Source organism: Enterobacter cloacae complex sp. 677-3DZ2D5B (assembly GCF_004136695.1).
In the GTDB taxonomy this organism is placed as follows: Bacteria; Pseudomonadota; Gammaproteobacteria; order Enterobacterales; family Enterobacteriaceae; genus Enterobacter; species Enterobacter hormaechei_C.
On the sequence record NZ_QFLS01000002.1, the window covers coordinates 115,344 to 167,851 of the forward strand.

Genomic DNA, 52,508 nt, shown 5'->3' on the forward strand with positions numbered 1-52,508 from the left:
GACCTGGTTGTCGCCGGTACTGAAGCCGCGGTGCTGATGGTTGAATCCGAAGCTGAACTGCTGAGCGAAGACCAGATGCTGGGCGCTGTGGTCTTCGGCCACGACCAGCAGCAGGTTGTTATCCAGAACATCAACGACCTGGTGAAAGAAGCCGGTAAACCACGTTGGGACTGGCAGCCAGAAGCGGCCAACGACGCGCTGAACGCACGCGTTGCTGCACTGGCAGAATCTCGTCTGAGCGACGCATACCGCATCACCGACAAACAGGAGCGCTATGCTCAGGTTGATGTGATCAAATCTGAAGTGACCGCGACCCTGGTTGCCGAAGACGAAACGCTGGACGCTAACGAAATTGGCGAAATCCTGCACGCTATCGAGAAAAACGTTGTTCGTAGCCGCGTACTGGCAGGCGAGCCGCGTATCGATGGCCGTGAAAAAGACATGATCCGTGGTCTGGACGTGCGTACTGGCGTACTGCCACGTACTCACGGTTCTGCGCTGTTCACCCGTGGTGAAACGCAGGCGCTGGTAACCGCGACCCTGGGTACTGCACGTGACGCACAGATCATCGACGAACTGATGGGCGAGCGCACTGACAGCTTCCTGTTCCACTACAACTTCCCTCCGTACTCTGTGGGCGAAACCGGTATGGTTGGCTCACCGAAGCGTCGTGAAATTGGTCACGGTCGTCTGGCGAAGCGCGGCGTGCTGGCAGTGATGCCAGAAGCAGACAAATTCCCGTACACCGTACGTGTGGTGTCTGAAATCACTGAATCCAACGGTTCTTCTTCCATGGCTTCCGTGTGTGGTGCTTCTCTGGCGCTGATGGATGCAGGCGTGCCAATTAAAGCCGCCGTTGCGGGTATCGCAATGGGTCTGGTGAAAGAAGGCGACAACTACGTTGTTCTGTCTGACATTCTGGGTGATGAAGACCACCTGGGTGATATGGACTTCAAAGTGGCGGGTTCCCGCGACGGTATCTCTGCCTTGCAGATGGATATCAAAATTGAAGGTATCACCAAAGAGATCATGCAGGTTGCTCTGAACCAGGCTAAAGGTGCGCGTCTGCACATCCTGGGCGTGATGGAACAGGCTATCAACGCGCCACGCGGTGATATCTCTGAATTCGCTCCGCGTATTCACACCATCAAGATCAATCCAGACAAGATCAAAGATGTTATCGGTAAGGGCGGTTCCGTTATCCGTGCACTGACCGAAGAAACGGGCACCACCATCGAAATCGAAGATGACGGTACTGTGAAGATCGCAGCAACCGACGGCGAGAAAGCGAAATACGCTATCCGTCGTATCGAAGAGATCACGGCAGAAATCGAAGTGGGCCGTATCTACAATGGTAAAGTGACCCGTATCGTTGACTTTGGCGCATTCGTTGCCATCGGTGGCGGTAAAGAAGGTCTGGTACACATCTCTCAGATCGCTGACAAGCGCGTTGAGAAAGTGACCGATTACCTGCAAATGGGTCAGGAAGTACCGGTGAAAGTTCTGGAAGTTGACCGCCAGGGCCGTATCCGTCTGAGCATTAAAGAAGCAACCGAGCAGTCTCAGCCTGCTGCGGCGCCGGAAGCTCCGGCTGCTGAACAGCAAGGCGAGTAAGGTTGCCATTTGCCCTCCGCGCAGGCGGAGGGCTTATTATCAGGCAGGACGCCTTGTTAAGCCGCCGGGGGACAGGACGTTCATCCAATAGTTGTCTTCGGGAGTGGGAAATGAAGCCTTTTTTGCGCTGGTGTTTCGTTGCGACAGCTTTAACGCTGGCAGGATGCAGCAACTCTGCCTGGCGTAAGAGCGAAGTCCTCGCAGTGCCATTGCAACCGACTTTGCAGCAGGAAGTCATTCTGGCACGCATGGAACAAATACTTGCCAGTCGGGCTTTAACCGATGACGAACGCGCACAGCTTTTATATGAGCGCGGAGTGTTGTATGATAGTCTCGGTCTGAGGGCACTGGCGCGAAATGATTTTTCACAAGCGCTGGCGATTCGACCTGATATGCCTGAAGTATTCAATTACTTAGGCATTTATTTAACGCAGGCAGGCAATTTTGATGCTGCCTATGAAGCGTTTGATTCTGTACTTGAGCTTGATCCAACTTACAACTACGCGCACTTGAATCGCGGTATCGCATTGTATTACGGCGGACGTGATAAGTTAGCGCAAGATGATCTGCTGGCGTTTTATCAAGACGATCCTAATGATCCTTTCCGCAGCCTGTGGCTTTACATCGTTGAGCAGAAGCTTGATGAGAAGCAGGCCAAAGAAGCACTGAAACAGCGCTTCGAGAAATCGGACAAGGAACAGTGGGGATGGAACATTGTCGAGTTCTACCTGGGCAACATTAGCGAAGCAACGCTGATGGAACGCCTCAAGGCGGACGCAACGGATAACACCTCGCTCGCTGAGCATCTCAGTGAAACCAACTTCTATTTAGGTAAGTACTACCTAAGTCTGGGGGATATGGACAGCGCTACGGCACTGTTCAAATTAGCGGTTGCTAACAACGTACATAACTTCGTTGAGCACCGTTATGCATTGTTGGAATTATCGCTCTTGGGCCAGGAGCAAGACGACCTGGCAGAATCGGACCAGCAATAGCTGACGACATAAACATCAGCCCGTAATCTTTTGATTGCCATCACCTTCACTGGTGAGGGCGTTGTTGTTCGTCAATACACCTAATTTGAGCCGGTTCACACTTTTCAATGAAAATTGCTAATCATTTTCACGATGAGCTAAGTAGACTGGCCGCCATTAATATCGAGGCACTTGTACTACATGGCTGAATTCGAAACCACTTTTGCAGATCTGGGCCTGAAGGCTCCTATCCTTGAAGCCCTTAACGATCTGGGTTACGAAAAACCATCTCCGATCCAGGCTGAGTGTATCCCACACCTGCTTTCTGGTCGTGACGTGCTGGGCATGGCCCAGACTGGTAGCGGTAAAACCGCAGCATTCTCGCTGCCGCTGCTGAACAACATTGATCCGGACCTGCGCGCGCCGCAGATCCTCGTCCTGGCTCCAACCCGTGAACTGGCTGTTCAGGTTGCTGAAGCCATGACGGAATTCTCTAAACATATGCGCGGCGTAAACGTGGTAGCCCTGTACGGCGGCCAGCGTTATGACGTGCAGTTACGCGCCCTGCGCCAGGGTCCACAGATTGTTGTCGGTACGCCGGGCCGTCTGCTGGATCACCTGAAGCGCGGTACCCTGGACCTCTCTAAACTGAGCGGTCTGGTACTGGACGAAGCCGATGAAATGCTGCGTATGGGCTTCATCGAAGACGTAGAAACCATCATGGCGCAGATCCCGGAAGGTCATCAGACCGCTCTGTTCTCTGCAACTATGCCAGAAGCGATCCGTCGCATTACCCGCCGCTTCATGAAAGAGCCGCAGGAAGTGCGCATTCAGTCCAGCGTGACCACTCGCCCGGACATCAGCCAGAGCTACTGGTCTGTATACGGCATGCGCAAAAACGAAGCGCTGGTCCGTTTCCTGGAAGCGGAAGATTTTGATGCGGCGATTATCTTCGTACGTACCAAAAACGCGACCCTGGAAGTGGCTGAAGCCCTGGAGCGTAGCGGCTACAACAGCGCAGCGCTGAACGGCGACATGAACCAGGCCCTGCGCGAGCAGACCCTGGAGCGTCTGAAAGACGGTCGTCTGGATATTCTGATTGCAACCGACGTGGCAGCACGTGGTCTGGACGTTGAGCGTATCAGCCTGGTTGTAAACTACGATATCCCAATGGACTCCGAGTCTTACGTTCACCGTATCGGCCGTACCGGTCGTGCGGGTCGTGCGGGCCGTGCGCTGCTGTTCGTTGAGAACCGCGAGCGTCGTCTGCTGCGTAACATTGAACGCACCATGAAGCTGACCATTCCAGAAGCTGAGCTGCCAAACGCAGAACTGCTGGGCAAACGCCGTCTGGAAAAATTCGCCGCGAAAGTACAGCAGCAGCTGGAAAGCAGCGATCTGGATCAGTACCGTGCGCTGCTGTCCCAGATCCAGCCTGTCGCTGAAGGCGAAGAGCTGGACATGGAAACCCTGGCCGCAGCACTGCTGAAAATGGCGCAGGGCGAACGTAGCCTGATCGTGCCACCTGATGCGCCGATGCGTCCTAAGCGTGAGTTCCGTGACCGTGACGATCGTTTCGAACGTCGTGGCGACCGTAACGACCGTGGTCCACGCGGTGACCGTCCAGAGCGTGGTGGTGAAGACCGTCCACGTCGCGAGCGTCGTGACGCTGGCGAAATGGAACTGTATCGCATTGAAGTGGGCCGTGATGATGGTGTTGAAGTTCGTCACATCGTTGGCGCGATCGCTAACGAAGGCGACATCAGCAGCCGTTACATTGGTAACATCAAGCTGTTCGGTTCCCACTCCACCATCGAGCTGCCAAAAGGCATGCCGGGCGAAGTACTGCAACACTTTACTCGCACCCGCATCCTGAACAAGCCGATGAACATGCAGCTGCTGGGCGATGCACAGCCACGTCCTGACCGTGGCGGCGAACGTCGTGGCGGTGGTCGCGGTTTCGGTGGCGAGCGTCGTGAAGGTGGTCGCAGCGAAGGTCGCGGTGGTGAAGGCCGTCGTTTCTCCGGTGAGCGCCGCGAAAACCGTGGTCCACGCCGTGAAGAAGGTGCCAGCCGTCGTCGTTTCGGTGACGCGTAAGCCTTTCGCTTCTGACGTAAAGTAAAATATACAGCCCCGATAGTTGCTATCAGGGCTTTTTTTATTCCTTTTGTACTCTTGTACTGGTACAGTGCAGCACACTAAAATGCAGAACCACATTTTTCACTGGAGATAAGGCCGCATGGCAACACTAACCACCACCCAAACGTCACCTTCGCTGCTTGGCGGCGTGGTGATCATCGGCGGAACCATCATTGGTGCCGGGATGTTTTCCCTGCCTGTGGTCATGTCCGGTGCGTGGTTCTTCTGGTCGCTGGCGGCGCTGGTTTTCACCTGGTTCTGCATGCTTCATTCCGGGCTGATGATCCTTGAAGCAAACCTGAACTATCGCATTGGCTCCAGCTTCGACACCCTCACCCGGGATCTGTTGGGCAAAGGCTGGAACCTGGTGAACGGGCTGTCCATCGCGTTTGTACTCTATATCCTGACCTACGCGTACATTTCAGCGAGCGGGTCGATTCTGCATCACACCTTCTCAGAGATGTCGCTGAACGTTCCGGCGCGTCTGGCGGGTCTCTGCTTCGCGCTGGGCGTGGCGTTTATCGTCTGGATGAGCACCAAAGCGGTCAGCCGCATGACGGCAATCGTGCTGGGCGCAAAGGTCATCACCTTCTTTCTTACCTTCGGCAGCCTGCTGGGGCACGTCACGCCGGCCACGCTGTTTAACGTTGCCGAAACGAACACCTCTTATACGCCGTACCTGCTGATGACCCTGCCGTTCTGTCTGGCGTCGTTTGGCTACCACGGTAACGTACCGAGCCTGATGAAGTACTACGGCAAGGATCCGCGCACCATCGTGAAATGCCTGGTTTACGGCACGCTGCTGGCGCTGGCGCTGTATGTGATCTGGCTGCTGGGGACGATGGGTAACATCCCGCGTCCGGAATTTATCGGCATTGCGCAGAAGGGCGGTAACATTGATGTGCTGGTACAGGCGCTGAGCGGCGTGCTGAACAGCCGCAGCCTGGATCTGCTTCTGGTGGTCTTCTCGAACTTTGCGGTGGCGAGTTCATTCCTCGGCGTGACGCTGGGCCTGTTTGACTACCTGGCGGATCTGTTTGGTTTTGATGACTCTGCGACGGGGCGCTTCAAAACGGCGCTGTTGACCTTCCTGCCGCCGATTGTGGGCGGCCTGCTGTGGCCGAACGGTTTCCTCTACGCCATCGGCTATGCAGGACTGGCGGCCACCATCTGGGCGGCGATTGTACCGGCGCTGCTGGCGCGCAAATCACGTAAGCGCTTCGGCAGCCCGAAATTCCGCGTCTGGGGCGGAAAACCGATGATTGCGCTGATCCTGTTATTTGGTATCGGTAACGCGGTGGTGCACGTGCTTTCGAGTTTTAATCTGTTGCCTGTGTATCAGTAAAACGTGCGGTCTGAACCCCTCACCCCGGCCCTCTGCCGCAGGGAGAGGGAGAAAAGAATGTAGGCCCGGTAAGCGAAGCGCCACCGGGCAAAGCAAAAAACTACCCCACCAACTCCTCTTTCACCTGCATTGCCAAATCAAACGAATGCAGACGCGCCTGGTGATCGAAAATCTGGCCGTTAACCATAATCTCATCCGCCTGGGTTTCACGCAGCACCGACCCCAGCCCGTGACGCACTTTCGCCTTATCACCTACCAGCGACATACTCAGAGCCTGCTGCACGCCATACTGCTCGGAGGCCGACCACAGCTGATGCATATTCTCTACCGGCGGCGGCAGCTGGCCCGTCTCACCGCGACGCAGCTTCACAAACGCCTGCTGCATGGAGGTGAACAGGAATTCCGCGTCGCGGTTGCTGTCGGCGGCAATGATATTGATACAGACCATCGCGTACGGTTTCTCCAGACGCTCGGACGGTTTGAAGTGCGTGCGGTAGAGATGCAGCGCCTGATGCAGCATATCCGGTGCGAAATGCGAGGCAAACGCAAACGGCAGCCCCAACTGGGCGGCGAGCTGCGCGCTGTACAGACTTGAGCCTAACAGCCATACCGGGATCTTTTCCCCGTACCCCGGCACAGGACGCACGTGCGGGTTCGGATCCCGCGCGTCAAACCAGTCCACCAGCTCCGCCACATCGCGCGGGAAGTTATCGATATCGCCGCTCATATGGCGGCGCAGGGCGCGCATGGTCGGCTGATCGCTGCCCGGCGCACGGCCAAGCCCTAAATCAATACGGCCCGGATAGAGGGTATTCAGCGTGCCGAACTGCTCGGCGATCACCAGCGGGGCGTGGTTCGGCAGCATCACACCGCCGGAGCCCAGGTGCAGTGTGGTGGTATTCGCCGCCAGATAGCCAATCAGCACCGAGGTGGCGGCGCTGGCGATGCCCACCATATTGTGGTGCTCCGCCAGCCAGTAGCGGTGATAGCCGCGCTTTTCGGCAAGCTGAGCAAGATCGAGAGAGTGCGTGAAGGCTTCTCTGGCCGAGGAGCCTTGTGGGATCGGCGCCAGATCCAGCACCGAAAACGGAATGGTTTTGTCAGTCATAACAGCTCACTTTGTCGACGGTCAATCTTTAATACTGCATTAAAAAATGATAACCGTTGTTAACAAAGTGAGCCTTTTTTATGCCTGCAATTCCAGCCCGGCGAGACGTCGCCAGTAACCGTTGCAGTCGCTGTTTGCCGTCAGAGGCAGCGGAGCAGCGCCATTTTCGTTGGCGCGGAAGGCGTCCAGCATGGCGAATACGCCGGTATCCAGCGGCGAAAGACGCACCATATCCACCAGCCCGTGCATTGACGCCAGTTCGTTGCCGAGGTTATAGACGTAACCGCTCATGGTCTGAATGCCGTTAAGAACAAACACCTGCTGATTCTCCTGCGACAGCATGCTGCGTCCGTTCGGGTACTTAATGCAGCAGGTTTCGCACTCGTCTTTCGGACGATCTTCGGAACGTGCGGTGAAGCAGCGGGCAGAGTAGGCCAGCGGCAGATGCCCATAGCTCAGAACTTCCACTTCAAACTTGTTGCGAATGCCCAGCTCTTCGCACTGTGTAAGCAGGTTGGCCAGCCAGTCGCGGGAGAGTTCAACCGGCATGCACCAGCGGGTCATCCCCTGTTTGAGCAGCAGGCGCAGGGTCACGGCGTTATAGCAGTTCAGGGCATGTCCGGCGACAAACGGCAGCTTACGTTCGGCGCACATGTTCACCACGCCCAGGTCGCTCGCCTCCAGCAGGAACTCACCGTTTTCGACGTAGCGCTTCAGCTCGCCCAGTTCAGAGGACGCCTGCACCAGCGCCAGCGTCGAGAGCACCACCTGCTTGCCGCTGCCGGCCAGGCTTTTCGCCATATCCAGCCAGTCGCCCACTTTGGTGGCGCGGCGCTTGCTGCACACCGCTTCGCCGAGGTAAATCACATCGGCGCTGCTGTTAGCCGCCTGCTGGTAAAAATCTTCCAGCGTCTCTTTTGGCCAGTAGTAAAGCACCGGCCCTAATGAATATTTCATGATTATCTCACTGCCATTTACGGTGATACGCGCCGAGCGTGGTTTGGGTGCCTTCGGACATCGCGCCGAGCGTCTCCATCCATGCCGCCTGCGGAGCGTAGTTTTGCGGGTCCGCCATGCAGCGGTCGATGGCCTGACGCCACACCTTTGCCACCTGGCTCACGTAGGCCGGGCTGCGCTGGCGGCCTTCGATTTTCACCGAGGCAATATTGGCGGCCAGCAGCTCTGGCAGCAGTTCCAGCGTGTTGAGGCTGGTGGGCTCCTCCAGCGCGTGGTAGCGCTCACCGTCCACCAGATATCGGCCTTTGCACAGCGTCGGGTAGCCCGCGTTTTCACCGTCCTGATAGCGGTCAATTAACACATCATTCAGGCGTGACTCCAGTCCCTGCGGCGTTTGCTGCCAGCGAACGAAGCGGGCAGGCGAGCAGGCGCCGACGGTATTTGGCGATTCGCCGGTCAAATACGAGGAAAGATAGCAGCGGCCTTCGGCCATGATGCACAGGCTGCCGAAGGCAAAAACCTCCAGCGGCACTGGCGTGACGCGCGCCAGTTGCTTAACCTGATGAATAGAGAGTACGCGCGGCAGCACTACGCGAGCCACGTCAAAGTGTCGATGATAAAAACGGACGGCCTCTTCATTGGTGGCCGATGCCTGAACAGAGACATGGCGCTCAATATGCGGATAACGTTCTGCCGCATACTCAAGCATGGCGAGATCGGCCAGGATCAGCGCATCGGCGCCCAGCTGGGCCGCCATATCCACGGCGCGCTGCCAGCGGGCATAGCCATCAGGATGGGCAAAGGTATTGATGGCGATGTGCAGTTTGCGCCGGTGCTGGTGGACGAAGTTAACGGCTTCCTGAAGCTTTTTCTCCGTAAAGTTAAGACCCGCAAAATGGCGGGCGTTGGTATCATCTTTCAGCCCGATATAGACCGCATCGGCCCCATTTTCGATGGCCGCCTTAAGCGCCGGAAGGTTTCCGGCAGGGCAGAGCAGCTCCATAATTTATCCCGATGTTGTCGATCGCAGGGATCGTAAAAAATGTTAACGAGCTGGGATTTTAATTAACCCATACGCGACAATTTTTGATTTAAGGCAGCTAATGGCGTATTGATGGCACCAATAATGAGGTACACCGGACAACGGTTTGTTGATTTACGCCGCTATCTTCTTGTCGGGATATGGCAAAATAGCAGGACTATAGCTATCAGGGAGTAAAGCTCGTGCTGGATAAACTGCGTTCACGTCTCGTACAATTTGGTCCATCAATGCTGAGCGTGCCGGTAAAACTGGCGCCGTTCGCGCTTAAACGCCAGGTGCTGGAACAGGTACTGAGCTGGCAGTTCCGCCAGGCGCTACAGGACGGTGAGCTGGAGTTTCTGGAAGGCCGCTGGTTAAAGATTGAAGTGCGCGATATCGGGTTGCGCTGGTTTACTTCCGTTGAGAACGATCGGCTTATCGTCCGTGAAACCGCCGAGGCGGATGTCAGCTTTAGCGCGGATGCCAGCGATCTGCTGATGATCGCCGCGCGCAAACAGGATCCGGACACCCTCTTCTTCCAGCGTCGTCTGGTGATTGAAGGCGACACGGAGCTCGGTCTGTACGTCAAAAATTTAATGGATGCCATTGAGCTGGAGCAGATGCCGAAAGCGCTGCGTATGATGTTGATGCAAATGGCAGATTTCGTTGAGGCCGGGCTAAAAACCCCGCCGGACAGTAAACACACTTCAGTAGGTGAACCATGCTGATTCGAGTCGAAATTGGGATTGATGCGCCGGGTATCGATGCGTTGTTACGCCGCTCTTTTGCAGGCGACGCCGAAGCCCAACTGGTTCACGATCTTCGCGAAGATGGCCTGATTACGCTGGGCCTGGTTGCCACTGACGATGAAGGGCAGGTGGTCGGCTACGTGGCCTTCAGCCCGGTGATTGTGCAGGGTGAAGAGTTGCAGTGGGTCGGCATGGCGCCGTTGGCGGTGGATGAAAACTACCGTGGCCAGGGCCTGGCGCGCCAGCTGGTCTATGAAGGACTGGATTCACTGAATGAATTTGGCTATGCCGCTGTCGTCGTTCTGGGCGATCCGGCGTTCTACGAACGTTTAGGTTTTGAGCCAGCGTCCAGATACGATCTGCGCTGCCACTGGCCGGGCACGGAAACATCTTTCCAGGTGCATCCTCTGGCAGATGATGCGCTCGACGGCGTTACCGGTCTGGTGGAGTACCACGATCATTTCAATCGTTTTTAAGCAGGCTTTCGCGTAGCGCCTCGAAAGAGCCGTCCCCGTTGACGAGACGCTCTTTCTGGCGCTTTGTCAGCTGCTTGATGCGGTATTCCAGCCTGAGCGCCAGGGATCTGTCGCCCACGGCGGCTGAAAACGCTAACTGAAGTTCACCTTTCCCCCGTAGTGCTTTCGCCCCTTTCCCCGTTTGATGTTGTAAAAAACGCCGTGCCACATCGGTAGTGATCCCGGTGTAGAGTGCGTTATCAGCGGTTCGGACAAGATAGAGAAACCAGCACACAGTAAACAGATTCAGTATGTTAAGGTGAACGCACCATAGCATGAGAGAGAGCGAAAATGGAAACACTGGCCGCCATTAACCGCTGGCTGGCAAAGCAGCATGTCGTGACCTGGTGCGTCTGTAAAGACGAGGAGATGTGGTGCGCAAATGCCTTTTATTACTACGATCCCGAGCGCGTGGCCTTTTACGTAATGAGCGAAGACAAAACGCGGCATGCGCAGATGACGGGCCAGCAGGCAAAAGTGGCAGGTACGGTAAACGGTCAGCCTAAAACTGTTGCGCTGATCCGCGGGGTCCAGTTCAAAGGTGAAATTCGTCGCCTGGAAGGGAAGGAGAGCGACGCGCAACGTAAACGCTATACGCGCCGCTTCCCGGTGGCTGCGGCGCTAAAAGCCCCGGTGTGGGAAATCCGCCTTGATGAGCTGAAATTTACCGACAACACCCTGGGCTTTGGTAAAAAGCTGCACTGGTTACGCGCCGAGCAGGCGTAGCGCTTCACGGTTAAACGCCGGCAGATCGTCCGGTGTACGGCTGGTGATCAGCTGATCGTTATCGTTCACCACTTCCTGATCGTAGAACTCGGCTCCCGCGTTTTTCAGATCGATAACGATCGGCTTCACCGCGGTGAGCTTACGCCCGCGTACCACCTCGGCGCTGATGAGCAGCTGCGGACCGTGGCAAATGGCAAATACCGGTTTACCGGTGCCGACGAAGTCACGGGTAAAGGTGACGAAACGCTCGTCTCCGCGCAGGGAATCCGGTGAATGGCCGCCCGGTAACAGCAGGGCGTCGAAATCCGACGGGCTGACGTTATCAATGGATTCGTCAATGGTCACGCTGGCTTCGCCCTTATGGCCCTTCACGGTTTTACCCGCTTCTTTCTCGATGGTGACCACCTCGTGGCCCGCCTTCCGGAATGCCTCTGCTGGCGATGTAAATTCTGAATCTTCAAACTCGTCGGTAATCAAGACTGCGATTTTTTTACCCATGCTTCCTCCGTTGTTTTCGCTTCAGACTGTTTTTTTCCCGTTTGTGGTAAATACTTACCGGTAACAGACTTTTAAGTGTGGTAGAGCAGGCCCAGAACGCAAACGGACAATTCTGTAAAGGGGATAAGATGAGTCAGGTACTGATTACCGGCGCAACCGGGCTGGTGGGTGGACATCTGCTGCGGCTGCTGATCCAGGATCGGCATATCAACTATATCGCCGCCCCGACGCGTCGCCCGCTGTTGGATATCACCGGCGTCTATAACCCGCACGATCCACAGCTCACCGACGCGCTGGCGCAGGTGCAGGATCCCATTGATATCGCCTTTTGCTGCCTTGGCACCACCCGGCGGGAAGCGGGCAGTAAAGAAGCTTTTGTCCATGCGGATTACACGCTGGTGGTGGATACCGCCCTGACGGCGAAAAAGCTGGGCGCAAAACATTTCCTGGTGGTCAGCGCGCACGGCGCGAACGCAGGCTCGCCGTTTTTTTACAACCAGGTGAAGGGCAAAATGGAAGAGGCGTTAATCGCGCAGAAATGGGAGCGCCTGACCATCGCGCGGCCTTCCATGCTGATGGGGCACCGTGACGAACGTCGTTTTAACGAGTCTTTTTTCGCTCCGCTGTTTCGCATTCTGCCGGGTAACTGGAAGTCCATCGAGGCGCGGGATGTCGCGCTGGCGATGCTAAAAGAGGCGCTGGCTCCGTCGCAGGAGGGGGTTAATATTATCCCTTCGGCAAAACTGCGTGAAATCGCGCAGGGCGAGGCGTAAACTTCCCCGGCTTATTAAATAACACCTTCCGGGGAATGGTATGACTGGTCAGTCTTCATCTCAGGCGGCAACACCTGTTCAGTGGTGGAAGCCCGCACTCTTCTTTCTCGTGGTCATCATTGGCCTCTGGTATGTGAAATGGCAGCCGTACTACGGTAAAGCCTTCACCGCCGCCGACACCCACAGCATCGGTAAATCGATTCTCGCGCAGGCCGATTCCAGCCCGCTACGCGCGGCGTGGGATTACGCAATGGTCTATTTTCTTGCCGTCTGGAAAGCGGCGGTATTGGGCGTATTGCTGGGCTCGCTGATTCAGGTACTTATCCCGCGTAACTGGCTGGTGAAAACCCTGGGACAGCCGCGCTTGCAGGGCACGCTGCTGGGGACGATTTTCTCCCTGCCGGGCATGATGTGTTCCTGCTGCGCCGCACCGGTGGCGGCGGGTATGCGCCGACAGCGCGTGTCGATGGGCGGCGCGCTTGCCTTCTGGATGGGTAACCCACTGCTGAACCCGGCAACGCTGGTGTTTATGGGCTTCGTTCTCGGCTGGCATTTCGCGTTTATCCGTCTGGCGGCTGGCCTGCTGACGGTGGTGCTTGTCGCTACGCTGGTGCAGCACCTGGTGAAAGACAACGAGGCCGGGTCTGCTTCCGTTGAGCTGGACGTCAGCGAGCCGCAGGGCAGTTTCTTTGCTCGCTGGGGCAAAGCGCTGTGGCAGCTTTTCTGGAGCACCATTCCGGTCTATATCCTGGCCGTACTGGTGCTGGGGGCCGCGCGCGTCTGGCTGTTCCCGCATGCGGATGGCGCTATCGACAACACGCTGATGTGGGTGATTGCGATGGCGGTGGCCGGTTGCCTGTTCGTGATCCCAACCGCGGCGGAGATCCCGATTATTCAGACCATGATGATGGCCGGTATGGGGACCGCACCAGCGCTGGCGCTGCTCATCACGCTGCCGGCGGTGAGCCTGCCGTCGCTTATCATGCTGCGTAAGTCATTCCCGGCGAAAGCGCTGTGGCTGACTGCGGGGCTGGTGGCGTTGAGTGGAGTGATTGTGGGGAGTATGGCGCTTGTGTGAAAAAAAGCCCGGTGGCGCTAGCGCTTACCGGGCTTACAGTCAGGTGTGAATTACTTAATGTAAGTAAAGGCGGTGGTGACGTGTTTCACGCCGCTCACCCGGCTGGCGATATCCGCTGCCGCTTTCCCTTCACGTTCCGTCACCAGACCCAGCAGGAACACTTCGCCGTTCTCCGTGGTCACTTTCACGTTTGAGGATTTCACCTGGTCGGTACCCAGCAGCTGGGAACGCACTTTGGTGGTGATCCAGGTATCAGATGACGCGGTGCCGAGACCAATCGGCTGGCCCTGGCGGATCTCGTTATACACTTCCGCCGTGCCTTCCACACCCATCGCGATCTGTTTGGCGCGCGAGGCGAGTTCAGGATTTGGCGCCTGGCCTGCCAGCAGCACTTTGCCCTGATAAGCCGTCACGTTGATGCGTGCTTCCTTCTTGATCTGCTCGTCTTTCGACAGCGCACTGTTTACGCGCAGCTCAAGCGTACCGTCATCCACCTGCGTCCCAACGGTACGCGGATCGGTCGCTGCTTTGGTGCCGACCGCTGCGGTACCGACTACAGCGGCAGCGATGCATCCCTGAAGCAGTAATGCAGACATCACGACTGCAAGGGCCGATAAAACCTTCATGAGAACTCCTTAATCATCCTGGTGAGGGAAAAGCGTGTTATCGATCAGATCGCATAAGCAGTTCACCGTGAGCATATGCATCTCCTGGATGCGGGCGCTACGGTGCGAAGGAATGCGGATCTCCACATCCTGCGGCCCCAGCAGGCCAGCCAGCTCACCGCCGTCGTAACCGGTCAGGGCGACAATCGTCATATCCCGGGTCACTGCCGCTTCAACCGCTTTAACGATATCCCGGCTGTTACCGCGCGTGGAGATCGCCAGCAGCACGTCTCCGGCATGGCCTAAGGCGCGCACCTGCTTGGCGTAGATTTCGTCATGCAGACGATCGTTGGCAATCGCAGTTAAGACCACGTTATCGGTGTTTAGTGCAATGGCAGGTAAGCTTGGGCGCTCGGTTTCAAAGCGATTAATCATGCTGGCAGCAAAATGCTGTGCGTTGGCGGCGGACGTGCCATTGCCACAACAGAGGATTTTGTTGCCGTTGAGCAGCGACTGAACCAGTGTCATCGCTGCACGCGAGATCGCGTCCGGAAGGGCTTCCGCCGCGGCAATCTGCGTTTGAATGCTTTCTGTGAAGCACACTTTAATTCGTTCGAGCACGGTATCCCTTTAAAATCTTATTTATGCGTCTTCGCCAAACGCGTTTTTAAGCCAGTCGATCGCATTTCCGGTGAAGGCTACCACATCGAAACGGCAATCCACAGTATCAAAACTCCCATTATGGCGGGCAAGCCACAAGTGGGCAGTCTGTAATAATTTTTGTTGTTTGGCGAGCGTCACGCTGGCGGCAGCACCGCCAAAACGGGACGACTGTCGGTAGCGAACTTCAACAAACACGATGGTCTGACCGTCTTTCATGATCAGGTCAATCTCGCCGCCGCGCCCGCGAACGTTGGCGGCGACAAAGCGCAGTCCTTTGCCTTCAAGCCAGCGACGCGCCTTTAACTCCCACGCGTCGCCGGTCTGTTTACGGCTTAACTGGCCGGGACAATCTGCCCCTGCTGGTATTTGAGCCATGATAACTTCCTGTTAATCACACAATCCTGATCGGCGGTCAGATCGCCGGTATTCCCGTTAAGCTCGAAGCCCGGTACCTGGCGCATCTGGGTGAAGTGGTTTGCCAGCGCCCAGGCATCGACGCCCATCGCGTACAGACGCGCCAGGGAATAGTCATTGCGCACCGCGCCCAGCGCCTGCTGCATCAACTGCGGGTTGCTGCCTGCCAGCATCGGGATCTCGCTGTATTGCAGTCCTTCCATTTCCAGACGGAAATCCGGGCCTGCGGTACCCTGTGCGCTGCGTGAGCTGGCGTAGAGCGTTGCGCCGCTCTGGCTGCCGTTACGCATGGCGATCATCGGTTTGATAAAGGCGATCTCTTCCGGCGTAGCGACGATGTACGCCGAATCCACTTTACCGCCGCCGCTGATTTGCGCGTCGGTAGGGGGCGCCGGGATCGTCAGACCGCCGATGGTGACGCTCTGCTGCTGCGGCAGGCTGGCGGATACCGGGCTACCGTTGAGGGCAATACCTGCCCCGCCGTTCACGCCCGCTCTCAGTTCGGCAGCTGAGCCAAATTTCTGCTGCAACACCACGCCACCGCCAAGGGTCTGCCACTCTTGCGCAAACGCGTTGGCAACGCGATCGCCCAGCGTGCTGCGTGGGATCAGCAGCAGCGGCGCCTGCTTGCCCTGCTCGTGAATATGACGGGCCGCATCGCGGGCTTCATCCTCCGGAGAGAGGGCGAAGTAACAGATATTGGCGCGGTTCTGAACCTGCTCAGGCTGGTTAAGCGCCAGCACGTTCAGCGTGGTGTTGCTCTTCATCAGCGCTTCCACGTTGTTTTTCAACAGCGGACCGACAACGATGCTGGCCCCGTCCTGCTGAACCTGCGCCAGCACCTGGTCAAGCGGCTGGGCGCTGGTGTCGTAGATTTTCAACTCTGCACCAGGGTTAGCGCTGGTGGTGGCCACAGCCTGCGGCTGGGTTGCTGGCTGCTGTTCCGGCTGCTCGGTTTGCGGCTGAGGTTGTTCTGCCGTCGCGGGCGCCGGTGTTTCAGCCGGGGCCTGTGTTGCCGCAGGCGCAGGGGGAGCGGGCTGCGCGGTAACCGGATTCTGCATGGTGCCCTGCGCAGGGGTTTGCGCGGTGGTCAGGTCGCTGGTTTCGGCGGCGGACGGGCTGACAACGTCATTCACATTCGCCGCCTGTGCTGCCTGGGTCGGAACCGCGCTACCGCTGACGGCGGTAGTGCCGTTTTTCGCGGCTTCGAAACCTTGCTGAATGGCGCGACCAAACACCGCTGCCTGACCGTTTAACGGCAGCAGTAGGGCGATTTTGCTGGTGGAGGCGGGCTTAAAGTTTTGCACGTTCACCAGCTGCGTTGGCAGCATTTTCGCTCCCGGGTTTTGCGGGTAACGCTTTTGCCAGTCGGTAATGCCAGCTTTCAGCATGTTCGGATCGCTGCGGTTGTTGAACCACATCTGTTGCAGATCCAGCCAGCCTTGCAGAACATTTTCATCGGCGTTGATTACCAGCGCTTTGGCCTGATCCTGGGTCATGGAGGCGAGCGCCTGCCAGGTTGCATCAATATTTTTCTGCTTGTCCGCACCCGCGAGCAGAGGCTCCTGGGCAATCAGCGCGCGGAGTAGCGTCAGGGAAGTGCGGCCCTGCTCAGCGGTGATACCGGCCTGCCAGAAACGGGTCTGCTGGTTTTTATCCAGCGTGCTGAGATCGATGGTGCCGAGGATCTTCTTCGCGCCGTCGTAATCTTTTTGCGCGACCTTCAGTTCTGCTGACAGCAGCGTCTGCTCATGACGCTGAGTGTCGTTAAGATCCTGCGGCAGCTGGCTGAACAGCTCGGCGGCCTGCTGGGTTTTCCCTTCTTTCAGCAGTGCACGAATGGCGAGTAATTGCCAGTTGATCCTGGTATCATTTGTACTCTGCGACATTTGTTGCAGATAAAAGCCAGAATCAGCCTGAGCGGATCCCTGCATATGAGCAGTGCTCTGGTCAGGTGCCTGGGTGCCGCAGCCGGTAAAGATCAGGGCTGCCAGCAGGAGGGGCACGCTGTGCGCGGCTTTTTTACGAAGAAACGTTAACGGTACCATACTGTATCCAGTGATTTTTTTACGCAATGCTCAATATTAAATCGGCAATACGGACGAAACAATGAAACAACACGAAACGGCAGATAATTCTCAAGGCCAGCTTTATATTGTACCTACTCCTATCGGGAATTTGTCTGATATTACCCAACGTGCGCTCACCGTATTGCAAGCTGTTGATTTAATTGCTGCTGAAGACACCCGTCATACCGGTTTACTGCTACAACACTTTGCCATTAACGCCCGTTTGTTTGCCCTGCACGATCACAATGAGCAACAAAAAGCCGAAACGCTGGTGGCGAAGCTTAAAGAAGGGCAGAACATCGCGCTGGTCTCCGATGCGGGAACGCCGCTGATCAACGATCCGGGCTACCATCTGGTACGCACCTGCCGTGAAGCAGGCATCCGCGTTGTGCCGCTGCCCGGGCCGTGCGCGGCCATTGCGGCGTTAAGCGCTGCGGGCCTGCCGTCCGATCGTTTCTGCTACGAAGGCTTCCTGCCTGCTAAATCCAAAGGCCGTCGCGATGTATTAAAGGATCTGGAAGCTGAACCGCGTACGTTGATCTTCTACGAATCAACTCACCGTCTGCTGGAAAGCCTGGAAGATATGGTGACCGTCTGGGGCGAAGGGCGCTACGTGGTGCTGGCGCGCGAGTTGACCAAAACGTGGGAAACCATTCACGGTGCGCCGGTTGGCGAACTGCTGGCGTGGGTGAAAGAGGATGAAAACCGCCGCAAGGGCGAAATGGTGCTGATTGTTGAAGGGCACAAAGCGCAGGAAGACGCTCTGCCTGCCGATGCGCTGCGTACGCTGGCTCTGCTACAGGCTGAACTCCCCCTGAAAAAAGCGGCGGCGCTGGCGGCGGAGATCCACGGCGTGAAGAAAAATGCACTGTATAAATATGCGCTGGAGCAGCAGGGGGAGTAAGCCCCTGCCGCCTGTTTTGTCGGGTGGCGGCTTCGCCTTACCCGGCCTACACCGTGTCAGAGCCTCACTATTTCCCCGGCATCGCCTCAAACACCAGCGTTTCCAGCGGTTGCAGCGTAATTACCACAGCGTTTTTATACTCCTCTGGTACGGTCGAATTACTGCCGTACACGGCTTTCAGGGTAAACTGCGAACGCTCTCCTGCCGGGATCTCAAAATCTTTGGTTAAATCCAGGTAGTAACGTTGCGGCTTATCCGACGGGTTGCGTAGGCCAAAAATCGCTTTGTCTTTACTCCATGAGGCCCAGCCGTAAACCTGAAGCGAAGTTGGGTCACCGCCAATCCAGTGAGTATCCACCAGCACGCTGGCATTCTCACGCGACCATTTCGCCGCCTGCGCCAGGGTATCCCACTTCGCCTTATTCAGCATGGACGGCGTGATGTACAGCTCCTGAAGCTGAGTTCCGGTTGCGAAGTAGCTCCAGACCTGATCGGCAAAATCGCTGTCTGTTTGCACTTTCTCGAGTCCATAGTAAGCGTTCTCTGCGCTGACGATCCCGTGGTACATCAGTGAGTTCAGCGGGAACAGAGGACCTTTGCGCACGATGGATCGCCAGGTTTCGGCATCGCGGTAGGTCATCCACTGCTGCACTGGCGTGCCGGGGCCGTACAGGTTGATATCATCGCCCTGACGCCAGATTGAATCAGCATAGAACAGCCAGGACGGGCTGGCGTCGGTGCCGGTGGTCAGGTTGATAAACAGGTTCGGGTTTGCGCTGCGCATGTTGTGCAGCAGGGCAATGGACGCGTCAAAATCCGATGCAAATGGGCTGCCCTTGATATGCGAATTGGCGTTACCCATTCCGTCGAGCTTGAACGAGGTAATGTGCTCGTTTTTGATCAGCTTAATGATCTGATCGTTAAAGTTTTTAAAATAGTTCGGCCCCGACAGCGCCAGCTTGCCGTCTACGGTTTCGAAACCATACTCTTTTGCATGCGAGACGCGAATATCGCGCGGCTTGTTGTATCCGCCCCACGGAGAAAGCCACAGCCCAACCGAGCTGTGCAGGCTGTCGGCTTTTTCCCTGACTTTGCCAAAACCGTTGCTGAATGCCGGGCCAAAAAGCCAGCGTCCGGTGCGATCGTCCCAGCCATCGTCCAGCAGGAACGCGTCCAGCGCCACCCCGCGTCCGGCAATAAATTCTTTATTCCATTCGTCCATCCGCCCAATGACATCCTGCTCGGAGTAAGGGGTAAAGAAACCGATGTCCATCCAGCTGTTGTAGTGCAGATAAGGCTTATAAGGCCGCGGACGCACGGCATCGATAAACTGGTTTACGCTGCGGCGCAGCTGATTAGTTTCCGGGAAAGTGCCGAACCAGGTGGTAAAACTAACCGGTGTCTCAGGCAGAATTGGCGTTCTCAGCTCCACGTTGAGGTTCGTGGTGGCTTCATAAGCGTAAGTATTCACAATCGGTTTGTCTGGCAGGATGAAGAACGAGTCGGCCACGATTGGCGAGCTGTTAATCGCCCCGTCAACGTAAGGTGCCTGAGACTGCTTCTTCGTCGGGAAGAAGGTAATTTTCGCTACGTCCCGCGGCTGCCCGACGGCGGCGATGGTGTAGCCGATGCTGGCGTATTTTCCCTTCACCAGGTTCAGTTTCACCGTTACGTTAAAATCCGGATGCGTAAAGTCGATGACTATCGCATTGTCCTGCTTTTCGACGTGCTTGATTTTGAAATCAGCGGTGTGGATTTTTGTTTCATCCGGCAGCGTCAGAAAGAACAGCTCCTGGGGCGTGAGCGGATGGTTAGCTTTGCTGTCCGTTACTACTACCGTTGCATTTGCATCATCAAACGAAAGGGCAATATTGTCGTTACTGAGCGCGTAGTTTGCTGCCGCCGCGCCGTGAGAAACGCAGAGAGCCAGCAGCGAGAGAGTGAGCATTTTTTTCATCGGGGTAAGATCCTTATCAGTAATGCTTCAGCATTCGGTTGATGGACTGTTCCAGCCAGTAGCGCTGGGTGCCGAAGTTAATACGCAGGTAGTTTTCGCCGTTTTGTACGTAGTGGCTGCCATCTTCGATGACCACGCCAGCCTGTTTGGCGAAATGTTGGGTTAGCGCCGTCGCACTGCGATCGTCCGCACTGACGTCTATCCAGGCGAGATACGACGACTCCGGGTTCATCATCTTCCATGCAGGGAAGTGGGTCTGGATAGCATCCGCAAGGTAGCGGGCATTGCCGCGCAGATAACCATTCAGCGCGTCGAGCCATGGCAGACCCTGCTGATAGGCCAGAATAATTCCCCACACGCCGAAGATATTGGGCGAGGTAATGGAGTTCTTCTCCAGCTGCTGGCGGAAACGCTGGCGCAGCGAATCGTCTGGAATTATCGAGTAGGATGTTTTTAGCCCGCCAAGGTTGAACGCTTTATTGGGGGAGGTCAGCACAATCAGGTTGTCCTGGGCGGCACAGCCCGAAGTCAGACAGCTGACGAATGTACCGTCCAGAATGTGCTCGGCGTGAACCTCATCAACCACCAGAATCGTGCCGTAGCGCTTACAGAGATCGGACACCTGGCGTATCTCATCCGCGCGCCAGATTCGGCCCGAAGGGTTATGCGGCGAGCAGAAGAACCACAGTTTTGGACGGTGAGTTTTGAGCTGAACTTCAATCAGATTAAAATCCAGGTGATAGCGGTTTTCCTTCACGCTCAGCGGATTTGCAAGCACCCGCACGCCCTGTCGCTGTGTCGCCATCGCAAATGGGTCATACACCGGGGTGTTCATCATCACGCAGTCGCCGGGTTTGCAGAACGCCTGAACCGTATAGTGCAGCGTGGAAACGGTGCCGTAGGTCAGGGTGATCCATGACTTATGCACCTCAACCTGATGACGGGTGCGCTGGAAGGCGATGACCGCATCGTAGAATTCGTCGAAGCACCAGGTGTAACCGAAGGTGCCATGCTCCACGATGCGCTGGAAGCCTTCAATCACGGCGGGTGGCGAGGTGAAATCCATGTCTGCTATCCACAGCGGGATAAATCCCTCCGGGACATCACCGAAACGCGAGCACACAAACGCATGATCCCATTTACGGCATTTATCGCTTTTACGCTCAATGATTCTGTCGAAATCAAACACAACGTCCCCCTGTTAAATTAAGGCTTCAATGCCGGATTTGACGCTCTGCACCTGCGGGCCGATGATCACCTGAACGCTGTGGGCATCAAGCACCACGACTGACAAGGCGCCCGCGGCCTTCAGCGCCTGCTGGTCGATAAGCCCCATATCTTTCACCACCAGACGTAAGCGGGTGATGCAGTTGTCGAGCGACTCAATATTCTCTTTACCGCCAAGCGCGCGAAGAATAAGCCCATGATCGTATTTTGATTTTCCACGTGCCCGGGTATTGGCTTCCACCGACTGGAGCGCACCCTGCGCGTCAACCTCACGGCCCGGCGTTTTAATATCGTGCCTGAGGATGTACCAGCGGAAGACGAAGAAGTAGATAGCAAACCAGGCCATACCCACCGGGAACAGCAGATACCATTTGGTCGACATCCCCTGCATGACGCCGAAGATCAGCAGATCCAGAATGCCGCCGTCGGTGTTGCCGATAGTGACGCCGAGAAGCGCCATCACCATCAGCGCCAGGCCAGACATAACGATATGAAACGCGTAAAGCACAGGGGCAATAAACAGGAACAGGAACTCAATCGGCTCTGAAATACCCGTGACCACTGAAACCAGCACGCCAGAAAGCAGCAGCCCTTTAATCACCGGACGGTTTTCCGGACGCGCGGTGCGGTAGATAGCGTAAGCCACGGCAGGCAGGCCGAAGATAAAGGTCGGCATAAACCCTTGCGATAAAAATGCCGTAACGTGCGGGCTAAACGGCAGGCCGGCTTTCAGCTCGGCGTAGAAAATGTTCAGCGCACCGGCCACTTCCTGGCCGTTAACCATCTCAATGCCGCCCGCCGGGGTGAAGCGCACCATCGCCAGCAGGATGTGGTGCAGGCCAAAAGGTTTGAGCAGCAGTACGCCCACGCCATACAGGAACGGCCCAAAGACGCTGGTGCTCTGGATGATATGACCAATCCCGGCAATGCCCATTGCCACATATTCCCACAGCAGGGGGATGAACAAGCCGACCAGCGACAGGGTGAGGGCGGTAACAATCGGTACAAAACGAATGCCGCTAAAGAAGGCAAACGCGTCGTGCAGCACCGTGTCCTGGAAGCGTTCGTGCAGGAAGTAGGTGATCACCCCTACCACAATGCCGCCGAGCACGCCCATCTCCAGCGTTTGAATACCAAGCACGATGGATTGTCCCACCTGTCTCATGGTGGCGGCGTCCGCAAGCTGGTGGGTGGCGGTCAGGTAGTAGTTGATGCTCATGTTCATCAGCATGTAGCCAACGAATCCGGCAAAAGCGCCCACCGCTTTATTACGTCTGGCAAGGCCCATCGGGATCGCCATGGCAAACATCAGCGGCAGATAGGTAAAAGCAAAGCCGCCGACCATGGCGATAAAACCAAAGGTGAGCTGCGTTAACTCGCCGCCCAGAAAGGGAAAACTTTTGATGGTGGAAGGGCTGGTGACAGAACTACCGATACCTAACAACAACCCCATAAAGGCCAACAGCGAGACCGGGAACATAAACGTCTTTCCCAGGCTCTGGAAAAACTCCCACGCTTTCGATTTAAACGACTTTTCCTGTGTCATGTAGGGACTCCTCGTATTTTTAGGATAATGGAAGGCGCTGTCCGGCTTAAGGACGCGCCTTCATATTTGCGAGGCTTATAGTTATTTTTTTAGGTACTAACGTTATGCGCGATGGGTTCAGGCTTCAGCCGGAAGCAGCAGCCGGTTCGCCGAGCCGCAAACGGTGATTTTGCTTCTGACCACCTCTTTCATGGCATCCATGCCGACGCGCATGTAGAAGCGCGGATCGTTGCCCTGTGGGTTCTCGGCAAACCAGGCTTTGACTGCGTCAGAGAAGGCGATTTTCAGCTCTGTTGCGACGTTAACTTTGCAGACGCCCAGCTCAATGGTGCGGCGCACATCCTCATCCGGCACATCGCTTGCACCATGCAGCACCAGCGGCACTGTCACTACCTCGCGGATCTCGGCCAGCCGCTGGAAGTCGATTTTTGGGCGTTTGGTATAGAGACCGTGCGCGGTACCGATGGCGACGGCGAGGCTGTCCACGCCTGTCAGTTCGACAAAGCGTTTTGCTTCCTGCGGGTCGGTCAGGAACGCGCTTTCGGCGTCGACGCTCATGTCATCTTCCACCCCACCCAGTCGGCCCAGTTCGGCCTCGACGCTACAGTCGTTGAGGTGGCAGAAATCGACGACCGATTTCACCAGCTTGACGTTTTGTTCGAAGGGGTAATGGCTACCGTCGATCATTGCGCTACGTACGCCGGCATGGACTTTGCGGCGAATGTCGTCCAGCGATTCGTGGTGATCGAGGTGTAGCGCCAGCGGCATGTCATAAGTAAGGGAATACGCGCTGCACAAGGCGTAAATCTCTTCCAGCGCAATATGTTTAAACGTCCCCGGCGTACCCGCGAGGATCACCGGCGATCGCATTTCGCTACAGACTTCGAGGATCGCCTGGATCGTCTCGGCGTTATGGATGTTAAAGGCCGGAACGGCATAGCCCTTCGCCTGTGCGTCCTGCAAAAGATATTTGGTAGAAATAATACTCATGAGCCTGTCCTCTTAAGCCTGCCACGGATGAATAACGACGCCCTGGACCACACGGTTAACCGTACCGCTGGCGGATGGCGTATCCGGCGTATTGCCAACGTGCAGAGACTGGGTCAGTGCGAAGACCTGGGCGTACATCAGGAAGCAGAACGCCTGCTCCATATCGTTAAATGAACGGGAAGGAGGCAGCAGGATATGCGGGCCAGCTTCAATGACCGGATCCGTTTCGGCTGCAATGGCTACCACGCGCATAGCCTGACGATCGCGTCGCAGCTCGGCGAGCAGATCCAGATCGTACTGACGCGTGTACGGATGGCTGGAGACAAACACGACGACCAGCGTTTCGTTGTCCACCAGCGACTTAGGCCCGTGACGGAAACCCGTTGGCGAATCGTAGAATGCCGCCAGCTTGCCGGCGGTCAGCTCCAGCACCTTCAACGCTGACTCCCGTGCGGCGCCCTGTAATCCACCGCTGCCCAGATAAACAATGCGTTTCCACGGTTCGTTACCAAAGACGCCGGGGCTGAAATCGCCAAGCGACGTGAGGATCGCCTGACAGCGATCGGACACGTCGCGGAACGTTTTGCTGTTGATCGTTTCCGGTGCGAATACCGCCAGGCAGCTCGCCATCATGGTGGTGATGCTGCTTGTCATCGCGAACCCGCGATCGTGCGTTTCGGCTGGCATGAGCAGAGCGCAGGCGTTATCGCTGTCGACGGCATTCTGATACAGGCTGCCCGCTTCATTACAGGTGATCGACAGGTGGTAGCACTCCGGAACAAACTGATTCGCCAGCTCAACGGCAGCGACGCTCTCCGGGCTATTGCCAGAACGGGCGAAAGAGACCAGCAGCAGCGGGTGCGCAGGGCTGAAGTAATCCATCGGGTTGGTGACCAGATCGGTCGTAGGTATCGCGGTGATATTTTTTCTCGTGTGGCTGGCAAGCCATGGCGCAATGATGTCGCCGATAAAAGCAGACGTACCCGCGCCGGTCAGAACGATCCGCAGATCGGGCTTGCGCAACAGTGGCGTCAGAAAACTGTCGATCGACGCGCGCAGATTATCAATATTGTTGAGCGAGCGAAGCCAGCTGGCTGGCTGCTGGCGGATCTCTTTTTCGGTCCAGGTGCCGGTGGTGGTAGTGGTTTGTGGCATAACTCAGTCCTTAGTCGTGTGAATTCCACATCAGACGCTGGCAAATGTGTCGCTATCTTTCGTTTCGTTTCACTTGTTCACTTTAGCAGTTAAAGAAAATCTATAGAAAAGAAATCGAAAGTTCAATGGCAAAAAAGAAATAAAACGAAAAGTGTGATCGCGAAAGGAAAGGCGAAGATCAAGGAAAGGAAAAGAAAGGCCTTACGATCGTCTTCCGTAAGGCCAACAGAGCACACTGTGAAGGGGCTACAGGGAAAGAGCCTGACCCTGGATCCAGATCTGCCGGAGGTGTAAACCCGCATCGAGCGCAATAATATTGGCGCGTTTGCCTGGTGCTAACGATCCCAGCAGGTGATCCATACCGAGCAGACGGGCGGGATGCAGCGAGGCCATATGGATAGCGTTTTCTGGGGCGACCCCCGTATGCTCCACCATATTCCGCACGGCGGCATCCAGCGCGAGCGTGCTGCCCGCCAGCCCGCCCGAGGCCGTGCGAACAACGCCGCCCTGCATCTCGACACTTTCACCACACAACGTATAGCCCCCATCAGGCATACCCGCCGCCTGCATGGCATCGGTAATCAGCACCGTACGATCCTTCGCGCAGCAACAACATAGCCGCATGGCTCCAGGATGAACGTGATGCCCGTCGGCAATAAGCTCCAGCCACGCGCGTGGGTCCGTAAGCCCGGCGCCAACCATGCCCGGCTCCCGGTGGTGTAATCCCGTCATGCCGTTGTAGCAGTGCACCAGCCCGTCTGCGCCTGCATCAAATGCGGCCAGGGTTTGCGCGTATGTAGCGGCGCTGTGGCCCAGCATGACGCGTATCCCTTTTTGCTTGAGGTGATGGATCGCCTTCAGGGCATCCACTTTTTCCGGAGCAAGCGCCACCACCCGCAGCGTGTTCTGCGAAACCGCAATCAGCTCATCAAGTTCCGCGAGATCCAGCTCGCGAAACAGTTCTGGCGGGTGCGCCCCTTTGTTCTGCGGTGTAAAGTACGGGCCTTCCAGATAGCTGCCCAGGAGCTGCGCGCCGGGGCCACCGGCATGACAGCGCCGGGCAATGCGCCGTAACGCGCCATGGATCGCCTCCAGCGAAGCGGTGACGGTGGTAGGCAGAAACGCCCCTACGCCTTCACGCGCTTTATGTAAGGCTAACCGGTCCAGCACGTCGGGGGCATCATCCATCACATCCACACCCGCGCCGCCGTGGACGTGGATATCAATGTATGCCGGGCAAAGCAGATCTGCCTCGCGGGTGTTAACCCCTGCCGGAATCGGCTCGATGGCGGTGATGACGCCTCTATCCATACGCAGCTGATGGTCATCCAGCCAGCCTTGCCCGGTAAGCAGACGACGCGCGCGCAGCAGCTGGCTCATATCCCTTCCTCGGCGGGCGCTTCCTCGCGACAGCGTGCAAGTTCATCCACCAGGCTGGTCAGGCCGCGATGGCCGCACTCCAGCGCCTGCAAACGAAAGGCTTCACTGCTTAATCCGTCGCGCTCCAGAACCATCTCCAGCAAAAGCTGGAGATTGGTGCCGGTAATCACTTCGCTGCCGGGGCGCTGCATCGCGAGGGTAGAGGCCACACGAAACGGCGTACCGCCGAGAAGATCGGTGAGAAACACGATATCGTGCTCTGCATCCAGTTCATTCACTGCCTGCTCAAGCTGCGCGGTCAGCCGCGCAGTGGTGGAGCTTTCCGGAAAATCGATGGCGATAAACTGCGGCTGTTCGCCGAGGATTTGCTTCATCGCCTGTTGCAGGCCGCTGGCAAAACCGCCGTGACCCGTCAAAATAATGCCTAACATCGCAACCTCTTTGCTTTTTACAGGAAGTGACAGAATTTACCGACAACGCCCAGCACCACGGTGATACCAATCAGGCGCAGTGGGCTCCAGCCACGGCGTACCAGCCAGAACATGATCAGGGTGTAGACCAGTGGCAGAAAGGCGGGCATCAGTTTGTCGATCACATCGGTTTGCAGTTTGACGACCGCGTCCCCGGCTTTAATCTCGAGTGTGGTATTCAGGCGCACATAGGTTGCCACCAGCGCGCCAATCACTGTCATTCCGACAATGGACGCAGCATGACCAACCTTTTTGGTGTTGGCCTTGATCAGCGGGATCGCGGCGACACCCATTCGGTAGGCATAGTGCGCCAGACCAAAACGCAGGCCGAGATGCACCACGTTAAACAGAACGATAAAGACAACGGCGCCAAGAATGGATCCCTGTAGCGCCAGGCTGGCGCCAATCCCCCCGCAAATGGGCAGCAGGGTCAGCCAGAACATGGCGTCACCAATGCCACCGAGCGGTGCGCCAACGGCAATTTTAGTGCTCTGGATGCTGTTCACATCCTGCTTGGAACGCTCCATTGCCAGAATAATGCCGATGACGAAGGTCACCAGAAACGGGTGGGTGTTAAAGAAGCCCATATGGCCTTTCATGGCGCGCGCCAGGTCCCGCTTATTGGTGTGGATCTTTTTCAGCGCGGGCAGTAGCCCATACAGCCAGCCGGAGGCCTGCATACGCTCGTAGTTAAACGAGGCCTGTAGCAGCATGGAACGCCAGGCGACACGGTTAATATCCTTTTTCGTTAGCTCAGCGCCAATACTCTGATCTTCGTAGACGTTTTCATTCACGCCGGTCAGCAGTGTCTCTTCACTTTCAGACACGCCCGGCAGGGTGGTGTGATTAGATGCCATCTTCAAATTCCTCTTTCTGGGCCGCAGGCGCCGTGGGTTCAGGCGATTTGCGCAGCAGGTCGATCAGCGCCATCGCCAGTGCAGCCGCGGCAATCGCCAGCACCGGGAGTTTCAGCCAGGCCGCGGCGACAAAGCCGATAATGAAGTAAGGGATGTAAACGTTTTTCATCATGATCTTCAGTAGCACGGCGAAGCCGATCGCTGGCATGATGCCGCCCGCGACGCCGAGACCGTCGATCAGACGTTCCGGCAGCACGTCAATGGCGGTTTTCGCATGTTCAGCGCCGAAGTAGATGGGCAGAAATGCGCACAGGAAGTAGAAGACGCCGAGCGCCAGCAGTGCAAGATAGTTGACCCGTTCAATACCACGGGTGTCTGCGTTAGCCGCCATGCGATCGCAGCGGGACATCACGCCGGACATCACCGAGAAGAGGAAGGTGATCCCCATCTGAACCGCCACGGCAAACGGCACGGCGACCCCAACGGCGACATCCGGCTTCACGCCTGTAGTAATGGCAAATGTGGTGCCAACGATGGTGCCGATAATCACGTTTGGCGGCTGCGCGCCCGCCAGCGGCGCGAGTCCCATCCAGACCAGTTCTAATGTACCGCCGGTCAGAATTCCGGTGTGCAAATCGCCCAGAATCAGGCCAACCAGTGGCCCGAGCACCACTGGACGGTGCATGTGTGTTAAGCCGTTAAACATATCCAGGCCCGCTATAAAGGCGAGAAGCCCCAGCGCGAAAGCCTGCAACAGACTGATTTCCATTGTGAATCCCTCAGAGCAGTTTAAAGAGATCCAAAGCAGTCTCTGTTGGAACGCCCTGAACGAAGCATTCCACTCCGGCCGCCTTCAGGCCGTTAAACGCGGCGATATCGTTCGCGTCTACAGATACCGTTTTGGCAATTTGCTGTTTGCCACTGGCGTAATGCATATTTCCGACGTTAATACGGGTGATGGGCACGCCGCCCTCGACCAGCGTTAAAAAATCAGCCGGTGTTTTACAGACCAGCAGAATTTTCTGCCGGTCGGCGGCGCGATGAATGTTGTCGATCACTTTTTGCAGAGACCAGAAACGCACGGCGATGCCTTCCGCAAGCACCATCTCCATCAGGTTTTGCTGAACCGGATCGTCTGCAACCTCGTCATTTGCCACCAGCACCAGGTTCGCCCCCGCAAACCCCACCCACTGTACGCCCACCTGACCGTGGATCAGGCGTTCATCAATGCGGCATAAGACAATGTTTGGCATAGCGTTTTCCTCTTTTTAATTATGCGTGTTGAGTCGTTACGCCTTCGCAGGCGGCATGGTACTGATGGAGTATGTCCTGAATGTGGTCGAGGATGAGTTCCCGTGGTGTGGAGCTGAGAGCACCATCGCGAACTTTGCTGTACTGCAACGGCAGATACTGGCTGATCAGCGGCAGCGGGATCGGTTCATCCGCCAGGTTGCGTACCAGCCGCTCAAAGGCGTCGTCAATCTGGCTGTCTGGCCAGTAATAGCGCACGCGGTCGGAATAGCTGTAACCGCGGGCCAGGCGACGGGCATTGCCGTCGCCGTGATAGTGGCTTTGCCAGTATTCCGGGCGATCGAGCATCACGTTTTCCAGGGCGTGACGCAGCCCTGAGCAGGCTTTTGCCGGCAGCAGCTCTTCTTCAATTGCTGCCAGTGAGAACAGCGCTTCGCGCAGCGCGAAGGTTAGCGCAGGGCCGACTTTCAGAATGGCGAAGTGATCTTTCACCAACTGGCGCAGCGCCTGCGGCGTCTGGTAATCGGTAGAGTGTGCTTCAAATACCAGCGTGTCGTAGGCTTCAACCATCTTGCTCAGCGCGACGGCTTTATGCGGTTGATAGTCACAAACGTGCGCATGGTCGAACTCAACGCCAGGCTGAACGACCAGGCCAATAATGCGCGGCCAGATGTCGCTTAACCCTTCCTTCTCGAATGCGTGGCGGTGTGCCTCAAGCGTGGCGCGTGCCGCCTCTGGCGTGGTGACCTCAAGCTCGGTCAGCGTCTCGTGTGCCCCACCGGGAACCGGAACTTCCGTGCCGATAACGTAGACCAGATCGGCTACGCCAAATTGCTCGAGACAGGTGGTTTCGGCAATTTTAGCCAGCCGAGCGGCACGCCCGGCAACGATTGCATCGGTTAAAGGAACCGGGTCGTCTTCGCAGGACATGCTGCAATCGAGGTGAATTTTTTTAAATCCGGCCGCCACGTAGCTTCTGATCAGATCGTCGGCGTTCGCCATCGCCTGCAAAGCTGGCAGGTTTTGCCAGCGGTTTGGACCTAAATGATCGCCGCCAAGGATCAGCTGTGAGGTGGGGAAACCGAGGGATCCCGCCAGCTTGCAGACAAACCCATAAAAATCGGCGGGCGTCATACCGGTATAGCCGCCAAACTGATCCACCTGGTTTGAGGTGGCTTCAATCAGCAGAGGCGTCTGTTGTGAATGGGCGTAACGTATTGCAGCTTCAAGTACCAGTGGATGTGCGGAACAGACGGCATAAATCCCGTTTGTATTCCCCCGTTTATGTTGTTCCACCATTTCTGTCAGATGTTTCACTTTCCTCTCCATTTCGGATGGTGTTGGCATTCATCTTTCGTTTTGTTTCATTTGATACTGCATTATGGTGATGTAAAAATAAAACGAAAGATAATAGTTTTCCGATCTGTTTCACAAAAGAAACATAATGAAAGGTTTCAGCGGCGATTAAGCTTGCGTCCGCCTACCATACAGGGCTTGCATTCCCTCAAAAGAAAGGCGTTAATAAGAAAAACGAAATGAAACGAAAGTTTATTTACTAAGGAGCTCGTATGAGCAGCACCGATTCATCCGCAGAGAAGCGCATCACCGGCACCAGTGAAAGGCGAGAGCAGATCATTCAGCGGTTGCGGGCGCAGGGAAGCGTGCAGGTTAACGATCTTTCTCTTTTATTCGGCGTGTCGACGGTGACGATCCGTAACGATCTGGCCTTTCTGGAAAAGCAGGGGATTGCCGTTCGCGCTTACGGCGGCGCGCTGATTTGCGAAGGCAATGCCCCCGGCGTGGAGCCATCCGTTGAGGACAAAAGTTCCCTTAATACGGCAGTGAAGCGCAGCATCGCGCAGGCGGCGGTTGAACTGGTGAAGCCGGGTCACCGCATTATTCTGGACTCCGGCACCACGACCTTTGAAATTGCCCGCATGCTGCGCCAGCACACCGATGTCATTGCCATGACCAACGGGATGAACGTGGCAAACGCGCTGCTGGAAGCGGAAGGCGTAGAGCTGCTGATGACCGGCGGGCATTTGCGCCGTCAGTCACAGTCCTTCTACGGCGACCAGGCGGAGCAGTCCTTACAGAATTACCATTTTGACCTGCTGTTTCTGGGCGTCGATGCCATCGATCTCGACCGGGGGGTGAGTACGCATAACGAGGATGAAGCCCGTCTGAACCGCAAAATGTGCGAGGTGGCGGAGCGTATTATCGTTGTCACGGACTCCAGCAAGTTTAATCGTTCAAGCCTGCATAAAATTATTGATACCCATCGAATCGACATGATTATCGTTGATGAAGGCATTCCTGCGGAAAGCCTGGAAGGGTTACGCAAAAGCGGGATCGATGTGGTGCTGGTCTAAAGAGGCTTTTCCCCTCACCCTAACCCTCTCCCCATAGGGGAGAGGGTTCCCCAGTAATTTGAAAGCAAAAACTATAACGTTGCCTCAGAATAACTGAGGGCTTTCAGCGATGCCTCGGTCCGGCTGTAAATCGCTGAGGCGTTTCCTGTAGGCCGGGGCGAGGCGCAGGGATGCGCCGAGAGGGCGGGCTTTACAGGGATGTTACCTCCGCCCGTCCCCGATAAGCCGGAAGGAATAAGCCGAAGGCACCGCGAAGCGGCGATTTTCCGCCGGAAGCCCGGGTCGCCAGGGTGGTGGCGACTGAGCCACCCTGGCACGTTCACCGGTCATGTCGTGACAGAGTAGCAAGGAACATAAAGTGAACGGAATGACCACCAGAGCCGTATGTTTCCCCTCACCCCAGCCCTCTCCCTCAAGGGAGAGGGGGCCGTCTGTGCAGGCATTATTTTGTGGGGAACCCTCAGCCCCATAGGGGAGAGGGGACTGCTCGGTGCGGTTTTTTACCCTCTCCCCGGTGGGGAGAGGGCAGGGTGAGGGACAATCACGTCACCGGCGCCGGGTTAAACACCGCCAGCGAGTTATGCAATCCCCATTGATCGGAGAAGGTTTTCTTCCGCCCGCTTGCCACATCCAGAATGAAGTGGAACAGCTTCCAGCCCACCTCTTCAATACTCTCTTCCCCGGTGGCGATGGTGCCCGCGTTGATATCCATTAAGTCATACCAGCGGTTTGCCAGCTCGGTGCGGGTCGCCATTTTGATCACCGGTACCGCCATCAGGCCGTACGGCGTGCCGCGCCCGGTGGTAAAGACCTGTACCGTAATGCCGGAAGCCACCTGCTGGGTGCCGCAAACGAAATCACTGGCAGGCGTTGCCGCGTAAATCAGGCCGCGTTTGGTTGGTCGCTGGCCAGGGGAGAGCACTTCCACAATCGCGCTCTGGCCGGATTTGGCAATCGACCCGAGGGCCTTTTCCACCACGTTCGCGAGGCCGCCTTTCTTGTTACCCGGAGACGGGTTGGCGCTGCGATCAGTTTTGCCCATGTCGAGATAGTTATCGTACCAGGCCATTTCCTCCAGCAGGCGTTTGCCCACCTCTTCGTTGACGGCGCGCGGCGTGAGCAGGTGGATAGCATCACGTACTTCGGTGACTTCGGAGAACATCACCGTGGCGCCGCAGCGCACGAACAGATCGGAGGCATAACCTACCGCCGGGTTAGCGGTGACGCCGGAAAACGCATCGCTGCCGCCACACTGTGTCCCAACGACCAGTTCAGAGGCCGGGCAGGTTTCACGCTGGCGTTTGTTCAACTTCTCCAGATGGCGCTCTGCCACCTGTAAAATGTCGTCGACCATCGATCTGAAGCCGACATGGTGTTCATCCTGAAGACGCACAACACTGGCATCGTCAACCGGAATGGCTTTCACATCCTCAGTACCCTGCAACAGGCGTTCTGGCTGCAATTTTTCACAGCCGAGACCAATCACCATTACCTCACCGCCAAAGTTTGGGTTAAGGGCGATATTGTGAATCGTACGGATCGGCACGACCGCTGCCGGCGCGTTGATCGCCACGCCGCAGCCGTACAGGTGGTTAAGACCCACCACGCCGTCAACGTTGGGGTATTTCGGCAACAGATCGCGCTCAATAATTTTCACAACGTAATCCACTACGCCCGCCACGCAATGCACGCTGGTGGTGATGCCAAGCAGGTTTTTGGTTCCCACGCTGCCATCCGCATTGCGGTAACCTTCGAAGGTATAACCCTCCAGCGGAGGCAACGGCTCAGGGACGCGGGTAGCCAGCGGCAACGTCTCCAGCGGCGGGGCGGTGGGCAGCTCAACCAGCGACTCCTCAATCCAGCTACCCTGCGGGATAGCGCGCACCGCATAGCCGATGACTTCGCCGTAGCGCACGATTTCACCGTGAGCCGGGATATCGACCAGTGCGACTTTATGCCCCTGCGGAATGTGCTCAATCAGCTCCAGGCCATCCGGAAAGCGGGTGCCAGCTTTTAAGCCATTGTCGTTGACAATAATCGCCACGTTATCAGTATCGTGCACTTTTATATAGAACGCCGTCGGCGACGCCTGTCGAATTTCAATATCGGCCATTGTTCACTCTTCTCCAGCAAAATATCTGATACTAAATATAGCCAGATGGTTAATCGTTTCTTATTGAGGAAATAAAGAATGTCAGGAGAGGAAAAGTGAGAATGTGATCGCGATCGCTCCCGAAACACTAATCGTTGATTCTGTGCATCAGCGCCCACTGCATTGGGCAAATGCTCAAAATAGCGTGTTACTCCCGCTGGATAATTGAGCATTGAGACAATGTGCTGCCGGGTGGTGACGATTATACTGAATGACGATTTTATAACGCCAAAATTCAGTCAGGAAAATAAATATAACGCTGACGCTGAGTCGGAATAAATAAGAAAAGTTACTGGCTAAAACTGCGGAATTAAAAAAGGTATAAGTAATGAGTAACGACATCTTCCCGAATAAATTTAAAGCGGCCCTCGCGGCGCACCAGATTCAGATTGGCTGCTGGTCTGCGCTGGCCAACCCCATCAGCACCGAAGTGCTGGGCCTGGCCGGGTTCGACTGGCTGGTGCTGGACGGCGAACATGCGCCAAACGATATCAACACGTTTATTCCGCAGCTGATGGCGCTGAAAGGCAGCCACAGCGCGCCGGTGGTGCGTGTGCCCACCAACGAGCCGGTGATCATCAAGCGTCTGCTGGATATCGGCTTCTACAACTTTCTGATCCCGTTTGTTGAAACGGAAGAAGAAGCGGTGCTGGCCGTGGCGGCGACCCGCTATCCACCGGAAGGGATCCGCGGCGTGTCCGTCTCGCACCGCGCCAACATGTTTGGCACCGTGCCGGACTATTTCTCCCAGTCCAACAAGAACATCACCATTCTGGTTCAGATCGAGAGCCAGCAGGGGGTCGATAACGTCGACGCTATTGCCGCGACGGAGGGCGTCGACGGCATTTTCGTCGGCCCGAGCGATCTGGCGGCCGCCTTTGGTCATCTGGGTAACGCCAGCCATCCGGATGTGCAGCGCGCAATTCAGCACATTTTTGCCCGTGCCAAAGCGCACGGTAAACCGTGCGGCATTCTGGCGCCAGTGGAAGCCGATGCCCGCCGTTACCTGGAATGGGGCGCAACGTTTGTCGCCGTCGGCAGCGATCTCGGCGTATTCCGCGCCGCCACGCAGAAATTAGCGGACGCTTTTAAAAAATAACCATCATTGAGGAAACAGATTATGACGCTGAAAGTGGGTTTTATTGGCCTGGGTATCATGGGCAAACCAATGAGCAAAAACCTCATCAAAGCAGGTTACTCACTGGTGGTTTTAGATCGTAATTCAGACGCGGTGGCAGAGGTGATTGCGGCTGGCGCAGAAACGGCGACAACCGCAAAAGCAATTGCTGAGCAGTGCGACGTGATTATCACCATGCTGCCAAACTCCCCGCACGTGAAAGAGGTGGCGCTGGGTGAGAACGGCATTATCGATGGCGCGAAGCCGGGTCTGGTGGTGATCGACATGAGTTCTATCGCACCGCTGGCAAGCCGCGAAATCAGCGAGGAGCTGAAAGCGAAGGGCGTGGAGATGCTGGATGCGCCGGTCAGCGGCGGCGAACCGAAAGCCATCGACGGCACCCTGTCGGTGATGGTAGGGGGCGATAAAGCCGTGTTCGACAAATACTACGACCTGATGAAAGCCATGGCTGGCTCCGTGGTGCACACCGGTGAAATTGGCGCAGGCAACGTCACCAAGCTGGCAAACCAGGTGATTGTGGCGTTGAACATCGCGGCTATGTCGGAGGCGCTAACGCTGGCCACCAAAGCGGGCGTTAATCCGGATCTGGTCTATCAGGCCATTCGCGGTGGTCTTGCGGGCAGCACCGTGCTGGATGCCAAGGCGCCGATGGTGATGGATCGTAACTTCAGGCCGGGCTTCCGCATCGATCTGCACATTAAGGATCTGGCGAATGCGCTGGATACCTCCCACGGCGTGGGGGCGCAGCTGCCGCTGACTGCCGCCGTCATGGAGATGATGCAGGCGCTGCGTGCGGATGGTCTGGGCACCGCCGATCATAGCGCGTTAGCGTGCTATTACGAAAAGCTGGCGAAGGTTGAAATTGCTCGCTAATGACGTCCCGCCCGGTGGCGTTACGCTTACCGGGCCTACGGCTCAGGCATACAACTATGAAAATCGTAATCGCGCCAGACTCTTATAAAGAAAGCCTGTCTGCCACTGAGGTGGCGCAGGCGATAGAAAAAGGATTTCGGGAAATTTTCCCCTACGCTCATTACGTGTCTGTTCCCGTTGCTGACGGCGGAGAAGGTACGGTTGAAGCGATGATCGCCGCTACGCAGGGCACCTGGCAGCAGGCTGTCGTCACCGGCCCGTTAGGGGAAAAGGTGAAGGCCAGCTGGGGGATCTCGGGCGACGGTACCACCGCGTTTATCGAGATGGCCGCCGCCAGCGGCCTGGTGCTTGTTCCTCCCGCGCAGCGTAACCCGCTGGTCACGACGTCGCGCGGGACGGGGGAGCTGATCCTCCGCGCGCTGGATAAAGGCGCGCGCAACATCATTATCGGTATCGGCGGGAGCGCAACCAACGATGGGGGCGCAGGCATGATGCAGGCGCTGGGCGCGAAGTTTACGGATGCGAACGGGACGGAGATCGGCTACGGCGGCGGCAGCCTGATGGCGCTTAACCGGATTGATATTTCGGATCTCGATCCGCGTCTTCAGGGGTGCGCAATCCGTGTCGCCTGTGACGTGACGAATCCGCTGGTCGGTGAAAGCGGCGCGTCGCGTATCTTTGGACCGCAAAAAGGCGCCACGGAGGAGATGATCCTCGAACTCGACGCCAGTCTTAGCCACTATGCCGAAGTGATCAAAAAAACGCTGCGCATTGACGTCAACCGGGTTCCGGGGGCTGGCGCCGCGGGCGGCATGGGCGCGGCGCTGATGGCCTTCCTGGGCGCAGAGCTGAAAAGCGGCATTGAGATTGTCACTCAGGCGCTCAATCTTGAAGAACATATTCACGACTGCACGTGGGTGCTGACGGGGGAAGGGCGCATCGACAGCCAGAGCATAAATGGCAAAGTGCCCGTCGGCGTGGCGAGCGTCGCCAAAAAATACCATAAGCCAGTTATAGGGATTGCCGGAAGTCTGACGCAGGATGTGGGTGTGGTGCATCAGTACGGCATCGATGCGGTGTTCAGCGTACTGACCCGCATCGGCTCACTGGAAGAGGCGTTCCAGGGCGCGTATGACAACATTTACCGCGCCTCGCGGAATATCGCGGCCACATTGCAGGTAGGCATGCGTAGCCAGGGGTGACAGCGACGCGCAAACCCTCTATACTGCGCGCCGAAGCTGACCAGACAGTCGCCGCTTCGTCGTCGTCCCTTTCGGGGGAGACGGGCGGAGGGGAGGAAAGTCCGGGCTCCACAGGGCAGGGTGCCAGGTAACGCCTGGGGGGGAAACCCACGACCAGTGCAACAGAGAGCAAACCGCCGATGGCCCGCGCAAGCGGGATCAGGTAAGGGTGAAAGGGTGCGGTAAGAGCGCACCGCGCGGCTGGTAACAGTCCGTGGCACGGTAAACTCCACCCGGAGCAAGGCCAAATAGGGGTTCACATGGTACGGCCCGTACTGAACCCGGGTAGGCTGCTTGAGCCAGTGAGCGATTGCTGGCCTAGATGAATGACTGTCCACGACAGAACCCGGCTTATCGGTCAGCTTCAACTTCTTACGAAACCCCGCTTCGGCGGGGTTTTTGCTTTCTGAAGGTTGCAGGTCGGGTAAGCGAAGCGCCAAACGACATCAATTCTCAATTTTGCGACGCTAAGCACGTTTCACTATTTGTTCGGCTGCGTGTTCCTCTCATCTGCTGCGCATGATCGTAATCACAAAATTTAACGCTATAAAATTAGAAAAATTTAGTGTTGAGCAGATGTTGTAAATGTTTAGTCAGTGATGCCGAATGTTATTCATTTGATAATTTAATATTGAATCTAAAAACATTCTTCTGGTGAATGTGTGATATATCCCACTCTTTAACCGGAAAGTGAATAAATACTCCTGGTAAAGTTGATAAACCACAAAAATGTTTTAAAGGAATAATGGTGTTTTATTAATCTTTAATTGCCTGAAAGATAGCCTTTATTAATATTTTTAAGGCAAAAAAATTCACGCTGGTTATTGCCATAAAATAAATTTATTACCGCGTTTTTTATTGATCAATGTCAGCGTAAATGCGTATTTTTATTGTGATAAATCTTTGATTTATAAAGATATAAATAGTTTTCTGGTGCGACTGAAAACAGAGCGTCCTGGCAAATTGTGAGTAACAGCACATACCCCCTGAAACAATATTGGGTAGAATCCGCTGCGTCATAGGGAAATAAGCGCAGAATATTATGAATACTATTATTCTACCGAAAACTCAGCACCTCGTGGTATTTCAGGAAGTCATCAAAAGTGGCTCCATAGGTTCTGCTGCAAGACAACTGGGGCTGACGCAACCTGCCGTCAGCAAAATCATCAGCGACATCGAATCTTACTTTGGGGTGGAAGTGATGGTGCGTAAAAACACCGGCGTAAAACTCACTGCTGCCGGTCAGGTGCTGCTGTCCTACGCTGAGTCGATCACCCGCGAAATGAAAAACATGGTAAGCGAGATCAACAGCCTCAGTTTCAGTACCGTCATGGACGTCTCCTTCGGCTATCCGTCGCTGATTGGCTTCACCTTCCTGTCCGGGATGATCAAAAAATTCAAGGAAGTGTTCCCGAAGGCACGCGTCTCAATGTATGAAGCGCAGCTCTCTTCATTCCTGCCCGCCATTCGCGATGGCCGGCTGGATTTCGCCATCGGTACGCTGAGCGACGGGATGCAGCTTCAGGATCTTCACGTTGAGCCACTGTTTGAATCCGAGTTTGTGCTGGTGGCGAGTAAATCACGAACGTGCACCGGCCCGACCAGACTGGCATCGCTCACGCACGAGCAGTGGGTGATGCCGCAAACCGATATGGGCTACTACAACGAACTTCTGACCACCCTGCAAGACAACCACATCAGCATTGAAAACATCGTCCAGACCGATTCCGTCGTCACCATCTATAACCTTGTCCTCAATGCCGATTACCTGACGGTGATCCCCCGTGACATGATTGCGCCATTCGGCTCGGACCAGTTCATTGTCCTGCCGGTGGAAGATGAATTACCCGTGGCGCGTTATGCCGCCGTGTGGTCAAAAAATTACAGTATTAAAAAATCGGCGTCAGTATTAGTTGAACTGGCAAAACAATATTCGTCGATGAATACCGAAAAACGACGATAGAAATAATGATGATTTAAAACACCCGGAGCGACGCTTTTTAACGCTCTGTTACCCTGACCTTGCCTGAAAACAATGAATTATTATAACGAGGATATTATGCACATTACTTACGATCTCCCGGTGACCATTGAAGATATTCAGGACGCCAGAAAAAGGCTGGCGGGAAAGATCTATAAAACCGGTATGCCGCGCTCAAATTATCTGAGCGAACGGTGTAAGGGTGAGATATTCCTGAAATTTGAAAATATGCAGCGTACCGGTTCGTTTAAAATACGTGGGGCGTTTAATAAATTAAGCTCACTGACCGATGCGGAAAAACGCAAGGGCGTGGTGGCCTGTTCCGCAGGGAACCACGCGCAGGGGGTCTCTCTCTCCTGCGCCATGCTCGGCATCGACGGCAAAGTAGTGATGCCGATGGGCGCGCCGAAATCCAAGGTTGCCGCCACGCGCGACTACTCTGCCGAAGTGGTGCTACACGGCGAGAACTTTAACGACACCATCGCCAAAGTGAGCGAAATCGTCGAGATGGAAGGGCGCATTTTTATCCCGCCTTACGACGATCCGAAAGTGATCGCCGGTCAGGGCACCATCGGCCTGGAAATCCTCGAAGATTTATATGACGTGGATAACGTGATTGTCCCCATCGGCGGCGGCGGTTTAATTGCCGGTATTGCGACAGCAATTAAATCCATCAACCCAACTATCAATATTATCGGCGTGCAGTCTGAAAACGTGCACGGAATGGCGGCATCGTATCAGGCCGGTGAAATAACGAACCACCGCATTACCGGCACATTAGCAGACGGTTGCGATGTGTCTCGCCCGGGTAATTTAACCTTCGAAATTGTTCGTGAATTAGTCGATGACATTGTGCTGGTCAGCGAAGACGAGATTCGCAACAGCATGATCGCGCTTATTCAGCGAAATAAAGTGGTCACGGAAGGTGCTGGCGCACTGGCGTGCGCGGCGTTATTAAGCGGCAAGCTGGACCACTATATCCAGGGCCGTAAAACCGTCTGCATTATTTCCGGCGGCAATATCGATCTCTCCCGTGTTTCCCAAATTACCGGCTTCGTTGACGCATAAAGGATGACTTATGAGCAACACAGAAAGCATTATCGTTGGCCAGACAAAAACGTCCTCCTGGCGTAAATCTGATACCACCTGGACGCTCGGCCTGTTTGGTACCGCCATTGGCGCAGGCGTGCTGTTCTTCCCTATCCGTGCAGGCTTTGGCGGCTTGATCCCCATCCTGCTGATGCTGGTACTCGCGTTCCCGATTGCCTTTTACTGCCACCGCGCGCTGGCGCGTCTGTGTTTGTCCGGCAGTAACGTCTCCGGCAACATCACCGAAACGGTGGAGGAGCATTTTGGTAAGACCGGCGGGGTGGTAATCACCTTCCTCTACTTCTTTGCCATTTGCCCGCTGCTGTGGATTTACGGCGTCACTATTACCAACACCTTTATGACCTTCTGGGAAAACCAGCTCCAGATGCCCGCCCTGAACCGCGGCGTGGTGGCGCTGTTCCTGCTGCTGCTGATGGCCTTTGTTATCTGGTTCGGTAAAGACCTGATGGTGAAAGTGATGAGCTACCTGGTGTTCCCGTTCATCGCCAGCCTGGTGTTGATTTCTCTCTCGCTGATCCCGTACTGGAACTCGGCGGTGATCGACCAGGTTAACCTGAGCGATATCGCCTTCACCGGTCATGACGGCATTCTGGTCACGGTGTGGCTGGGGATCTCCATCATGGTCTTCTCCTTCAACTTCTCGCCTATCGTCTCCTCGTTTGTGGTCTCCAAACGCGAAGAGTACGAACCAGAGTTCGGGAAAGAGTTTACCGAGCAGAAATGTTCCAAAATCATTGGTCGCGCCAGCCTGCTGATGGTGGCGGTGGTGATGTTCTTCGCCTTTAGCTGCCTGTTTACGCTCTCTCCGCAGAACATGGCGGACGCCAAAGCGCAGAACATTCCGGTGCTCTCTTACCTGGCGAACCACTTTGCCTCCATGTCCGGCACTAAATCGACGTTCGCGACGGTACTGGAATATGGCGCTTCCATTATTGCCCTGGTCGCTATCTTCAAATCTTTCTTCGGTCATTACCTGGGCACGCTGGAAGGGCTGAATGGCCTGATCCTCAAGTTCGGCTACAAAGGCGATAAGAAGAAGGTCTCTGTCGGCAAACTGAACACCATCAGCATGGTGTTCATCATGGGCTCCACCTGGGTTGTCGCGTACGCCAACCCGAACATTCTCGACCTTATCGAAGCCATGGGCGCGCCAATCATCGCCTCTCTGCTGTGCCTGCTGCCGATGTACGCCATCCGCAAAGCGCCGGCCATGGCGAAATATAAGGGCAAACCCGAGAACATCTTCGTCACGGTTGTGGGCCTGCTGACCATTCTGAATATCGTTTACAAACTGTTCTAACCCATTGCTCAGGAAGAGCGGAGTCACATGATGATTGAGTTTCCGGTTGTACTGGTAATTAACTGCGGTTCGTCCTCTGTTAAGTTTTCGGTGCTCGATGCCAGCAGCTGCGACGCCCTGATGACGGGCATTGCAGACGGCATCAACACGGATAAAGCCTTTATTTCCGTGAACGGGGGTGAGCCAGCCAGACTGGCTCACCAGGACTACGAAGGGGCGCTGGCTGCCATCGCCCTGGAGCTGGAGAAGCGTGACCTGATGAGCAGCGTGGCCTTAATTGGCCACCGCATTGCGCACGGCGGTGACCTCTTCAGCGAGTCGACCCTGATTACGGAAGAGGTGATTGAGCAGATCCGCCAGGTCTCCCCGCTGGCGCCGCTGCATAACTACGCCAACCTGAGCGGCGTGGAAGCCGCAGAGCGCCTGTTTCCGGGCGTGCAGCAGGTCGCGGTATTTGATACCAGCTTTCACCAGACGCTGCCGCCGCAGGCGTACCTGTACGGTTTGCCGTACCGCTATTTTGAAGCGCTGGGCGTGCGCCGCTACGGCTTCCACGGCACCTCTCACCGCTACGTAGCCGCGCAGGCGCATTCGCTCCTCGGGCTGTCCCCCGATGACAGCGGCCTGGTGGTTGCCCACCTCGGCAACGGAGCGTCCATCTGCGCGGTACGCAACGGCCAAAGCGTGGATACCTCGATGGGGATGACCCCCCTGGAAGGACTGATGATGGGTACGCGTTGCGGCGACGTGGATTTTGGCGCGATGGCGTGGATTGCCCAGCAGACCGGTCAGTCGTTTGAGGATCTGGAGCGCGTGGTCAACAAAGAGTCCGGGTTGCTGGGGATCTCCGGCATCTCCTCCGATTTACGGGCGCTGGAGAAAGCCTGGCACGCCGGTAATGAGCGGGCGCAGCTGGCTATCCAGACCTTCGTTCACCGTATAGCGCGACATATCGCCGGGCACGCGGCGTCGCTGCACCGCCTCGATGGGGTGGTCTTTACCGGCGGCATCGGCGAAAACTCAACGCTTGTCCGCGCGCTGGTGGCGGAACATCTGAAAGTGTTCGGCATCCGCCTCGACGACGCCAAAAATGCCCTGCCGGGCAGCGCGGCTGAGCGCGTCATCAGCACCGATTCGTCCCGCGTGGTCTGCGCGGTGATCCCTACCAACGAAGAAAAAATGATCGCGCTGGACGCTCTCCGTCTTGGGAAGGTTACCCCGGCTGCGGCTTACGCCTGATAAAGCGAGAACCTGATGAAAGTAACAATCGAAACGGGCGTCGCGCCCTACAGCGACGCATGGGCCGGGTTTCGCGGTGAAGAATGGAAAAACGCCGTCAACGTCCGCGATTTTATTCAGCATAACTACACCCCTTATGAAGGCGATGAAGCTTTCCTCGCGCAGGCGACGCCAGCAACGACGGCGCTGTGGCAGAAGGTGATGGTCGGCATTCGTCAGGAGAATGCCACCCACGCCCCGGTGGATTTTGACACCAACATTGCCACCACCATTACGGCCCACGGGCCGGGCTACATCGACCAGGATCTGGAGACGATCGTCGGCCTGCAAACCGACAAGCCGCTCAAGCGCGCCCTGCATCCGTACGGCGGGATCAACATGATCCGCAGCTCGTTCGAAGCCTACGGTCGCGAGATGGATCCGCAGTTTGAATATCTCTTCACAGACCTGCGCAAAACCCACAACCAGGGCGTGTTTGACGTTTACTCCCCGGAGATGATGCGCTGCCGCAAATCGGGGGTACTGACCGGTCTGCCGGACGGCTACGGGCGAGGACGCATCATCGGCGACTACCGCCGCGTGGCGCTGTACGGCATCAGCTATCTGGTGCGCGAGCGTGAACTTCAGTTCGCCGATCTCCAGGGGAAACTGGAGCGCGGAGAAGAACTGGAGGCCACGATCCGCCTGCGCGAGGAGCTGGCGGAGCATAAACGTGCGTTGCTCCAGATCCAGCAGATGGCGGCGAACTATGGCTTTGACATTTCACGTCCGGCGATGAATGCGCAGGAAGCGGTGCAGTGGGTCTACTTTGCCTACCTTGCCGCAGTGAAATCCCAGAACGGCGGGGCGATGTCGCTGGGGCGCACGGCCTCGTTCCTCGATATCTACATTGAACGCGACATGCAGGCTGGGCGGCTGAATGAGGTGCAGGCCCAGGAGCTGATCGACCACTTCATCATGAAGATCCGCATGGTGCGCTTCCTGCGCACGCCGGAGTTCGACACGCTCTTCTCCGGCGATCCGATCTGGGCCACGGAAGTGATTGGCGGCATGGGGCTGGACGGGCGCACGCTGGTGACTAAAAACAGCTTCCGCTACCTGCATACCCTGCACACCATGGGGCCTGCGCCGGAGCCAAACCTGACGATCCTCTGGTCCGAAAAACTGCCGATCGCGTTCAAGAAATACGCCGCACAGGTGTCGATCGTCACCTCCTCGCTGCAATACGAGAACGACGATCTGATGCGCACCGACTTCAACAGCGACGACTACGCCATTGCCTGCTGCGTCAGCCCGATGGTGATCGGCAAGCAGATGCAGTTCTTCGGCGCACGCGCCAACCTGGCGAAAACGCTGCTGTACGCAATCAACGGCGGGGTGGATGAGAAGCTGAAGATCCAGGTAGGGCCGAAAACCGAGCCGCTGCTGGATGAGGTACTGGATTACGACACCGTGATGGCGAGCCTCGATCACTTCATGGACTGGCTGGCGGTGCAGTACATCAGCGCGCTGAATCTCATTCACTACATGCATGATAAATACAGCTACGAAGCCTCGCTGATGGCGCTGCACGACCGGGACGTCTACCGCACCATGGCCTGCGGCATTGCCGGGCTGTCGGTGGCGGCGGATTCCCTGTCGGCCATCAAGTACGCCACGGTAAAACCGGTGCGCGACCACACTGGTCTGGCGGTCGATTTCGTGATAGAAGGGGATTATCCGCAGTACGGCAACAACGATGACCGCGTGGACAGCATCGCCTGCGACCTGGTGGAACGCTTTATGAAGAAAATTCAGGCGCTGCCAACCTACCGCAACGCGGTACCGACCCAGTCGATCCTGACCATCACCTCAAACGTGGTTTACGGCCAGAAGACCGGCAACACGCCGGACGGACGTCGCGGCGGCACGCCGTTTGCGCCTGGCGCCAACCCGATGCACGGGCGCGACAGAAAAGGGGCGGTGGCGTCGTTAACCTCGGTCGCCAAGCTGCCGTTCACCTATGCCAAAGACGGGATTTCCTACACCTTCTCCATCGTGCCGCAGGCACTGGGCAAGGACGAGCCGGTGCGCAAAACCAACCTTGTCGGGCTGCTGGACGGATACTTCCACCACGAAGCGACCATTGAGGGCGGTCAGCACCTGAACGTCAACGTGATGAACAGGGAGATGCTGCTGGATGCCATCGCCCATCCGGAGAACTATCCGAACCTGACGATCCGCGTTTCAGGCTATGCGGTGCGATTTAATGCTCTGACGCGCGAGCAGCAGCAGGATGTGATTTCGAGGACGTTTACGCAGGCGATGTAAATAAGAAATAGGGTTGACAGCCCCCTTTGTTAAAAGGGGGCTTTTTTCATTCCAGCAGGGCGCTGGCCTCATCGAAGCGGGCAAATCACTTCATGGAGGATTCTTCATCAAACTGGTGGTTTTCGTATCCGGAATAGAAATGGAGCCCTTTATGGCCGTCATAACGAACCGGACGAATAATCTGGTTCACCTTTACCAGTAAGGGGGTAAGCCTTTGGTTCTCATCTCACCCAGACCCGGAGGAAGCTCACCGGCTTTCAGAATTACCCCGTTGTTATAAGAGAGCAGGCCGATTTCCGGTGTTTTCACCAGACGCCGCGCGACGGCGTCTTCCCCTCCGAGCTTTTCCAGCCATGGCGTGCCCAGAATGGTTTACCAGCAGGCACCTTTGAGGCCTTCGACCGCTTCCCCGCAGGGGTACCCAGCGAATCCACCATCACGCCGGAAAAACGCTGAGCCAGGGCATATTCATAAGGGAACATCTGTTCAAAGGCGTAGGGCAGAACGAACGACAGCTCAGCACAGCCGCTTTCCACTTCGAAGGTGTCGCACAGCCAAAGCAGCCAGTTTTCATACCGTTCCTTACCGTCCGGCTCTTTCAGCAGGGAAAGGGGGAAAGCGAGTTTTATGACTGAGCGATCATTTTCGTTATGGAATATTCGTTTCCCCATGATAAGAATTTCGTAAGCCGGTGCCAGATATGACTCAGTTGCAGAACTCAGTACCCAGTCAAAAATTTCCTCAGGCGTGGAGTTTAGAATAGCCTGCTTCTGTCTGGCATAATTGTTTTCGGTGATTCTGGTCCATTTCTTTACCGGCAGCGTTTTCCTGAGATACGGCTTAAATTCCCCGTAATAACGATCGACACACTCCACCATTTTTCGGCGAACCTCCGGCGTATGGCCGTTTTTAACGAACACGGTGATTATCAACCCGAGGTTCACCGCCGGGCTGCCGTACTTGTATTTTACCGATGCTTCCGGAAGCCACTTTTCGACCAGATCCTTTAACATCATCACTCCTTATTACGGGGCTACCGCCACGGTGGTTCCTGCGCCGAGGATCGCCGCCAGCGTCCCCCAGGCGCTTATCGCCAGGCGTACAATCAGTAAAAACGCGCCGATAATGGCTTCAGGAATGCCCAGCGCCCCACGCCGACCGCCACCAGAATAACCGCTATGGCGGTTGCCGCATCGGTCAGCACCTGTACCCAGTCCACCCGGTTTAACATCTCCAGCGTCATATCCGTCGCCTGCTGGATCTCCCGCCAGGCGGTGCGCATTTGTAGCGGTAGTGCTCACCCGTCGTCACCGCATTACTGCGTACGCTGACCGTCGCATCCATCGGCGTGGTGGCTGTCCGGTAGTTGTAATCCCGCGTGGCGACGGTGCCGGTGACAATCCTGTGCCAGGTGCGCACATCCCAGACGGATTCTGCTGCGCCGTCGAACAGACCCGACGGCTCGCGGTACGGCAGGCGCACATCAAAGTGATAGTTCAGCTGGCTGTCGGCAAAAATGTACGTATCCAGACCGCGCACATCATCCATCTCCGTACGCCAGTAAATCCCCACCTCTGACAGAATGCGCTGGATAAACTGTAAATCCGTCTCCCGCCACTGGGTTATCAGCTCCCGCGCCGGATAGCTGCGCTCCAGCCGGAATTCAAAATCAGGTCCCTCCAGCCCGTGTCTGCGCAGAACCTGCTCCACCACCTCCGGCACGGACTGGTTCTGAAATACGGCGCACTGCCGGGTGTATCCCAGCAGCGCCAGGCTGGAACTGAGCATCTTCATCCATGAGCATATTGAGCGTCACGCTGCCACCGGGCATCACCGGCAGTTCTTTTGACGCCAGCACCTCGTCCTTTAGGACCGTATCGGCCTAGCGCAGAAGTGTCTGGTAATTGGCGGCATCAACCACTTTACGCCCCCTGAGCTGCCAGACTCTCACCATCGTCGCCAGCGGCATTAATAGTAATGCGGGCGAAAATAAAGGGATAAATAATTGTGGAGGCAGTAAAAAATGAATTACCGCCTCTTAATAGAACTGACAATATGTTCTGCCAGTTTTTCCAACTCATCCTTGTCCATTGGCGGGTTACCTCTCGCCTGTCGACTGTCCTGCATCACGTAGAGTAATAAATCTGGCTTCAGATTTCTGGCTTGTCGATCTCCCTGTACATAAGCAACATAGCCGTAATTGAGTCCACCGTCTTTGTAGACAGATTTCACAAATGTACCAACCCCCTTACGTCCATCCATTTCTATTGAACGCCACTTTGGTTTTATCAGCTCTTTTGAAACTGCTGACCACTGGTATTGCCAGTTCCAGAGCCAGTTTACATAATCTTTTTCATTCAGGTCATCTTCTTTTCCCGCCTTTGGCTTCATCCCCAGATCCTGAAAAAATATGGTCACATCCGGGTGATTTTGAAGCCGGTATGTTATCCCAATATTACGAGGCTCATGACCGGAATCACCCGCGATAAAGCCGTAGGGAAGGCAAAACCCTTGCTCTGTTGGGACTTCGTATAACTTACGTGGTCTGAAACGATTTAGAAGAGAAAGAACTTCAGGTTCGGATTTCCGCACCTGCATCTCAGTAGTCTGGGATTTTTCTCCTGAATCTTTGGCATTCCTCCCCCAAAAATGATACAGGCGCTTTCCGCTATTTATGTAAACCGTATATCCTCTGTAGTCATAATTCACGAAAGCATTAGGATAATCTTTTAAGATGTATTCATGCTTCCTGTTAAACTCCGCCTTTGTTTCCATTGGCTTATTAAGTAACTTTAAATCACGCTCTTCATATTTCCTGGCAACTTCAATACCGAAATTTATACTATCAGCAACTCTTTCTTTATACGCAGAGAAATCAACCGGAGTTTTCTCTTCAGAGGAAACATCCAACTCATAATTACCGTAATAAAGCGAAGAAAATTGCGCTTGAATAGAATCTGCTTTTGCTCTGTTATATTTATCACCAAATGTTATACCATTACGTGCATATCGACTGGTAATAAAAAAGCCATTACCTTCTGGTTGTTCCTCCGGATTAGTAAATCCTTCTATAGGATATAATTCCACATCCAATCCATCAGGTAATTGCATCTGATAATAACTTACACACTCGCTATTCCATTTCTGGGAAAATGTCACAGGTGAAACAAGAAAACCACCCCATAAAATTAACAATGGAAATTTTTTCATAACTAGCTTTCCTGTGAATCCCTTATATTATCTTTATTTGCAATTTGAACTTCATCATCTGCCTGTATAGAATTACTGGCAATCAACCGCGTATTATAAGGAATTAAGTTGTTTTCACCTTCCGACCAGTAAATAGGAAGTGCAGTTATAAAGCCTTTTATATTATTTAAATTGTAATTATATAATGAATATTCTTTCCAAAACGAAAAAGAAAACGGCATACTACCTTCGTTAGAAAGGACGTCTCGTGAATTAGCTGCTGCTACAGGCCATAACGATGCCCTCATCTTTACTCCCTGCTCGCTATTTTCTTTCCTGTAATTGCCATCATCAGATTCATCTTTTATGAAATCATTTCGTGGGATAAAATTAAATACACTCTCATAAATTATTGCGTTTTCCCTCGCCAGAGCCTGAATCTTCTCCCAACTGGCTTTTAGTGCTGGCTTATCCAGCGCTTCTGCACATTCCCCAGCCGCACTCCCCAGCCATTTACGCCACGCCTTTTGCCGCAACTTACGAGCAAAATTACGGTAGGGAACTGTAGTTCCACTGCCATCCAGATCGGTATAGCCATGTTCAGTATCCGATATCAGTACCGCCAGCTCAGAGTCCCTGTCACCCAACAGACTTCTGTCATTAATATTCGCGCTCCCCACCAGCACATAGCGGTCGTCCACAATCGTCAGTTTACTGTGTACATAAATCTGCTCTGTCACCGCCATTCCGTTTAGTTCATCATGGTCACGCAGATTTAATAACGTCACGTATTGATCGCATACTTCAAGTGGAATACTGGTATATTCCGTTCCACATAGCTCTTCTAGTTTCTCTATTTTCCTGCTCCATTCTTTGCGGGGTACCGCCTGCACTTCAAGTTGTTGCTTCACCCACAAACTACGGCGGATGCGGTTCAGCAGACTGTGAGAACCAAATACCAGTGACTGCCGGGTCAGATGAATTTGCGCCACGATAGCCGGGTCATCAAGCCGCCCTTCCGGATATACAGGCAGTACGATATAGACATGAAACGGTTGCGCAACATGACTAAAAATCGCACGCTTAATTCTGTCCCCCAGCCATTCCGCTACCGGGTTTTGCGGCATTTCATCGTCCGGCAATAGCCGGGTTGCCCAAGCACTCAGGGTAGGGGTAATACTTTTTGCCACTGGACTCAAGGGTTCATTTTCACCAATAGATGATTTCTCAAATGCCGACACAAAAAACTGATTCTCTATATAAATATAATGCTCCGCCTTACTGATGAGCAGATGGAGACTGCGCAGGATATCATCCTGTTTCAGTCGCGCTTTCGGCGCAATTTCCGGCATATTTTTATGTTCATCAAGTCGCATACTCAATGAGGCACTGCGCAATACCTGTATCTGACAGCTTCCCTTTTTTATGGATGGTACTGCAGGGATATCAAGTTCAGGTACACGGGTCTGTAGAGGATTGTCAGGCCAGCGGTGTGAATAACTGTTCCAGCGCAGTACAAAGTTTCTGACCAGATCATCCACCGCAGGCCCCTCAATTTGTACCTGATAATCCTGCCAGGGCATCCGGGGTTGTATTGTCGGATCCAGATAAACGCTGTCCTTCGAACTCCCTTGAGACTGCCAGAGTTCATGTTTTAAAACTGTATCAATAATGTGCTGAACGCTGTCCGTCTGTCGTTTTTCCGCTCGTTTAAACTCACCCTGTAGCTGTTCCTGCGAATATTTCCCTACTGGAATAACATATTCGTTCATCGGGTCATAACCTGGACGATGAACAATGGGTGGAATACAGGAATTGTACATATTCATGCCCTGTCGTCCGTCTGCGTTTGCCTGCAGACCATAATGGTCATCATAGCGTCCATAGGCCAGGTCAATTCCGCCGACAAATGCCAGTTTTTCATCGACAATCACGCATTTCTGATGATGCGAAAACATCACTCCGGATTTAGAACCCGCACGCTGAACATAAAAAGCCTGTCGTCCGAGATGGGTATTCATCGCAGCAAATACCCGTTCCGTTGCCGCAGCATACGTCTCAACCTGCGCCGGGTTCTCCCACGGCATAATATAAACCTGTAAACCCGAAGTTGTCTGTACAGACTCCAGCAGGGTATCAACCAGCCGTATCCCCTCCGCCAGTTGGGCGTCCCAGTTCACCTGCCAGCCAGTAATAAAAATGCACTTTTTTGCCTGCTTAAAAGCTGCCAGAAGCGCAGAAAAATACTCCTTTCCACCAAGGAAAGCCTGCACGACATTGCCCTCTGTATACTCAGCAAAATTCTCTGACTGCCTTTCCGGACCACTGGTGTAATGTACCCAATGATTATGAGTAGCCGTTGCGGTGTAGCTTTCTTCACTTTTGTCATCAAAATAAACACTGCACCGGTTCATACCGTCGTCAAGTTTAAGCGATACCATTTTATTTACTCTCCCTGAGTGACTCTAGCATTACTCCGCTCACCTGCTGCTCGGTCTTTATACACTGTTTCAGTTTTTCGCCCGGAAGTATATTTCCGGAAATACGGTTAAAGATACGATGGAATCCCATCGTATCCTGCGCACAAAAATCTTTTACATCCTCATCAGTGGCAGCAGGAATCACATTGAAATAGAGACGGTGGGCCCGATGACCGACAACCAGCCATAACTGGTTTGCATATTGTTTCGCCAGTTCAGTTAGTTGATATTGCTGGTCTTCTGACTGTAATACTTGCCCCTCCGAATCAGATTGTCCATTCATCAGTACCTCATCCGTTGTAACGGCCTGCATATAAGAATCTGCCAGAACAATCTGCCATTTACAGCCAGGCTGAACTACCCCATTGATTCCTGGAGCGTCTGAAATACGGAGCACAGGTTTCAGCTTTGTCTTATCCTGTTCTTGTGGCTTGTCCTGTTCCTGCGAAGCTCCCGCTGGCGGGTTTGCAAGCCGGGAGGTAAACAGGTCGACCAGGGGCATTAAAGGCAAATTTAATGGCAATGAAGCTGGTCCGGTTTTCATCGTTCTTCTCACCCGGCGCAGGTAGGTCGCTGTCGTACCATACTCCACCTTCCCGGCCTCCAGCCGCAGGTAGCTCCCGCCCCCGATGAGCGTGATGCGCTTCTTGCCCGCAAACGTGATGTCACTCGCAGACGACAGGGTGAGCTTCTTTTCCGCGAACAGCTGCATTCTCCCGTTCTGCGCCTGCATCTCAACCGGGCCTTCACTGGCTTTCAGGCTCAGCTGGCCCGTTCTGGCAAACAGCCCGAGCTTTTCCCCCGACAGCGCCGTCATGTTGCCCATGACACCGGCACTGATATCCCCTCCGGCGTTAACGGCGACGTTTTTTGCCGCTGTCATCTGCATGTGCTCCCCGCTGGTCACGGCAACCCCTTCCGGGGCAGAGAACAGCAGGGTTTCGTTCAGCGGCTTCAGGCGCTGCTCAAACATCTGTATCTGGCTGTCGATATCCGCCTTCAGCGCCTGCGCCTGCTCTGCCGCCATCTCCAGCTGCTGAAGCTGTCGCAGGCAGACGTCGATTTCCCTGAGTGCCGTGCTCATCTCCAGCACCCCGCCTGCGGCCTTCTGCTGCCCGTCCGCGGTGACAAACAGCCCCTTTGCGACGCGAATAACGCCGTGCTCATCGGTCCGGAGTTCAAAGCCTTTACCCCGGGGCTGCTCCTGCGCGTCCACCAGATGCCCGCTGTTCAGCTGCGTTTTGCCGTACTCCGTGGCGAGCTTGATGTGCTCCTCCCCGCGCTTATCCTCCATCCGCAGCTTGTTGTTGGCGGGCGTGCGCAGCACGTTGCGGGTGTGGTTGTCGCGGGAGACAGGGTCCGGATGTTCAGAATCGTGCAGGACATATGCGATATACGGCAGGTCGATGTCGCCGTTGCTGTACGCTATCGACACTTCGGTCCCGTCGGTGAGCGGCGTATGCCAGCCGTACGTCTCTCCGGCATACGGCTTCGCCATCCGCAGCCACAGGTATGCGAATCCCTGTTCCGCATCGTTCCGGTCAAAGTCCAGCCTGACGCGGTAGCGGCCCTGGTCGTCCAGGTGGGCGTAGATATCGTTCTTTTCCCGGCTCTCAATGCGGGCGGGCAGGGTACCGTGGATTTCCGGGCGCGAAACTTCCCTCGGGCGGAAACAGTACCGTTCGGTGTAGGGCATGCCCCAGACCGACACGTGCAGGCGGGAATCACGGGCGCCCCGGAAGGTCACCAGCGTGAGGATGACCCCCTCTTTCAGGGCAGCAATGACATCGCCCTGCGGCTCCAGCACCTGACCAGGTGACAGTACGGAGGCGTTGCTGAACAGGTGGATACGGACTGATTTATTGAGTTCCCGCTCGTGATGAAGCCGGGCATAAAATGCGCCGGATTCGGTTTCCGGCTCCGGGTCGCTGTCGTCCCCTGCCGTGCGGTACGGCGCGGCGTAGCGGTAGTGCTCACCCGTCGTCACCGCATCACTGCGTACGCTGACCGTCGCATCCATCGGCGTGGTGGCTGTCCGGTAGTTGTAATCCCGTGTGGCGACGGTGCCGGTGACAATCCTGTGCCAGGTGCGCACATCCCAGACGGATTCTGCTGCGCCGTCGAACAGACCCGACGGC

44 protein-coding genes, 1 other RNA gene and 4 pseudogenes (1 of these 49 only partly in view) are annotated in these 52,508 nt (G+C 55.5%); 21 read left to right on the forward strand and 28 right to left on the reverse strand.

Going from position 1 to position 52,508, the window contains the following annotated elements:
- The 5 genes from pnp to mtr all read left to right on the forward strand — a co-directional run.
- Window positions 1-1,614, forward strand: the 3' portion of a protein-coding gene (gene pnp / locus DD597_RS04990; protein ID WP_003861786.1) for a polyribonucleotide nucleotidyltransferase. It extends 525 nt beyond the left edge of the window; the window shows 1,614 of its 2,139 coding nt (coding positions 526-2,139); its start codon lies off the left edge, out of view; its stop codon occupies window positions 1,612-1,614.
- Between the two features lie 110 nt (window positions 1,615-1,724).
- Complete coding sequence (gene nlpI, locus DD597_RS04995; protein WP_003861782.1) at window positions 1,725-2,609, forward strand: lipoprotein NlpI; 885 nt, start codon at window positions 1,725-1,727, stop codon at window positions 2,607-2,609.
- Window positions 2,610-2,716: 107 nt separating this feature from the next.
- Complete coding sequence (gene yrbN, locus DD597_RS05000; protein ID WP_097397692.1) at window positions 2,717-2,797, forward strand: protein YrbN; 81 nt, start codon at window positions 2,717-2,719, stop codon at window positions 2,795-2,797.
- Complete coding sequence (locus DD597_RS05005; RefSeq protein WP_003861780.1) at window positions 2,790-4,685, forward strand: DEAD/DEAH family ATP-dependent RNA helicase; 1,896 nt, start codon at window positions 2,790-2,792, stop codon at window positions 4,683-4,685. The genes yrbN and DD597_RS05005 overlap by 8 nt, the downstream gene beginning before the upstream one ends.
- Before the next feature lie 142 nt (window positions 4,686-4,827).
- Window positions 4,828-6,072, forward strand: coding sequence for a tryptophan permease (gene mtr, locus DD597_RS05010; protein WP_032667314.1), 1,245 nt, complete (start codon window positions 4,828-4,830; stop codon window positions 6,070-6,072).
- Between the two features lie 100 nt (window positions 6,073-6,172).
- Here mtr and DD597_RS05015 read toward each other — a convergent pair whose 3' ends face one another.
- From DD597_RS05015 to DD597_RS05025, 3 genes are all read right to left on the reverse strand, one after another.
- Window positions 6,173-7,180: a luciferase-like monooxygenase gene (locus DD597_RS05015; RefSeq protein ID WP_129255986.1), complete on the reverse strand. Its 1,008-nt coding sequence runs from the start codon at window positions 7,178-7,180 to the stop codon at window positions 6,173-6,175.
- 78 nt (window positions 7,181-7,258) lie between these two features.
- The gene (locus tag DD597_RS05020) at window positions 7,259-8,137 is read right to left on the reverse strand and encodes a U32 family peptidase (RefSeq protein WP_003861775.1); all 879 of its coding nucleotides are present in this window, start codon (window positions 8,135-8,137) and stop codon (window positions 7,259-7,261) included.
- A gap of 7 nt (window positions 8,138-8,144) precedes the next feature.
- Complete coding sequence (locus tag DD597_RS05025) at window positions 8,145-9,140, reverse strand: peptidase U32 family protein (RefSeq protein ID WP_003861773.1); 996 nt, start codon at window positions 9,138-9,140, stop codon at window positions 8,145-8,147.
- A 221-nt stretch (window positions 9,141-9,361) separates the two neighbouring features.
- Here DD597_RS05025 and DD597_RS05030 point away from each other — a divergent pair, with 221 nt between their 5' ends.
- Entirely contained in the window at window positions 9,362-9,886 is a 525-nt protein-coding gene (locus tag DD597_RS05030) for an SCP2 domain-containing protein (protein ID WP_003861771.1), read from the forward strand.
- Window positions 9,880-10,383, forward strand: coding sequence for a GNAT family N-acetyltransferase (locus tag DD597_RS05035; RefSeq protein ID WP_003861769.1), 504 nt, complete (start codon window positions 9,880-9,882; stop codon window positions 10,381-10,383). Before DD597_RS05030 ends, DD597_RS05035 begins: the two co-directional genes overlap by 7 nt.
- On the opposite strand, the gene DD597_RS05040 is transcribed toward DD597_RS05035, so the two are convergent.
- A complete protein-coding gene (locus DD597_RS05040) occupies window positions 10,370-10,699 on the reverse strand; it encodes a GIY-YIG nuclease family protein (RefSeq protein WP_003861768.1) in 330 nt (109 codons plus the stop codon). The genes DD597_RS05035 and DD597_RS05040 overlap by 14 nt on opposite strands.
- Before the next feature lie 14 nt (window positions 10,700-10,713).
- Here DD597_RS05040 and DD597_RS05045 point away from each other — a divergent pair, with 14 nt between their 5' ends.
- The gene (locus DD597_RS05045; RefSeq protein WP_023314902.1) at window positions 10,714-11,148 is read left to right on the forward strand and encodes a YhbP family protein; all 435 of its coding nucleotides are present in this window, start codon (window positions 10,714-10,716) and stop codon (window positions 11,146-11,148) included.
- On the opposite strand, the gene DD597_RS05050 is transcribed toward DD597_RS05045, so the two are convergent.
- Entirely contained in the window at window positions 11,128-11,646 is a 519-nt protein-coding gene (locus tag DD597_RS05050) for a type 1 glutamine amidotransferase domain-containing protein (protein WP_015571965.1), read from the reverse strand. The two genes, DD597_RS05045 and DD597_RS05050, sit on opposite strands and share 21 nt — an antisense overlap.
- 128 nt (window positions 11,647-11,774) lie before the next feature.
- Between DD597_RS05050 and DD597_RS05055 the strand changes: the two genes are divergently transcribed.
- Together DD597_RS05055 and DD597_RS05060 are read left to right on the forward strand one after the other, a co-directional pair.
- Window positions 11,775-12,419: an NAD(P)H-binding protein gene (locus tag DD597_RS05055; RefSeq protein ID WP_023304489.1), complete on the forward strand. Its 645-nt coding sequence runs from the start codon at window positions 11,775-11,777 to the stop codon at window positions 12,417-12,419.
- A gap of 40 nt (window positions 12,420-12,459) precedes the next feature.
- Complete coding sequence (locus DD597_RS05060) at window positions 12,460-13,497, forward strand: permease (RefSeq protein WP_003861758.1); 1,038 nt, start codon at window positions 12,460-12,462, stop codon at window positions 13,495-13,497.
- Window positions 13,498-13,547: 50 nt separating this feature from the next.
- On the opposite strand, the gene dolP is transcribed toward DD597_RS05060, so the two are convergent.
- From dolP to DD597_RS05080, 4 genes are read right to left on the reverse strand one after another with little or no spacing between them, the layout of a single operon-like run.
- On the reverse strand, window positions 13,548-14,123 hold the full coding sequence (gene dolP, locus DD597_RS05065) for a division/outer membrane stress-associated lipid-binding lipoprotein (protein WP_003861756.1): 576 nt from the start codon (window positions 14,121-14,123) through the stop codon (window positions 13,548-13,550).
- A 9-nt stretch (window positions 14,124-14,132) separates the two neighbouring features.
- Window positions 14,133-14,723 (reverse strand): DnaA initiator-associating protein DiaA, encoded by a 591-nt coding sequence (gene diaA / locus DD597_RS05070; protein ID WP_003861754.1) that lies wholly within the window; start codon window positions 14,721-14,723, stop codon window positions 14,133-14,135.
- A 21-nt stretch (window positions 14,724-14,744) separates the two neighbouring features.
- Entirely contained in the window at window positions 14,745-15,140 is a 396-nt protein-coding gene (locus DD597_RS05075; RefSeq protein ID WP_003861751.1) for a YraN family protein, read from the reverse strand.
- The gene (locus tag DD597_RS05080; protein ID WP_129255987.1) at window positions 15,098-17,227 is read right to left on the reverse strand and encodes a penicillin-binding protein activator; all 2,130 of its coding nucleotides are present in this window, start codon (window positions 17,225-17,227) and stop codon (window positions 15,098-15,100) included. Before DD597_RS05080 ends, DD597_RS05075 begins: the two co-directional genes overlap by 43 nt.
- Before the next feature lie 61 nt (window positions 17,228-17,288).
- Between DD597_RS05080 and rsmI the strand changes: the two genes are divergently transcribed.
- Window positions 17,289-18,152 carry a 16S rRNA (cytidine(1402)-2'-O)-methyltransferase gene (rsmI, locus tag DD597_RS05085; RefSeq protein ID WP_000809144.1) on the forward strand — a complete coding sequence of 288 codons (864 nt, stop codon included), beginning with the start codon at window positions 17,289-17,291 and terminating at the stop codon, window positions 18,150-18,152.
- A gap of 67 nt (window positions 18,153-18,219) precedes the next feature.
- On the opposite strand, the gene DD597_RS05090 is transcribed toward rsmI, so the two are convergent.
- The 11 genes from DD597_RS05090 to kbaZ form a co-directional block, all read right to left on the reverse strand.
- Window positions 18,220-20,109: an enterotoxin gene (locus DD597_RS05090; RefSeq protein ID WP_129255988.1), complete on the reverse strand. Its 1,890-nt coding sequence runs from the start codon at window positions 20,107-20,109 to the stop codon at window positions 18,220-18,222.
- Between the two features lie 16 nt (window positions 20,110-20,125).
- Window positions 20,126-21,298, reverse strand: coding sequence for a MalY/PatB family protein (locus tag DD597_RS05095; protein WP_023314897.1), 1,173 nt, complete (start codon window positions 21,296-21,298; stop codon window positions 20,126-20,128).
- Between the two features lie 12 nt (window positions 21,299-21,310).
- Complete coding sequence (malX, locus tag DD597_RS05100; protein ID WP_129255989.1) at window positions 21,311-22,882, reverse strand: maltose/glucose-specific PTS transporter subunit IIBC; 1,572 nt, start codon at window positions 22,880-22,882, stop codon at window positions 21,311-21,313.
- A gap of 117 nt (window positions 22,883-22,999) precedes the next feature.
- Window positions 23,000-23,872, reverse strand: coding sequence for a tagatose-bisphosphate aldolase subunit KbaY (kbaY, locus tag DD597_RS05105; RefSeq protein ID WP_003861740.1), 873 nt, complete (start codon window positions 23,870-23,872; stop codon window positions 23,000-23,002).
- A gap of 12 nt (window positions 23,873-23,884) precedes the next feature.
- On the reverse strand, window positions 23,885-25,027 hold the full coding sequence (locus DD597_RS05110) for an SIS domain-containing protein (RefSeq protein ID WP_003861737.1): 1,143 nt from the start codon (window positions 25,025-25,027) through the stop codon (window positions 23,885-23,887).
- Window positions 25,028-25,273: 246 nt separating this feature from the next.
- Complete coding sequence (gene nagA / locus DD597_RS05115; RefSeq protein WP_022651906.1) at window positions 25,274-26,407, reverse strand: N-acetylglucosamine-6-phosphate deacetylase; 1,134 nt, start codon at window positions 26,405-26,407, stop codon at window positions 25,274-25,276.
- A complete protein-coding gene (agaF, locus tag DD597_RS05120; protein WP_003861734.1) occupies window positions 26,404-26,838 on the reverse strand; it encodes a PTS galactosamine/N-acetylgalactosamine transporter subunit IIA in 435 nt (144 codons plus the stop codon). The genes nagA and agaF overlap by 4 nt, the downstream gene beginning before the upstream one ends.
- A gap of 17 nt (window positions 26,839-26,855) precedes the next feature.
- Window positions 26,856-27,734 carry a PTS N-acetylgalactosamine transporter subunit IID gene (gene agaE, locus DD597_RS05125; protein ID WP_022651905.1) on the reverse strand — a complete coding sequence of 293 codons (879 nt, stop codon included), beginning with the start codon at window positions 27,732-27,734 and terminating at the stop codon, window positions 26,856-26,858.
- Window positions 27,724-28,503: a PTS N-acetylgalactosamine transporter subunit IIC gene (agaW, locus tag DD597_RS05130; RefSeq protein WP_003861730.1), complete on the reverse strand. Its 780-nt coding sequence runs from the start codon at window positions 28,501-28,503 to the stop codon at window positions 27,724-27,726. Before agaW ends, agaE begins: the two co-directional genes overlap by 11 nt.
- 10 nt (window positions 28,504-28,513) lie before the next feature.
- Entirely contained in the window at window positions 28,514-28,987 is a 474-nt protein-coding gene (gene agaV / locus DD597_RS05135) for a PTS N-acetylgalactosamine transporter subunit IIB (RefSeq protein ID WP_003861728.1), read from the reverse strand.
- A gap of 19 nt (window positions 28,988-29,006) precedes the next feature.
- On the reverse strand, window positions 29,007-30,314 hold the full coding sequence (gene kbaZ / locus DD597_RS05140; RefSeq protein WP_129255993.1) for a tagatose-bisphosphate aldolase subunit KbaZ: 1,308 nt from the start codon (window positions 30,312-30,314) through the stop codon (window positions 29,007-29,009).
- Between the two features lie 239 nt (window positions 30,315-30,553).
- Between kbaZ and DD597_RS05145 the strand changes: the two genes are divergently transcribed.
- Window positions 30,554-31,357, forward strand: coding sequence for a DeoR family transcriptional regulator (locus DD597_RS05145; RefSeq protein ID WP_032607968.1), 804 nt, complete (start codon window positions 30,554-30,556; stop codon window positions 31,355-31,357).
- A gap of 541 nt (window positions 31,358-31,898) precedes the next feature.
- On the opposite strand, the gene garD is transcribed toward DD597_RS05145, so the two are convergent.
- Entirely contained in the window at window positions 31,899-33,470 is a 1,572-nt protein-coding gene (gene garD, locus DD597_RS05150) for a galactarate dehydratase (protein ID WP_003862678.1), read from the reverse strand.
- Window positions 33,471-33,837: 367 nt separating this feature from the next.
- Here garD and garL point away from each other — a divergent pair, with 367 nt between their 5' ends.
- From garL to pflB, 9 genes are all read left to right on the forward strand, one after another.
- Window positions 33,838-34,608, forward strand: a complete 771-nt coding sequence (garL, locus tag DD597_RS05155) for a 2-dehydro-3-deoxyglucarate aldolase (protein ID WP_045332928.1) — start codon at window positions 33,838-33,840, stop codon at window positions 34,606-34,608.
- A 21-nt stretch (window positions 34,609-34,629) separates the two neighbouring features.
- On the forward strand, window positions 34,630-35,520 hold the full coding sequence (gene garR / locus DD597_RS05160; RefSeq protein WP_032660438.1) for a 2-hydroxy-3-oxopropionate reductase: 891 nt from the start codon (window positions 34,630-34,632) through the stop codon (window positions 35,518-35,520).
- A 56-nt stretch (window positions 35,521-35,576) separates the two neighbouring features.
- The gene (gene garK, locus DD597_RS05165; protein ID WP_045897635.1) at window positions 35,577-36,722 is read left to right on the forward strand and encodes a glycerate 2-kinase; all 1,146 of its coding nucleotides are present in this window, start codon (window positions 35,577-35,579) and stop codon (window positions 36,720-36,722) included.
- Between the two features lie 32 nt (window positions 36,723-36,754).
- Window positions 36,755-37,131, forward strand: an RNA gene (rnpB, locus tag DD597_RS05170) — RNase P RNA component class A.
- A gap of 672 nt (window positions 37,132-37,803) precedes the next feature.
- A complete protein-coding gene (tdcA, locus tag DD597_RS05175; protein ID WP_003862670.1) occupies window positions 37,804-38,724 on the forward strand; it encodes a transcriptional regulator TdcA in 921 nt (306 codons plus the stop codon).
- A gap of 96 nt (window positions 38,725-38,820) precedes the next feature.
- Window positions 38,821-39,810: a bifunctional threonine ammonia-lyase/L-serine ammonia-lyase TdcB gene (gene tdcB, locus DD597_RS05180; protein WP_022651901.1), complete on the forward strand. Its 990-nt coding sequence runs from the start codon at window positions 38,821-38,823 to the stop codon at window positions 39,808-39,810.
- Window positions 39,811-39,820: 10 nt separating this feature from the next.
- On the forward strand, window positions 39,821-41,152 hold the full coding sequence (gene tdcC, locus DD597_RS05185; RefSeq protein ID WP_129255990.1) for a threonine/serine transporter TdcC: 1,332 nt from the start codon (window positions 39,821-39,823) through the stop codon (window positions 41,150-41,152).
- A 30-nt stretch (window positions 41,153-41,182) separates the two neighbouring features.
- The gene (gene tdcD / locus DD597_RS05190; RefSeq protein ID WP_129255994.1) at window positions 41,183-42,391 is read left to right on the forward strand and encodes a propionate kinase; all 1,209 of its coding nucleotides are present in this window, start codon (window positions 41,183-41,185) and stop codon (window positions 42,389-42,391) included.
- A 15-nt stretch (window positions 42,392-42,406) separates the two neighbouring features.
- Window positions 42,407-44,701: a formate C-acetyltransferase gene (gene pflB, locus DD597_RS05195; RefSeq protein WP_129255991.1), complete on the forward strand. Its 2,295-nt coding sequence runs from the start codon at window positions 42,407-42,409 to the stop codon at window positions 44,699-44,701.
- An 88-nt stretch (window positions 44,702-44,789) separates the two neighbouring features.
- Here the strand turns inward: pflB and DD597_RS05200 are convergent.
- From DD597_RS05200 to DD597_RS05230, 7 genes and pseudogenes are all read right to left on the reverse strand, one after another.
- Window positions 44,790-45,717 (reverse strand): annotated as a pseudogene (locus DD597_RS05200) (DUF3396 domain-containing protein); the annotation flags it as partial.
- Between the two features lie 9 nt (window positions 45,718-45,726).
- Window positions 45,727-45,986, reverse strand: a pseudogene (locus tag DD597_RS05205) (VRR-NUC domain-containing protein); the annotation flags it as partial.
- Window positions 45,986-46,486, reverse strand: a pseudogene (locus tag DD597_RS05210) (contractile injection system protein, VgrG/Pvc8 family); the annotation flags it as partial. The pseudogenes DD597_RS05210 and DD597_RS05205, both read right to left, overlap by 1 nt.
- Window positions 46,479-46,667, reverse strand: a pseudogene (locus tag DD597_RS25100) (type VI secretion lipoprotein TssJ); the annotation flags it as partial. The pseudogenes DD597_RS25100 and DD597_RS05210, both read right to left, overlap by 8 nt.
- A 62-nt stretch (window positions 46,668-46,729) precedes the next feature.
- Entirely contained in the window at window positions 46,730-47,911 is a 1,182-nt protein-coding gene (locus tag DD597_RS05220; protein ID WP_165298103.1) for a T6SS immunity protein Tli4 family protein, read from the reverse strand.
- 2 nt (window positions 47,912-47,913) lie between these two features.
- Window positions 47,914-50,331 carry a phospholipase D-like domain-containing protein gene (locus DD597_RS05225; RefSeq protein WP_129255992.1) on the reverse strand — a complete coding sequence of 806 codons (2,418 nt, stop codon included), beginning with the start codon at window positions 50,329-50,331 and terminating at the stop codon, window positions 47,914-47,916.
- 1 nt (window position 50,332) lies between these two features.
- A partial coding sequence (locus tag DD597_RS05230) for a type VI secretion system Vgr family protein (protein WP_165298106.1) occupies window positions 50,333-52,508 on the reverse strand: 2,176 nt, incomplete at its 5' end.

Coding starts and splice junctions, on each gene's coding strand:
- nlpI (WP_003861782.1), top strand. CDS start 1,725: ATGAAGCCTTTTTTGCGCTGGTGTTTCGTTGCGACAGCTTTAACGCTG.
- yrbN (WP_097397692.1), top strand. CDS start 2,717: ATGAAAATTGCTAATCATTTTCACGATGAGCTAAGTAGACTGGCCGCC.
- DD597_RS05005 (WP_003861780.1), top strand. CDS start 2,790: ATGGCTGAATTCGAAACCACTTTTGCAGATCTGGGCCTGAAGGCTCCT.
- mtr (WP_032667314.1), top strand. CDS start 4,828: ATGGCAACACTAACCACCACCCAAACGTCACCTTCGCTGCTTGGCGGC.
- DD597_RS05015 (WP_129255986.1), bottom strand. CDS start 7,180: ATGACTGACAAAACCATTCCGTTTTCGGTGCTGGATCTGGCGCCGATC.
- DD597_RS05020 (WP_003861775.1), bottom strand. CDS start 8,137: ATGAAATATTCATTAGGGCCGGTGCTTTACTACTGGCCAAAAGAGACG.
- DD597_RS05025 (WP_003861773.1), bottom strand. CDS start 9,140: ATGGAGCTGCTCTGCCCTGCCGGAAACCTTCCGGCGCTTAAGGCGGCC.
- DD597_RS05035 (WP_003861769.1), top strand. CDS start 9,880: ATGCTGATTCGAGTCGAAATTGGGATTGATGCGCCGGGTATCGATGCG.
- DD597_RS05040 (WP_003861768.1), bottom strand. CDS start 10,699: ATGCTATGGTGCGTTCACCTTAACATACTGAATCTGTTTACTGTGTGC.
- DD597_RS05045 (WP_023314902.1), top strand. CDS start 10,714: ATGGAAACACTGGCCGCCATTAACCGCTGGCTGGCAAAGCAGCATGTC.
- DD597_RS05050 (WP_015571965.1), bottom strand. CDS start 11,646: ATGGGTAAAAAAATCGCAGTCTTGATTACCGACGAGTTTGAAGATTCA.
- DD597_RS05055 (WP_023304489.1), top strand. CDS start 11,775: ATGAGTCAGGTACTGATTACCGGCGCAACCGGGCTGGTGGGTGGACAT.
- DD597_RS05060 (WP_003861758.1), top strand. CDS start 12,460: ATGACTGGTCAGTCTTCATCTCAGGCGGCAACACCTGTTCAGTGGTGG.
- dolP (WP_003861756.1), bottom strand. CDS start 14,123: ATGAAGGTTTTATCGGCCCTTGCAGTCGTGATGTCTGCATTACTGCTT.
- DD597_RS05075 (WP_003861751.1), bottom strand. CDS start 15,140: ATGGCTCAAATACCAGCAGGGGCAGATTGTCCCGGCCAGTTAAGCCGT.
- DD597_RS05080 (WP_129255987.1), bottom strand. CDS start 17,227: ATGGTACCGTTAACGTTTCTTCGTAAAAAAGCCGCGCACAGCGTGCCC.
- rsmI (WP_000809144.1), top strand. CDS start 17,289: ATGAAACAACACGAAACGGCAGATAATTCTCAAGGCCAGCTTTATATT.
- DD597_RS05090 (WP_129255988.1), bottom strand. CDS start 20,109: ATGAAAAAAATGCTCACTCTCTCGCTGCTGGCTCTCTGCGTTTCTCAC.
- malX (WP_129255989.1), bottom strand. CDS start 22,882: ATGACACAGGAAAAGTCGTTTAAATCGAAAGCGTGGGAGTTTTTCCAG.
- kbaY (WP_003861740.1), bottom strand. CDS start 23,872: ATGAGTATTATTTCTACCAAATATCTTTTGCAGGACGCACAGGCGAAG.
- DD597_RS05110 (WP_003861737.1), bottom strand. CDS start 25,027: ATGCCACAAACCACTACCACCACCGGCACCTGGACCGAAAAAGAGATC.
- nagA (WP_022651906.1), bottom strand. CDS start 26,407: ATGAGCCAGCTGCTGCGCGCGCGTCGTCTGCTTACCGGGCAAGGCTGG.
- agaF (WP_003861734.1), bottom strand. CDS start 26,838: ATGTTAGGCATTATTTTGACGGGTCACGGCGGTTTTGCCAGCGGCCTG.
- agaE (WP_022651905.1), bottom strand. CDS start 27,734: ATGGCATCTAATCACACCACCCTGCCGGGCGTGTCTGAAAGTGAAGAG.
- agaW (WP_003861730.1), bottom strand. CDS start 28,503: ATGGAAATCAGTCTGTTGCAGGCTTTCGCGCTGGGGCTTCTCGCCTTT.
- agaV (WP_003861728.1), bottom strand. CDS start 28,987: ATGCCAAACATTGTCTTATGCCGCATTGATGAACGCCTGATCCACGGT.
- kbaZ (WP_129255993.1), bottom strand. CDS start 30,314: ATGGAGAGGAAAGTGAAACATCTGACAGAAATGGTGGAACAACATAAA.
- DD597_RS05145 (WP_032607968.1), top strand. CDS start 30,554: ATGAGCAGCACCGATTCATCCGCAGAGAAGCGCATCACCGGCACCAGT.
- garD (WP_003862678.1), bottom strand. CDS start 33,470: ATGGCCGATATTGAAATTCGACAGGCGTCGCCGACGGCGTTCTATATA.
- garL (WP_045332928.1), top strand. CDS start 33,838: ATGAGTAACGACATCTTCCCGAATAAATTTAAAGCGGCCCTCGCGGCG.
- garR (WP_032660438.1), top strand. CDS start 34,630: ATGACGCTGAAAGTGGGTTTTATTGGCCTGGGTATCATGGGCAAACCA.
- garK (WP_045897635.1), top strand. CDS start 35,577: ATGAAAATCGTAATCGCGCCAGACTCTTATAAAGAAAGCCTGTCTGCC.
- tdcA (WP_003862670.1), top strand. CDS start 37,804: ATGAATACTATTATTCTACCGAAAACTCAGCACCTCGTGGTATTTCAG.
- tdcB (WP_022651901.1), top strand. CDS start 38,821: ATGCACATTACTTACGATCTCCCGGTGACCATTGAAGATATTCAGGAC.
- tdcC (WP_129255990.1), top strand. CDS start 39,821: ATGAGCAACACAGAAAGCATTATCGTTGGCCAGACAAAAACGTCCTCC.
- tdcD (WP_129255994.1), top strand. CDS start 41,183: ATGATTGAGTTTCCGGTTGTACTGGTAATTAACTGCGGTTCGTCCTCT.
- pflB (WP_129255991.1), top strand. CDS start 42,407: ATGAAAGTAACAATCGAAACGGGCGTCGCGCCCTACAGCGACGCATGG.
- DD597_RS05220 (WP_165298103.1), bottom strand. CDS start 47,911: ATGAAAAAATTTCCATTGTTAATTTTATGGGGTGGTTTTCTTGTTTCA.
- DD597_RS05225 (WP_129255992.1), bottom strand. CDS start 50,331: ATGGTATCGCTTAAACTTGACGACGGTATGAACCGGTGCAGTGTTTAT.